The following is a 55,561-nucleotide window of genomic DNA, read 5'->3' on the forward strand; positions in this document are numbered from 1 at the left end:
CGCGGCCTATATCATAATCCAAACGCATCGGTAAAACGACCGACGCGATAGTGACCTGTTGCTAAAACGGGAGTTCATTCCGAATATAGGACGTTGTCTGCAATCTGCTGATCTTTGACCTGCCGAAGACGTCGCTGCCCTATCGCGCGCTCTATCAGCTGCCGCTTTGCCTCGCGCAGTTGATGATGATCCGCGTCATCTACCATTCCGGCATGCCGCGCGTGGTGGACAAACTGTTGATGGCGCTGGCAGTTTTGAGCTGCATTCATTATTTCGCCCGCGTCTTTCTCGTCGGCTGGCCCGGCACCGACACGCGGACGCAGGAACAGTCGGACAGTTTGCATGTGATCGTGTCGTTGTCAGTGGGTGTTTTCGTGCAGGTGGCGCGGGGTCTGCTGCTGCTCCTGAGCACGGTTTCACACATGGTGGGCGAGGCGAGCGAGCAGTCCGAAGTTGATCCGCTGTCAGAGATTTATAACCGGCGCGGCTTTGATCGCCATGTCTCGCGCGTTCTGGCGCGCAAGGGCGAGCGCATTCGTTATTCGGTGATCATGAGCGATCTGGATTTCTTCAAGCGCGTCAATGACACCTATGGTCATGACGGCGGTGACCGTGTGATTGCGGCCTTTGGCAAGCTTCTGAAAAACCATCTGCCCAAGACGGCGGTCGCGGCACGCATGGGCGGCGAGGAGTTTGTCGTCTTCATCCCCGATGCGGAACTGGCGTCGGCACAGGCGCTGGCGCAAAATCTGCGCGAAACGCTGAGTGGTCTGCGCTTTGAGGGCAAGGCGGAGGACTGGGGACCGACTGCCAGTTTCGGCGTGGCGGAACAGATCGAGCAGGAGAGCCTCTACGAGACCATGCGCCGGGCTGACGGCGCGCTCTATCAGGCGAAGAAAGTCGGACGCAACCGCGTCCATACAGCATAAGAATCCGCAACTGGGCTGATAAAGATCAGCTCCGTTGAACAGGGCGGCTGCCCATATCCTCGTAGAAGCGCAGCAGATAGCCATCGGGATCGGCCACGACGAATTGTCGGTTCCCGGCCTCCATATAGCCGTTACGATACCACTTTTCTTCGAGAGGCAGGAAAAGCGGAATATTGGCAGACTTCAGGGAAGCAATGATAGGGTCGATTGCCGAGACGCGGATCTGGATATTCAGCCCGCGTCCGAACGGATATTCAGTTGGCAGATACTGCCCACCGAATGTACGTCCCTGATTGATCTGATCAATCATCAGCTCCGCACCGTCCCGCTCGAGATAGGCAAAACCTTCCTCAGACCTCTGATAGCGGCAGATAAAGCCCAGTATGTCGCAGTAGAACCTCAAGCTGGCTTGCCAATCGGTGACCGCAAATTCCGGGACAAGTGCGTTCGACATATCGGTCGCAGCCTTTGCTCAGGCTTGTTTCTCGCGTTCCACCGCGCGCCAGCCGATGTCTGTGCGATAGAAACCTTCCGGCCAGTCGATCTTCCTGATGGCATCATAGGCTTTCGCCTGCGCTTCGGCGACAGTTTTGCCCACGGCAGTCACATTCAGCACGCGACCGCCATTGGCGACCAGCTGCCCGTCTTTCTCTGCCGTGCCCGCATGGAAAACCTTGACGCCGTCGATGCCTTCGAGCGCGTCGAGACCGCGAATGACGCTGCCCTTCTTCACATTGGTCGGATAGCCTTCCGCAGCCATAACGATGGTCAGCGCCGGATCATCTTTCCAGTCCAGCGAAACCTGATCCAGCTCGCCGTCGACGGCGGCATTGATCAGCGCCAGCAGGTCACTGTTGAGGCGCATCATCAGCACCTGGCATTCTGGGTCACCGAAACGGGTGTTGTATTCGATCAGTTTCGGGCCGTCCTTGCCGATCATCAGGCCGAGGAACAAAATGCCGGAGAAGGGCGCGCCGATTTCCGCCATGCCGCGCATGGTCGGTTCGATCAGTTCGCGCATGGTGCGTTCTACGATTTCGGGCGTCATCACCGGGGCCGGGGCATAGGCGCCCATGCCGCCCGTATTGGGGCCGGTGTCGCCATCGCCGACGCGCTTGTGATCCTGCGCCGAGCCAAGCTGCACGGCGGTCTTGCCGTCGCAGATGCAGAAGAAGCTTGCTTCTTCGCCGTCCAGAAATTCTTCCACCACCACTTCGGCACCGGCAGAGCCGAATGCGCCTTCGAAGCAGGCATCGACGGCATCCAGCGCTTCATCGAGCGTCATGGCGACAACCACGCCCTTGCCTGCCGCAAGGCCATCAGCCTTGACCACGATGGGCGCGCCCTGCTGGCGGATATAGGCCTTGGCCTTTGGCGCATTGTTGAAGCGGCCATAGGCCCCGGTCGGAATATCGAAGCGGGCGCAGAGATCCTTGGTGAAACCTTTGGAACCTTCCAGCTGGGCTGCGGCCTTGGAAGGGCCGAAGACGCGAATGTTCTCGGCGCGCAGATCGTCGGCAAGGCCCGCGACCAGTGGCGCTTCCGGTCCGACGATGACCAGATCGATGGCTTTATCCTTGGCGAAGGCAATCACGGCCTTGTGGTCGCTGACGTCGATTTCGACCAGTTCGGCGGCTTCCGCGATGCCCGGATTGCCCGGCGCGCAATAGAGTTTTGTCAGTGACGGAGAAGCGGACAGTTTCCAGGCCAGAGCATGTTCACGACCGCCAGAACCGATTAAAAGAACTCTCATTGCTTGCTCCGTCTTCGTCGGGGTTATAGTGATGGCTGCATATATCAAGGATTTCGCCATGTCACAGCCCGAACTACACGGATCGATTCAGTCACGCAATGCGCAAGGGCGTGTAAAGGACGCTCCGTCGGGTCATTGGGTCTATAAGTTGTTGCCGCAGGGATTGTGGCCCTATGCGCAGCTTGCGCGTTGGGATCGTCCGATTGGCTGGCAGCTTCTGTTGTGGCCGTGCTGGTGGTCGGCGGCACTGGTGGCGGGCGCCGGCGCACATCCGGGCGACGGTGCGTGGTCGGTTGTGCCGTCGATCTGGCACCTGTTCCTGTTTCTGGTCGGCGCTATCGCCATGCGCGGTGCGGGCTGCACCTATAATGACCTTGTCGATCAGGACATTGACGATCAGGTGGATCGCACCCGGTCGCGTCCGCTGCCTGCCGGGCAGGTGACCCGCGGTCAGGCCAAGGCTTTTCTCGTCCTGCAAGCGCTGGTCGGGCTGATGGTGGTGCTGCAATTCAACTGGTTTTCGATTGCGCTTGGCATTTTCTCGCTGCTGATCGTCGCGGCCTATCCATTTATGAAGCGCATTACCGACTGGCCACAATTCGTGCTGGGTCTCGCCTTTTCATGGGGCGCGCTGATGGGCTGGGCGGCGGTGGAAGGATCGCTTTCCTTGCCGCCGGTGCTGCTCTATATCGGCGCGATCCTGTGGACCATCGGCTACGACACGATCTACGCGCATCAGGACAAGGAAGACGATGCGCTGGTTGGTGTGCGCTCCACGGCGCGCCTGTTCGGCAAACACACCAAGACTGCGCTGATGATCCTCTATGGCGGCGCCATCGGCTTCTTTGCTGCCGCCTTTGCCGTGGCGCAGGTGCCGATGCCCGCGCTGGCCGGATTGCTGGCCGCTGGCGTGCATCTCTATCGCCAGATCATCGTGCTCGATATCGACAATCCCGACCAGTGCCTTAAACTGTTCAAGTCGAACAATATTGTCGGCTGGCTGATCTTCCTCGGCCTCGTCTTCGGCAGCCTCTGGGTGGCGATCAAGCCGATTGTGTAATTGAGGGGCAGGCGTAAACGCGTGACCCTCATCCTGAGCTTGTCGAAGGGCCAATCCTTCGAGGCTTCGCTGCGCTCCGCACCTCAGGATGAGGGCGGAGGCGCGTACCGGCTTTCTTTCCCCTTACGGGTAAAGCCGGTCCTTGTTCCAGTCGCCTTCCGGCTCGGGCCGGGTGAACAAGACGCGGTCGTGCAGACGGAACGCGCGGTCGTGCCAGAATTCGATCGAGACCGGACGAATGCGGAAGCCTGACCAGTAGGGCGGGCGCGGAATATCGCCGATGGCATATTTCGCCGTATATTCTGCGACGGATTTTTCCAGCGCAAAGCGGCTTTCCAATGGGCGCGACTGTTTCGAGGCCCATGCGCCGATGCGGCTGCCGCGCGGGCGCGACGCGTAATAGGCGTCGGCTTCGGCGTCGCTCACCTTTTCGACCGGGCCGCGCACGCGCACCTGACGGCGCAGCGTCTTCCAGTGGAAGCACATGGCAGCCTTTTCAGCCGACAGGATTTCCTGCCCCTTCTTGCTTTCATAATTGGTGTAGAAGACAAAACCCTGCTCGTCGAAATCCTTCAGCAGCGCCATGCGCACATTGGGCAGCCCGTCGGGATCGACGGTCGCAAGCGCCACGGCATTGGCATCGTTCGGTTCGGTCTTGCCTGCATCGGCCAGCCACTCCGCAAAGAGCTTGAACGGCTGGGAGGACAGGGTGAAGTCGTCGCTTGAGCTGGTCATTTCCACTATTCTCGAATGATTGTGGTGATAGGCATGGCCGGAAAGGGAATCCCGACCTTAAAGCTGGCGCGAGCTTCCTCCATAAAACGCATCTTGTCCACCTCCAGACAGGCTGGATGCCAGGATGATTACTTATGCCGCACCGTCAAAATGACGGGATATTTTTCTGCCAGTCAGTCCGGAAAACCCACAGAGTTGCTGTTGTGCATTGGTATGGATTTGTTTACCTTGCCGCCTCATCGCTTGTTAACCCACTGCCGCCATAATCGCTGCATCCATAGCGTGTAAAATTGAGGAAGTAGCGTTTGGCCGCTGGAACTGCCTGCCATCAGAAACATATTGGCTTTGCCGTTGATTATGCTGCGGCCTTGCGCAATGTCGTGCTCGGCATGACCATGTTTTCTCTCGCCGGTTGTGCGATGGGCGGCGTCAGCATCGACAAGGCCGTGCCTGATTCGACGACCATTACCGGTTCGGTCAAGCAGCCGACCGAGACGGATTCCGGCAAGCTCTCCGATCAGTCTGCGGTCCAGAACGTGGTTTCGGCGCTGAATTTCACGCAATGGGGCAAGAAGCCGGTTCCATGGGCCAATCCGAATACCGGTAGCCAGGGCACGATCACGACGATTGCCGAAAGCAACAAGAACGACCAGCTCTGCCGCGAATTCGAAACCTCGCGTGAGGCTTTCGACGGTGTTTCCATCTATCGCGGCGAAACCTGCATGCAGCGCGGCGGCCAATGGACAGTCACCGCCTTTGCACCGATCTGACAATAAGCGCAGCCTAAAGTCTGTACAGACTGGAACTTTTCTTCCCTCATGCGCATATTAGGCTCAATGAGTCTTACCACTGACTTCACAGTCATTTTCCTGAATGAGGAACTATATGCGCGATCCCTATAGCGTGTTGGGCGTCGCCAAAACGGCGAAGCCCGAAGAAATAAAATCGGCCTTTCGCAAGCTGGCCAAAAAGCACCATCCGGATCAGAACCAGGATGATCCGAAGGCGCAGGAGCGTTTTGCGGAAATTAATCAGGCCTATGAAATCGTTGGCGACAAGGACAAACGTGGCCAGTTCGACCGCGGCGAAATCGACGCGGAAGGCAAACCCTTGTTTCAGGGTTTCCAGGGTGGTGGCGGTTTCGGCGGCGCGCATGGCGACCCGTTTGCCGGTTTCCGCCAGGGTGGCGGCAACAGCCATTTCGAATTCCGTTCCGGTCCCGGCGGCCATCAGGGCGCAGGCTTTGGCGGCGCGGAAGATATTCTGAACGATCTGTTCGGCGGCGGTTTTGGCGGCGGGCGGCAGCGCGGTCGTGCCGGTGGCAACGCCAAGGGGGAAGACCTGGCGGCCTCTATCGACGTGACCCTGTCGCAGGCGGCAGGCGCGGAGAAGGTCGAGGCGATTTTCCCGAACGGCAAGCATCTCAATATCAAGCTGCCGAAATATGTCGAGGATGGCCAGACCATCCGCCTGAAAGGGCAGGGCGAACCGCTGATGGGCGGAACGCCCGGCGATGCGCTGGTGACGATCCGCTTCAAGCCACATCCGCGTTTCCGCCTTGAAGGGCGCGATGTGCATGTGGACCTGCCGGTCAATCTCAGCGATGCGGCACTGGGCGGCAAGGAAGAGGTCGAGACGCTCGACGGGCGTATTGCAGTGAAGATTCCAGCCTGGTCGAGTTCGGATCGGGTGTTGCGCCTGAAGGAAAAGGGCCTGCCGCTGAAAGCTGGCGGGCGCGGCGACCTTTATGTGCATATCCGCATCATGCTGCCGGATGGCGGCGACGCGGAGCTGGAAGAGTTCCTGAAGAAACGCCGGGAAGGCTGATTCACGCCTTCCCGTTCCGGGAAGCTGCGGGAACGAATAGAGCTGAACAACCAGGGTTGATGCGATTCTGATCGATTGAATTGCTTTTAAAGCGATCAGAACTGTTTTTCTGTGGTCATGCGAGCCAAAATATGGGCCGGGTGTTGTAGCTTTGCGGCAGTAAGGTGACAATGCCCGGCTTTTTCGCTGCAATTGCTTGAAGGTGATGCAAGCCTGTGCGATAGGGCAACAAGTTTATTATTTTTCAATGAGGACCCTTAATGACCGCACAGTCAGGTTTGTTGCAGGGCAAGCGTGGATTGATTCTGGGCGTGGCCAACAACCGCTCCATCGCCTGGGGCATTGCCAAGGCCGCCCGCGATGCCGGCGCAGAACTCGCATTCACCTATCAGGGCGATGCATTGAAGAAGCGCGTCGAGCCGCTGGCTGAAGAGCTTGGCGCTTTCGTTGCCGGTCATTGCGACGTGGCGGATGCCGCAAGCATCGACGCTGTTTTTGATGCGCTTGAGAAGAAGTGGGGCAAGATCGACTTTCTGGTGCACGCCATCGGTTTCTCCGACAAGGACGAACTGACCGGCCGTTATCTGGATACGTCGGAAGCCAATTTCACCAACACGATGCTGATTTCGGTTTATTCGCTGACGGCGGTTGCCCGCCGCGCGGAAAAGCTGATGGCCGATGGCGGCTCGATCCTGACGCTGACCTATTACGGCGCGGAAAAGGTCATGCCGAATTACAACGTCATGGGCGTTGCCAAGGCTGCACTCGAAGCAAGTGTGAAGTATCTCGCCGTCGATCTCGGCCCGCAGAACATTCGCGTCAACGCGATTTCGGCTGGCCCGATCAAGACGCTGGCCGCATCCGGCATTGGCGACTTCCGCTATATCCTCAAGTGGAACGAATATAACGCGCCGCTGCGCCGTACCGTGACAATTGAAGAAGTGGGCGATGTCGGCCTTTACTTCCTCTCCGACCTGTCGCGTTCGGTCACTGGTGAAGTGCACCATGCCGATAGCGGTTACCACGTCATCGGCATGAAAGCCGTCGACGCGCCGGACATTTCAGTCGTCAAGGACTGATACGACCCTTCTGAAATCCCGAAAAGTTGACACGCTTTTCGGGATTTTTCTTTGTCTTTCCCGTACCGGGAAAGTTATCCCTATTTTAGAGAAGAACAGTCGGCACGGTTTCGACAATCGTTTTCGACTGGCAACGCTTTAGAGGTAAGGCTTTGGCCCGGGAGATCATCTACTTTTCGCGTCACGGCGAAACGGACTGGAACGTTTCGCAGCGCATTCAGGGGCAGCTCGATATCGACATCAATGCCCATGGACGCACGCAGGCAGACCGCAACGGCGATATGCTGAAAGCGCTCATCGGCGACGGTGCAGGCTTCGATTTCGTGGCAAGTCCGCTGCGCCGCACGCGCGAGACGATGGAACGTATCCGGTTGCGCATGGGGCTTGATCCATATGATTTCCGCACCGATCCGCAGTTGATGGAAGTGAATTTCGGCGACTGGCAGGGCTTCATGATGGAAGACATTGCCAAGGACCGGAACGATCTCATCGAAGCGCGCGCCCATGACAAATGGAATTTCGTCCCGCCGGGCACCACTGCCGAAAGCTATATGGGCCTGTCGCAGCGCATTGGTCGCTGGGTAGAAGCCGTGGAATGGCCGACTGTTTGCGTGACTCATGGCGGCTGCATTCGCACGTTATTTTATCTCTACGGCAATATGGACGGCCATGAAGCGGCCAATCTCTCCATCCCGCAGGACAAGATTCTGAAGTTCGAAAACGGCAAGCTCGAATGGGTGTGACAAGCCGCTGATGGCGGCTATGATCGGCAGTAGAATTGCGCTCATTTAGCGAAGGGGTCGCATTATGCCGTTTAAGCATTTTGCCGTCATTGCGGATATTCATGGCAACAGCGATGCGCTGGCGGCGGTGCTTGCAGATATCGACGCGCAGAGCATCGAAACCATCATCAATCTCGGCGACCATCTGAGCGGACCGCTCGCCGCACGCGAAACAGCCGACATGCTGATCGCTCGCGACATGATTTCCATTCGCGGCAACCATGATCGCTGGCTGGTCGAACAGTCCATTGACGAGATGGGACGTTCGGACCGCGCGGCGCGGGAGCAGATCAACGAAACGCATCTCGAATGGCTGCGCGCCTTGCCCGCAACGCGAACTCTGGCCGATGGTCGCATTTTCGCCTGCCACGCCACGCCGACGAGCGACACGCGCTACTGGATCGAGACGGTGACTGAAAACGGCGATGTCGTTTTGCAATCACGGGCGGCGATTGAAGCGGAAGCCGAGGATATTTCCGCGTCGCTGCTGCTGTGCGGGCACACGCATATGCCGCGCATTTTGCGCCTGAGCGATGGCAGCCTGCTGGTCAATCCCGGCAGTGTCGGTTGCCCCGGTTATGACGATGATCAGCCGCGCCCGCATGCCGTGCAAACCGGCAATCCCAATGCGTCCTATGCCGTGATAGAGGAAGGCTCGTCCGGCTGGCTCGTGACGATACGTAGCATCCCTTACGACATGTCGCGCATGTTGGCGCTTGCCGAGGAGGCGGGACGTCTGGATTGGGCGCGCGTGGTGCGCAGCGGCTGGTTCCACCCATGAAAAGAGCGGCTTTTCAGCCGCTCGTCAAACCTGCCAATTGCCGATAGCCAACGCTTACGGCGCTTCCTGAATGTCGGTGATGAAACGGGTATTGTCCACCATATCGTAAATGATGAGGACCTTCATGCCCTTGTTTATGGCGCTGTAATCGAACTCGCCGGGCAACTTGTAGGTCTTGCCATCATCGAGCGAAAGCGTTTCGCTGTCCTTGTTGATGGACGTGATCTTGCCTTCGGCATCGTCCGCCATTGCGACTGTTGAAAACAGCGAGGCGAGAATGAGGATCAATCCGACCAGATACTGCATGGTTTTCCGCTCCTTTTGCCCGCTTTGTCGCCCATTTGCATTGCCGTGCCCCTGTGAAGGCATCGCCTGAGCGAATCGACACGACGTCGTCATTTGTTCATTAGCGGCTTGCGCTTTGTTGCCCTCAATGTAGCGTACCGAATGTGTCAAAAAAAATACCGGATCGGGATGAACCGAAGGAAATTTCGGGTCGATGGTGGCCATGATTTGACCGATCCCGAAAAGCTCAATAAAACGCCCGGTAAAGTAGCTGGTATCCTGCCCGTCAGGGTTTGCCTCCGGGGCATCCCAGGGTCATTTTAGTCAGGCGTCGCGCATGTCTCATAATAGTTTCGGTCATCTGTTTCGCGTAACCACCTGGGGCGAAAGCCACGGTCTGGCGCTGGGTTGCGTCGTGGATGGTTGCCCGCCCGGCATCACCTTTACCGAAGCCGAAATTCAGTCCTATCTCGACAAGCGCAAGCCGGGACAGTCCAAATATACCACCCAGCGCCGCGAGCCGGATCAGGTGCGCGTGCTGTCGGGTGTTCTTCTTGGCGAAGACGGCGTGACCATGACTTCCACCGGAACGCCGATTTCGATGATGATCGAAAACACGGATCAACGCTCCAAGGATTACGGTGAGATTGCGCGCCAGTATCGTCCGGGCCATGCCGATTACACCTATGACGTCAAATACGGCATTCGCGATTATCGTGGCGGCGGCCGTTCTTCGGCGCGCGAAACAGCGGCCCGCGTGGCGGCTGGCGCCATTGCGCGCAAGATCGTGCCGGGGCTCGAAGTCAAAGGCGCGCTGGTGGCCATGGGCATACATGGCATCGACCGTCGCCGCTGGAACTGGTCGGAAGTGGACAACAATCCATTCTTCTCGCCGGATGCAGGTTCGGTCGAACTGTTCGCGGATTATCTCGACGGCATTCGCAAGAGCGGATCGTCGGTTGGCGCGGTCATCGAGATCGTGGCCGAGGGCGTGCCCGCCGGTATCGGCGCGCCGATCTATGGCAAGCTCGATCAGGATATCGCCAGCCTGCTGATGTCGATCAACGCCGTGAAGGGCGTGGAAATCGGCAATGGTTTTGAAGCTGCCCGCCTGACCGGCGAGGAAAATGCCGATGAAATGCGGATGGGCAATGACGGCACGCCGCTGTTTCTGTCCAACCATGCCGGCGGCATTCTGGGCGGCATCGCCACCGGCGCGCCAGTGGTGGCGCGTTTTGCGGTCAAGCCGACTTCTTCCATTTTGACGCCACGCCGCTCCATCGACAAGGATGGCAAGGAAGTGGACGTGATGACCAAGGGACGCCACGATCCATGCGTGGGCATCCGCGCCGTGCCGATTGGCGAGGCCATGGTCGCTTGCGCCATTGCGGATCATTATTTGCGTCACCGCGGCCAAACTGGCCGCGTTTGAGAAAAATGGGGCCAAACTGGCCGCGTCTGAGAAAAATACGGCCAGACCGGACGGATTTAAAAAGGGTGTATGTCGATGAGCTATAATCAGAAGCAGGTTGTGGATGCATTGCGCGCTTTCGAGCGCGGCGAGATTGTCGTCGTCATGGACGATGACGGCCGCGAAAACGAAGGCGATCTGATCGTTGCTGCCGTGCATTGCACGCCGGAAAAGATGGCCTTCATCGTGCGCCACACATCGGGCATCGTCTGCACGCCCATGCCGCGTGAGGAAGCCAAGCGCCTCAATCTCGCGCCGATGGTTGCCGAAAACGAATCCGCCCACACGACCGCTTTCACGGTCACAGTCGATTATCGCCATGGCACCACCACCGGCATTTCCGCTGAAGACCGTACGCTCACGGCGCGCAATCTGGCCAATCCGAATGCAGGCGCAGAGGATTTCGTGCGTCCCGGCCATATCTTCCCGCTCATCGCGCGCGAAGGCGGCGTGCTGATGCGTTCTGGCCATACCGAAGCCGCCGTCGATCTCTGCAAGCTCGCCAATCTGCCACCGATTGGCGTCATCTGCGAACTGGTCAATGATGACGGCTCGGTCATGCGCGGTCCTGATGTGACTGCCTTCGCCCAGAAGCACTCGTTGCACCGCGTGACGGTGGCCGATCTCATCGCCTATCGCCAGCGTAAGGAAACGCTGGTCAAGCGTGTCGGCGATGCGGCAATCAAGACCTGCGCAGGCAATGCCCATGCCTATACTTACGAACTGCCGTGGGAGCCGATGCAGCATGTGGCGGTGGTGTTTGGCGACATTCGTGACGGCGAGGAAGTGCCGGTGCGCCTGCATCGCGAAGACGTGCTGAACGATGTTTTCGGCAAGGGCGGCAGCAATCTCGATGCGATCATGGAGCGCATGGGCAAGGAAGGCCGCGGCGTTCTGGTTTATCTGCGCGAAGGCTCGGTCGGTGTTCGCGCCGATCACCACGATACGCGCGCGCGCGACAATTTGCAGGCCGAGCATGAAAGCCATGCGGAAGCCCGCGCCCGCGAAGAAGAATGGCGGCAGATCGGCCTTGGCGCACAGATCCTCAAGGATCTGGGCATCACCTCCATCGTGCTGCTGGCATCGCGCGAGCGTCACTATGTTGGTCTGGAAGGTTTCGGCATCGGTATTGCCCGGACTGAGATTATCTGAACCGGGAACAGCTGAAAAGGGCATGCGGGATATGCACAGGACCGTCATGGTCATGTGCTCCGCTGCTGTTATAATGCACGCATGACAACACGGCTTTACTGGCATCCGATCTATCTGGAACATCTGACACCATCCGGGCATCCCGAGCGCCCGGATCGTATTCGCGCGCTGATGAGCGAGCTGGAAGGGCCCGACTTTTACCGGCTTGACCGTGTCGAGGCGTCAAAGGCCAGCGAAGATGCGATCCTTCTCGCCCATCCCGAAGAACATCTCGATGCGGTGCGCACCAAAATACCGGAGCCGGTCGAAGATGAGGAAGCGCCGCAACCTGTCGTGAAACTCGACGGCGACACCTATGTCAGCCCGAAAAGCATGGAAGCAGCGCTCACCGCCATCGGCGCGACGATGGGAGCGGTGGACGATGTGTTTTCGGGCGCTGCCAGCAATGGTTTCGTCGCCGCGCGCCCGCCGGGCCATCATGCCGAACGTGAGCGCGCCATGGGCTTCTGCCTGTTCAATTCCATTGCCATTGCCGCGCGTCATGCCCAGCGCCATCACGGCGCAGAGCGTGTCGCCATCGTCGATTGGGATGTGCATCACGGCAACGGAACACAGGATATTTTTCAGGACGATCCAAGCGTTCTGTTTTGCTCCACGCATCAGTTTCCGCTCTATCCGGGCACGGGCGCGAAGGATGAAATCGGCGTTGGCAACATCGTCAACGCGCCGCTTTGGGCCAATAGCGGCAGCCGCGAATTTCGCGAAGCATTTAATAGTCGTGTATTGCCCGCTTTGGACAACTTCCGGCCAGATTTGATCCTTATTTCGGCTGGCTTCGATGCTCATTTTCGCGATCCGCTGGCCGAGATCGATCTCGACGAAGCGGACTTCGACTGGGCGACCGGCAAACTCATGGAACGGGCGGAACGCTATTGCGATCACCGGCTCGTGAGTGTGCTGGAGGGTGGATATGATCTAGAGGGCTTGTCGCAGTCCGCATCTACGCATATTACGCGGCTGTTGAAAGGATGAATCATGGTAATCGAACCGTCCAACGCCGATATTGCGGTTATGAGCTTCGAGGATGCGCTCAAGCAGCTTGAAAAGATCGTCGACGATCTGGAGCGGGGCGACGTGCCGCTGGAAGAATCCATTCGCATCTATGAGCGCGGCGAAGCGCTGAAAAAGCATTGCGACACGCTGCTGAAATCGGCTGAAGACAAGGTCGAGAAGATTCGCATCGGTCGCGACGGCCAGCCCGTCGGCACCGAGCCGCTCGACGCGGAATAGTTAAAACAGCGCCCTGAGTTGAGAAACATAGGGCGCAAGCACGCCGCTCAGCAAATAGGGGCCAAGGCCCCAGCACAGCGTCCATCCGGCAGCGCCAATCATATTTGCAGCCAGAAAATGCAGCGGGTTCATCTTCATGGAACCCGCAATAATGCCGTTGAGCTGGCGCAGCAGCACGACGAAACGCGCCGTTGCGACGACATAAAATCCCTTGCTGTCGAACATTTTTTCGAACTGGTTGAGCCTTTCCGGCGTCAGCTTCACCAGATGGCCATAGCGCAGGATCACCTTGCGTCCGCCGAAGCGCCCGATCAGATAGCCGGTACAATCGCCCAGCACCGCGCCGACAAATACCGCGAGCAGTACGGCTTCGATGTTCAATGTGCCATGCAGCGCCAGAAGCGAGCTTGCGATCAGCGCGCTCTCGCCGGGCAATGGCGCGCCGAACGACTCGAAATAGACGATGACAAAGAGCGCCAATGCGCCATAGGCCGTGATGTAGGGTTCGAGAAAACTCATAAGCTCAACAACATATGGATCGGATGGATGCGCTTTGATCTTTTATTCTAACGCGCATCTGATCCGAAAACCGTTTCACACTTTTCGGGATGCGCTCTAAAACAAAAATGGCTCCGGCGTAAACCGGAGCCGGCAATTTACTAAACAATATATATTAGCCGATGCTTCGTTTGCCCGTGATGGCGTGATAGGCCCAAAGCACGATGACTGCGCCGACAATGGCGATGATGAGGCTGATCGGATCGAACGCACCGGTGACGCCCCGTCCGAAAAGTGAAGATGAAAGCACGCCGCCGACGATTGCGCCGACAATGCCCAATGCGATGTCAAAGAAGACGCCCTGACCGCTTTTATTGACGATTTTGCTGCCGATAAAGCCAGCAATCAGGCCGAGAATGATCCAGCTTATTATAGACATCTTATATCTCCTGAAGCGCAGATAAACATTTGTTTCGCGCTCACGGAAAATTTTCATATTTAGTGCGTAGAGGCAAGTTAATATGCTTGTCAAAACGAGAAATCGTTTTAACTTTAACTTACCGCGTGCACGTCAGCTGCATGGGATAACAGGGAGTATTGCGCCATGGGTAGTTACGACGATAACTCAAACGGGTCGCCGATCCCCGGCGGCAGTCTTGCCAAGCCAATCATGATTGCACTTGGCGCGTTGCTGGTCGGCAAGATGCTCGGCGGCAGCAAGGAAGAACCCGCACCGACGCAGGCGCAGCCGGTGCCTGACCAGTCGCAGGCTGGCGGCGGCCTTGGAGGCGGTTTGGGTGGACTTCTCGGCGGACTGCTTGGCGGCGGTGCTGCTGGCAATGCTTCGCCTACTGCGGCCAATGAGGCTGGCGGCGGGTTGCTTGGCGGCATTCTCGGCGGTCTTGGCGGCCTGCTTGGTGGCGCCGCTGCTGGCAATGCTTCGGCTGCACCGTCCGCGCCAGGTCCGCTTAGCGGTGGCCTCGGCGGCCTTCTGGAACAGCTCAATCAGGCTGGTCTTGGTGAAAAGGTGGAATCCTGGGTCGGCCAGGGGCAGAACCATTCCATCGAGCCGGGCCAGCTTGGCGATGCCATCGGCCAGAAGACGCTCAGCGAAATCGCCCAGCATGCAGGCATCGACCAGCAGGAACTGCTGAACCAGCTTTCGCAAGTCTTGCCGGGTCTGGTGGACAAGCTGACCGCCAACGGTCAGGTGCCGGACACGAACGAGCTTTCCAAGCTGCTGCAGAAGCCTTAAAATAATTGCAGAAAACGCATTGGCGCTTGGTGGAAAAGCACTGAGCCAATGCCATATTGATGAATGCGGACCGCACCGGCCTGCCGGTGCGGTTTTGTTTTGTGCGATCCGGTAAGCTCGATAGGCTTCTGTGATTAGATAAGGAGTGTGTCTCATGAGCTTTTTCCCCTGTCCTGATCCGGTGCTTGGCGACAAGACGACAGTGGATGCGATTGAGACGCTGGTGATCCCGCGCACGAGCGATATTGGCGGTCTTGAAGTGCGCCGCTCGCTGCCGACTGTTCGCCGCAGACTGGTTGGGCCGTTCATTTTCTTCGACCGCATGGGTCCGGCAGTCTTGCGCGACGGCGATGCGCTGGATGTGCGCCCGCATCCGCATATCGGTCTTTCGACGGTGACCTATCTCTTCGACGGTCACATCCGTCACCGCGACAGCCTCGGCACAGAGATGGTGGTGCGGCCCGGCGATGTGAACCTCATGACGGCTGGGCGCGGCATCGTGCATTCGGAGCGTTCGCCGGAAGAGGAGCGCAACGGGCCGCTTTCGATTTCCGGTGTGCAGACCTGGCTGGCTCTGCCTGATGCGCTGGAAGAAATTGATCCGCATTTCTATCACACCAACGCGCCCGATCTGCCGTTGATGAGTGATCCCGAATTTGACGGACGCCTGATTATCGGGGCGATGCATGGGCTGAAGTCGCCTGTTATCCAGCATGCTGATACGCTCTATGCCGATATCCGTATCAAGCCGCATGGCCGTTTTCCCATTCCGCCGACAGCGGAAGAACGCGCGATCTATACGCTGAGCGGCAATGTCGGCGTTGGCGGCGAAGTGTTTCCGCCGGACAGACTTTTGGCCTTCCGTCCCGGTGACGATATTGTCGTGCAGGCGGGGCCTGAAGGCGCGCATATCATGCTTTTCGGCGGCGCGGCGCTCGGGTCGAAACGTTATATCTGGTGGAACTTCGTTTCGTCCTCAAAGGAACGCATCGAGCAGGCCAAGGAAGAATGGCGCACGGGTCGGTTCGATATTGTGCCGGGCGACGAACAGGATTTCATACCTTTGCCTGAATAAGGACATGCGTAGAGATCAATAGCGAAAACGCGACGCGCTTTCGCTTTGCACAATTTGGCTTCATATCGTGTTAGATTGGCGCAGTTCAGTCGGCTCTGCTTGATCTGGCCACGATGCTGCTATACCGACGACCAATCCAGATAATCCCAAAGACAGGTTGTTTCGATGTCCCGACCCACGACCCCATTGCTCGACAAGGTGCCGACCCCGGATCGCCTGCGCGCTTTGCCGGAGCAGGACCTGCCGCAACTGGCGGAAGAATTGCGCGCCGAGCTGATCGACGCCGTGTCCACCACGGGCGGGCATCTGGGCGCGGGGCTGGGCGTGGTCGAGCTGACGGTTGCGCTCCATCATGTCTTCGACACGCCGCATGACCGTATCATCTGGGATGTCGGCCATCAGGCCTATCCGCACAAGATCCTGACCGGTCGTCGCGACCGCATCCGCACGCTGCGGCAGGAAGGCGGCTTGTCCGGTTTCACCAAGCGTTCCGAGAGCGAATATGATCCGTTTGGCGCGGCGCATTCCTCGACGTCGATTTCCGCCGGCCTCGGCATGGCTGTTGCAAGCGATCTTTCCGGCGAAAAGCGCAATGTCATTGCCGTCATCGGCGATGGTTCCATGTCGGCTGGCATGGCCTATGAAGCGATGAACAATGCTGGTGCACTGGATGCGCGGCTGATCGTGATCCTCAACGATAACGATATGTCGATTGCGCCGCCAACCGGGGCGATGAGCGCCTATTTGGCGCGGCTCGTTTCGGGCCGCACCTATCGCAGCGTTCGTGAAGCTGCCAAGCAGGTGGCGCAGAAGCTGCCGAAATTCCTTCAGGACAAGGCGCGCAAGTCGGAAGAATATGCCCGCGCCTTCTTCACTGGCGGTACGCTGTTCGAAGAGCTGGGCTTCTATTATGTCGGGCCCATCGACGGGCATAATCTCGACCATCTTTTGCCCGTGCTGAAAAATGTGCGCGATACGCAAAAGGGCCCTGTGCTGATCCATGTGGTGACGCAGAAGGGCAAGGGTTATGCGCCTGCGGAAGCTGCCGCCGACAAATATCATGGCGTCAACAAGTTCGATGTCATCACCGGCAAGCAGGCGAAGCCGCCTGCCAATGCGCCGAGCTATACCAAGATTTTCGGTACCAGCCTGATCGAAGAAGCGCGTCACGACGACAAGATCGTGGCGATCACTGCCGCCATGCCGACCGGCACCGGGCTTGACCTCTTCGGCGAAGTGTTCCCGCAGCGCACTTTCGATGTGGGCATTGCCGAGCAGCACGCGGTTACCTTTGCCGCGGGTGTCGCCAGCGAGGGCTTCAAGCCGTTCTGCGCCATTTACTCGACCTTCCTGCAACGTGGTTACGATCAGGTCGTGCATGATGTGTCGATCCAGAACTTGCCGGTGCGTTTCCCCATCGACCGCGCCGGTCTGGTGGGTGCCGACGGCGCCACCCATGCAGGCTCCTTCGATACGGGTTTCCTTGCCGCGCTGCCGGGCTTTGTCGTCATGGCTGCTTCCGACGAGGCCGAACTGCGCCACATGGTCCGCACCGCCGCCGAATATGACGAAAGCCCGATTTCCTTCCGCTATCCGCGTGGCGATGGCGTTGGCGTAGATCTGCCGGAGCGCGGCTCGGTGCTGGAAATCGGCAAGGGCCGCATCGTTCGTGAAGGCACCAAGGTGGCGCTGCTGTCGTTTGGAACGCGCTTGGCTGAATGCCTTGCCGCTGCCGATGAGCTGGGTGCCGCCGGTCTTTCGACCACGGTTGCCGATGCGCGCTTTGCCAAGCCGCTCGATCACGATCTGATCCGCCGCCTTGCCCGTGAGCATGAAGTGCTGGTGACGGTCGAGGAGGGCGCGGTTGGCGGCTTTGCCTCGCATGTGCTGCAATTCCTCGCCACCGATGGTCTGCTGGATCGCGGCCTCAAGGTTCGTGCGCTGACGCTGCCCGACCTCTATCAGGATCACGGCAAGCCGGATGCGATGTATGCCAGCGCCGGTCTCGACCGCGCCGGTATTGTGCACACGGTCTTCTCCGCGCTCGGTCGGGAAGCCATTGCAACGCCGTTCCGTGCCTGATTTCAGGGCGTGATCTCATGAGCGTATCTGCCGATAGTCGTCCGCGTCTTGACCAGTTGCTGGTCGAACGTGGACTGTTTGCCACGCGCTCGCGCGCCCGCGATGCGATCCAGCGCGGCACGGTCAAGGTGGATGGCAAAGCCGTCACCAAGCCGGGTCAGACGGTGGCGCAGAATGCTGCAATTGCGGTGGACGATCCGGCCAGCGCCTATGTTTCGCGCGCGGCGCTGAAGCTGATTGCGGCGCTTGATCATTTCGACCTCGATGTGGAAGGGCACACGGCGCTTGATATCGGCGCATCCACCGGCGGCTTTACGCAGGTGTTGCTGGAACGCGGTGCAAGCCATGTCATCGCCATTGATGTCGGGCACGACCAGTTGCATGAGAGCCTGCGCGCCGACGCCCGCGTCACCAACAAGGAGGGCGTCAATGCCCGCGCGCTGGAGTTGGCACAGCTCGACGGGCGCGACATCGATTGCGTTGTTTCCGATGTCAGTTTCATCTCGCTAAAGCTCGCTTTGCCCCCGGCATTGGCCTTTGCGCAAAAAGATGCTATCTGCGCGCTTCTCGTGAAGCCGCAATTCGAGGCAGGACGTGAAGCCATCGGCAAGGGCGGCATTTTGCGTGACCCTGCGGATGGCGAACGCATAGCAGAAGAACTTAAACTCTGGCTTGAGACGCAGCCCGGCTGGCGCGCGCTCGGCCTTTGCCCGTCACCCATCGAAGGTGGTGATGGCAATCGTGAATATCTCTTGGCAGGAAAGAAAGACCGATGACGACGCAAGTTAATATCCGCTCGATTGGTGCGGGCGGCGATGGCGTCGCCAATCTTCCCGATGGTCAGATCTATGTGCCTTTCACGCTGCCGGGCGAAGTGGCCAATGTGGCGCGCGACAAGAACCGCGCGACGCTGATCGCATTGCTGGAAACCTCGCCGGAACGGCAGGATCCGGCCTGCGAACATTTCGAAGCCTGCGGCGGTTGTGCGCTGCAACACTGGCAGGATGAACCCTACCGTCTGTGGAAGCGCGAACTGGTTGTCTCGGCCCTGAAGGGCAGGGGCATTGATGTTGAGGTTGAACCGCTGGTGGCCTGCGCACCACATACGCGCCGCCGCGCCGTCTTCGCTGCGCGCAAGACCGAGAAGGGCGTACTGCTCGGCTTCAATCGCCATCTCAGCCACGAAATCATCGATATTGTCGAATGCCCGGTCACCGTGCCGGAAATCATCGCCCGCCTCGACGATCTTCGCGATGTGGGCGCATTGCTGGCGCCGGGTTCCAAGCCGTTCAAACTGGCGGCAACGCTGACGGAATCCGGCCTTGATCTCGCGGCAAGCGGTTGCGGCGTGCTGGACGACGATCAGCGCCGCGCCTTGACCGCGCTGGTCATCAAGAAGGGCTTTGCGCGTCTTTCGCATGAAGGCGAAATTATCGTCGAGCCGAAAAAGCCGCTGATCCATTTCGGCAAGGTTGCGGTTCCGGTGCCGCCCGGCTGCTTCCTGCAAGCAACCGCCGAAGCTGAAGAGGCGATGATGGCGCTGGTGCTGAACCATGTCGGCAAGGCAAAGCGCGTTGCTGATCTTTTCTGCGGCGTTGGCACCTTTGCGCTCCGAATGGCGGAGAAAAGTGCTGTCCATGCGGTCGAAAGCGATGCGGCTGCTCTGGCGGCGCTCGACCGTGGCGTGCGCCATGTGCAGGGCCTGAAGCCGGTGAGCGTCGAACGGCGCGACCTGTTCCGCCGCCCGCTGATGCCGAAGGAATTGCTGCCATACAACGCCGTTGTCTTCGATCCGCCGCGTGCAGGTGCCGAAGAACAGGCGCAGGAACTGGCGAAGTCCAAGGTTGAAAAGGTGGTTGCCGTATCGTGCAATCCGGTCACGCTTGCCCGCGATCTCGCCATTCTGGTGAAGGGCGGCTACCGCATCCAGCGCGTCACACCTATCGACCAGTTTTTGTGGTCTCCGCATGTGGAAGCGGTTGTGACGCTGGTGAAGAAATAGGTGGCAATCCTATCTGCTGGTATTTGACCAGTAACGGATTGACCGCCGATCGATTTCCTCAAGAATGTAATCAGTAGTTTTTAGGGGTTGCTTTATGCGACCTCTATTCTGCGGCTTTCAAAATACACCGTATTTGCATTAGTTCTACGGTCTTCCCGTGGAATGCGAATCTATGCGTATTCCTTTCCCACAAATTTTTGAGAACTGAATATTGCGATGATGAGCGTTTCCTTTTTTCTCTTCTTTGTTGGCCTGATTGCGACCTGGTTTCGAAGGCGGGCCATCGCGCTCGCATTCTGGGGCAGTGGTGTCGTCTGCATTTTGGCTTTGTTCAGCCTGCATGCCACGGATTCAATCAATATTGCATTGTGATACGGACAAACATGACCAGAAAATATTCGATCTGGCTCAATATTATTGGGCTGTCAGCCGTTTGTTTCACGCTCTTGTTCGCGTTTGCAGATCAGATCGTCCAAGGAAATATTCCATGCCCGCTTTGCATCTTGCAGCGCGCCGGTATCATCGCGGCCGGGTTCGGTCTCGTGCTGAATCTTAAGACTGGCATGCGCCCCAGCCATTATGGATTGATCGTTTTGGGTGCTGCAATCAGTGGATCTGTCGCAGCCCGGCATGTTCTCTTGCATATTGTTCCCGGAACGGGCGCTTATGGTAACGCCTTCCTCGATCTGCATTTTTACACTTGGGGCTTCATCATATCCGCGCTCATGATCACCGGCGCGGCGATCATGCTGCTGTTTGATCGTCAGTTCGGTGAGGTGCAGCCAGCTCTCACAATGAAAACTGCAGTCTATCTGCCAATCGCATTGTTCATGGTTCTAACGGTCGCGAATGGCGTTTCCACGTTGCTGCAATGTGGTGGCGGTATCTGCCCAGCCGATCCGACAGGGTATCTGCTACTATCGTGATGTTATCCGCACGAACAAAATGCCGGGCAGAGCGCCCGGCATTTTCATTTCTATCGGCAGGGTCAGCTGGCCAGTCCGTCGAAATTCGTCAGAATGACGCTCCAGCCCTTGATGTGGCCGTCGCGCGCTTCGGGGCTGCGGAATTTGACCTGTTTCAGTGTGATGTCGGTGGTGTTCGGATCCACTTCCTTCAGGTCGATCGTTACCACGCTGTCATCCAGTGAGTGGGGCGAATTCCACGTGAATGCCAGACGCGAATGCGGATCGATTTCCAAATAGGTGCCGGAATGCGGCACGTCGCGGTCGACCATATGCATCAAAATAGAAAAGCGGCCGCCTTTCACCGCATCCGTGCTGACATCGGACGGACCGGTGCTGTCGCTTGATGCGCGCATGAATTTCGCCAGCGTCAACGGCGAGAGCCATGCGTTGAAAACCTTCTCCCGTGGAGCGGCGATCCTGCGATTGACTGTCAGTTCAAGCTCACTCATTTTCCTGTTCCTTTGAAACGAGTACATCCTCCAGCGCCGTGAGGCGCAATTCCCAGACAGACTTCAGTTCCGCGAACCAGTTTTCCACTTCCCGTACCGGTTCCAGTTCGGCGGCAATGAAATGCTCGCGGCCCAAAGTCTTGCGGGTGACCAGCCCTGCCTCCTCCAGTACCTTGATGTGCTTGGAGACAGAGTTGAGCGACATGTCGAAATGAGCGGCGAGCGCGGTCACTCTTGAAGCGCCCTCCTGTACGAGGAGCGTCAAGATATGCCGTCGCGTAACGTCTCCGACGGCTTTGAGAATATGTGACAGAGCATCATCGTTCATTATTCACCCGTAAGGTTGAATATACGTCATTCAGGATAATAGTCAACCATATGGTTGAATATTCTTTCAATGTGCCATAGCGACAGGCCCGCCGCAAGGGTGGCGACGGAGAGACAGCGGCGCGTAAACAACAAAAAACCATCTGTACGGCGGTACAGATGGTTTCGTGCGTAACGGATAAGAAAGCCGCTCTTGCGAGAGCAGGGCTTACATCTTCTCGATGATTTCCGGATCACCTTCGCGCGGTTTGCCATTGGCGGCGAGGATGGCGGGCACAATGTCTTCCGCCTTGTCAATCACCAGCGGCTGCACCTGATGGGCGGTATGGAGAAAGCCTTCCGCGCGCATATGGTCGAGCAGCGACAGCATGGGCTGCCAGAATTTGTTGATATTGGCGAAGACCATCGGCTTGCGATGCTTGCCGAGCTGCGCCCAGGTCATCATCTCCACGATTTCCTCGACCGTGCCGATGCCGCCGGGCAGCGTGACGAACGCATCCGATTTCTGGAACATCAGGTGCTTGCGCTCGTGCATATCACCAACGACGACCAGCTCTGTCAGCTGTTCCGCCTTTTCGAGGCTCGCTTCCTTGTCGAGCAGGAAGGTCGGGATGATGCCGGTGACTTCGCCGCCAGCTTCCATCACACCCTGCGACACCGCACCCATGATGCCTCTTGTACCGCCGCCGTAAACAAGGCGCAGGCCATGCTCGGCGATGGAGCGGCCAAGGGCAAGGCCAGCTTCGCGATAGATGGGGTTCTGGCCCATGGAAGAGCCGCAATAAACGCAAATGGATCGAATCTCAGACATAGTGCTTTTTTGGGCTTTTGATGCGCGAGCGTCAAGTCGGGCGTCACGCCGCAGCGACGCAAAATCCGTTCATGTCCTGTACATTGACGGCGGCTATCCTACCTCCTGTATTTCAAATCAAATCGGAGTGAATTTGAAAATGTTTTCATCCATGAAATTGTCCGTCGCGCTTTTTGCGCTCTCCCTGACCGCCTCTGCGGCATCGGCTGCTGAAATCACCATCAAGCTGCCGGACGATACGGCTGTAACGACCAATTCCGTCCTTTATAAATGCGGTGAAAAGGATGTGTCCGTAACCTATTACAATGCCGGTGACATTTCGCTTGCCGAGCTTGAGCTGGACGATGAAACCGTCATCGCTTCCAACGTGCTTTCAGGCTCCGGCGCAAAATATGCGGGCGGCGTCTATGTGTGGTGGACAAAGGGTCAGGAGGCCAGTCTTTACAACCTCATGGACGATCCTGAACAGGAAAAGCCGACAAACTGTGCAGAACAATAAGCAAGCTAAGAAAAACCCTCGTAGCTTTCGCTAATTCAGTGCAGATTTGTTGTGGGGGGAAGCCAAAAGCTATAAACCCATTCTAATGAGCATTTCCAGCAAAAGTGCGAAGCGCTTTTGCGTTGGATAATGCGCAGAAAAAATAGATAGCGCGGTTTCAACGTCTTCGTTTTAACTGGAAACGCGCTAATCTCTGGCGTGGGTCTCGGAACGAAATGCAGAAGAATAGCTTTGGATTGCTCGGCGCTGGCCTGCTGGCCGTGATTGTCGGGCTTGGCCTTTACTGGAATGCAAAGAAGACAGAGCCGGAAGCACCAAAGGCTGGTGTTTCCGCGCCCGCTGCTTCCGGCGGCGAACAGCAGGCTGCACAGCCGCAAGCACCTCAGACAGAGGCACCAAAGCCCGCGCAATCTGCCGAGGCTGCGCCAAAGGCCGACAAGCCGATGGCCCCTGCCGATCAGGCCGCCGCTGAACCGGAACAACAGCACCAGACGCCGATCTTCGACGTCTTGCGCGTGGAGCCGGATGGTTCCGTGGTGATTGCCGGCAAGGCCATGCCGAATTCGGATGTGGAAGTCGTGGCTGGCTCAAGTGTCGTGGGTAAAGCCAAGGCAGGCCCCAATGGCGATTTCGTCGTGGTGCTGGACGAGCCGCTGAAGCCGGGCGATCATCAGCTCGTGCTGCGCGCCTCGGGACAGGACAAGGTTGCCACATCGGCCCAGACGGCCATTGTCTCCGTGCCGGATTCAAAGGGTGGACAGGTTCTGGCGCTGGTTGAAGAGCCGGGCGAAGCAAGCCGCCTGATCACCAGGCCGGAAACCGCACCGGCGCAGCCGACAGACGGTGCGACGGGTGCTGCAACAACGCCAGCCGAAGGTGGGGCCTCGCAGGCCAAGCCTGCTGAAGAACTTCCGATTGCCATCGAGGCAGTGGAAATCGAAGGCGACGCCATCTTCGTGGCAGGCAATGCCAAGGGCGGAAACCGCGTGATCGTCCATGCCAATGATATTCTGATCGGCTCCAGCGCCGTTACGCCGGAGGGCCGTTTCCTTGTGCAGAGCAAACAGCCGCTTGCCGTGGCCGATTACATCATTCGCGCCGATCTTCTCGATAATGCAAACCGTGTCATCGCCACGGCGCGCGTGCCGTTCCGTCGTGAGGCTGGCGCCAATATTTCGGCAGTCGCGCCCGCAAGCAGCGGTCCGGCCGAAGCAGGCGTCGCGGACAATGCCGCGCTGCAGAAGGTTGACGGTTCGGTGATTATTCGCCGCGGTGACAATCTGTGGACGATCTCCAAGCGCGCTTACGGCAAGGGCACGCGCTACACGACCATCTATCTTGCCAATCGTGAGCAGATCAAAAACCCCGATCTCATCTGGCCGGGGCAGGTGTTCCACATGCCGAAGGAGCCTTTGGGCGACGAGGAAGTGCAGCGCCAGACGCAGTAACCGCAGAACTGATCAGGTTTCGTTCTACCACTACAGTTGCATTCTTCGTGATGCCGGTCTGCAACGCGCAATTTCCTGTACTCCGGTGCTCGAAAATCACTCGTTTCGCCACGGTCTGACGAATTTGCAATTGTAGTTCTACTCAATAATCACGATAGCTTGTTTTTACTTTCGCGGCGTTTTTTGGAAAAACCGCCGCGAAATCTTGTGCTTTAAGGTATAATCGTATATCGTCGATATACGATGAAGATTTCCATGAATGATCAGGTCGCAGCCGATCTTGGCTCGATGGCGAAAGACGACGAGGATGCCGCGCGGATTTATGCTGCGCTGGGCCATCCCGTGCGTATCGCCATTTTACGACAGCTGATCCTTGAGGACGCCTGCTGCTGCAAAGACATTGTCGGCAGGCTCGATCTCGCCCAATCCACCGTTTCCCAGCATTTGAAGGTTCTCGTGACCGCAAGGCTGATCGACTATCGACCCGAACGCCAGTCTTCGCGCTACAGCGTCAACTGGCAGCAAATCAATGCCATTCGCACCCACCTTGCCGCATTTGCCGGTGGTTGTTGCACGTTATGATCTGACCCGAAAGAACGCCTGATGAGCTCCTCTAAAACGGTTTCTGCCGAATCCGGCGAAACATTCAAGACCCTGCGCAATCTCTGGCCCTATATGTGGCCCGAGGACAGGCCGGACCTGCGCATGCGCGTGGTTTGGGCAACGTTCTATCTGGTCATTTCGAAGATCGTTCTCATTCTCGTTCCCTATTTCTTCAAATGGGCGACGAACGCGCTGAACGGACAGTTGCATGCGCCGGGCTATGTGCCGCTGTTCCTGACCGGCGCGGTCATGCTCGTGGTGGCCTATAACGGATCGAGGATCGTGCAGGCCGGTCTCAACCAGCTGCGCGACGCCTTGTTCGCCAGTGTCGGCCAATATGCAGTGCGTCAGCTTGCCTATCGCACATTCGTGCACATGCACCAGCTTTCGCTGCGCTTCCATCTGGAGCGGCGCACGGGCGGTCTGTCGCGCGTGATCGAGCGCGGCACGAAGGGCATCGAAACTATCGTCCGCTTCACCATTCTCAACACGCTGCCGACCATTCTGGAATTTGCGATGACGGCGGTGATCTTCGCGGTCTCCTACGGCATTTCCTATCTGGTCGTCGTGGCGGCGACGGTGGTGTTCTATACCTGGTTCACCATCAAGGCGAGCGACTGGCGCATCAACATCCGTCGCGAGATGAATGATTCCGATACGGACGCCAACACTAAGGCCATCGACTCCCTGCTGAACTTCGAAACGGTGAAGTATTTCGGCAATGAGACGATGGAAGCCCAGCGCTTCGACGCCTCCATGGCGCGTTATGAAAAGGCTGCAACCCAGACCTGGACCTCGCTCGGTTGGTTGAACTTCGGTCAGGCCGTGATCTTCGGCGTGGGCATGGCGATTGTCATGGTCATGTCGGCGCTGGAAGTGCGCGCTGGAACGCAATCCATCGGCGACTTCGTCTTCATCAACGCGCTGCTGATGCAGCTTTCCATTCCACTCAACTTCATCGGCTTCATCTATCGCGAAATCCGTCAGGGCCTGACCGATATTGAACAGATGTTCGACCTGCTCGATGTGAAGCAGGAAGTGAGCGACAAGCCGGGCGCCAAGCCGGTGCAGGTCGACAAGGGCGCGATCCGCTTTGATGACGTGCACTTTGCCTATGATTCCAGCCGTCCGATCCTCAAGGGCATCAGCTTCGAGGTGCCAGCAGGCAAGACGGTGGCGATAGTCGGGCCTTCGGGCGCTGGCAAGTCCACGATCTCGCGGTTGCTGTTCCGCTTCTACGATATCCAGTCGGGCTCGGTGACCATCGACGGGCAGGACGTGCGTGACGTGACGCAGGAAAGCCTGCGCAAGGTCATCGGCATGGTGCCGCAGGATACGGTGCTGTTCAACGACACCATCGCCTATAATATTCGCTATGGCCGCACCGATGCGACCGAGAAAGAGGTGGAGAAGGCAGCCGATATGGCGCAGATCTCTCGTTTCATCCGGCATCTGCCGGACGGCTACAAGGCCATGGTCGGCGAGCGCGGTCTGAAGCTTTCAGGCGGTGAAAAGCAGCGCGTCGCGATCGCACGCACGATCCTGAAAGCGCCGCCGATTCTGATCCTTGACGAAGCGACCTCGGCGCTGGATACGGCGACTGAGCAGGAAATCCAGTCAGCGCTGGATATTGTCAGCCGTGGCCGCACGACACTGGTTATCGCGCACCGTCTTTCGACGGTCATCGGTGCGGATGAAATCATCGTGCTCAAGGACGGTTTGATTGCCGAGCGCGGCACTCACCGCCAGCTTCTGAAGCACAAGGGCCTTTATGCCTCGATGTGGGATCGTCAGCGTGAGGCCGACGAGGCCGAAGAACGCCTGCGTCAGGTTCGCGAGAGCGACGATATGGGCGTGGTTGTGCGCGGAACCCCTGCGGCGGAGTGATCACGCCACCTGACAGTCGTGCATAAATTGCGAAATGCATTTTGAGATTCCGGGAGTCATGCGCTACATACGGCTAAAGCGTTTTGCAGCCAAATGGGAACATTTGGCTGCGCACAAATGCGGCCCGAGCAACGATTTAGAGCGCCGGTCTGGTGAAGCCAGATCGGATGCGCTCTAAATACGAGGAACAAGCGATGAGCCTGACTGACACTATCCGCAACACTTTCGCGCCGATTCATCGGGAAGGCTATCCGTTCATAGCGGGCTTTTTCGTGGTTTCGCTGATCCTTGGCTGGTTGTGGAACCCGCTTTTCTGGATCGGCATGGTGCTCACGGTCTGGTGCATCTATTTCTACCGCGATCCCGAACGCGTGACGCCGATGGACGACGATCTCGTCATCAGCCCGGCGGACGGCAAGGTCTCTTTCGTCGGCCCGGCCATCCCGCCTGCAGAGCTTGATCTGGGCCTCGAGCCGCTGATGCGCGTTTCCGTGTTCATGAATGTCTTTTCCGTGCACATCAACCGCTCGCCGGTTCGCGGTCAGATCGTCAAGGTCGAGCATCGCCCGGGCAAGTTCCTCAATGCGGAACTGGACAAGGCCAGCACCGAAAATGAACGCAACAGCGTTCTGATCGAAAGCCCGCATGGCAAAGTCGGCGTGGTGCAGATCGCCGGTCTGGTGGCGCGCCGCATCGTGTGCTGGTCGAGCCAGAACGACGATTTGTCGGTTGGCGAGCGTTTCGGCCTTATTCGCTTCGGTTCGCGCGTCGATGTTTACCTGCCAGCCGATGCGACTGTGCGCGTTGCCGTGGGTCAGACGGCTGTTGCCGGTGAAACGGTGCTTGCCGATTACGGCAGCAACCGCAGCGAACCCGTTGTCCGGATTGCATAGAACATGGGAACACCCTTTCCGCCTTTTGAGCCCAATGGCCGCGTGGATTCATCCCGCGGCCCAAAGCTGTCGCAGATACCGCTGCGTATCGTTATTCCGAACCTCATCACGGTTCTGGCCATTTGTGCCGGTCTGACCGGCATTCGTCTTGCCTTTGAAAACCGCTTTGAGCTGGCCGTCGCCATGGTGCTGGTCGCGGCATTTCTCGATGGTATCGACGGTCGTGTTGCGCGCATGATGAAAGGCTCGTCGAAATTCGGCGAGCAGATGGATTCCCTCGCCGATATCGTCAATTTTGGCGTTGCGCCCGCGCTGGTGCTTTATGCATTCATGCTGGATCAGGCGCGTTCCTTCGGCTGGATTGCCGGTCTTCTCTATGCGATTGCCTGCTGCCTTCGTCTGGCGCGCTTCAATGTGATGCTGGAAGACCCGAACCGGCCCGCCTGGCAGAGCAACTATTTCATCGGCGTGCCCGCGCCCGCTGGCGCCATGCTGGTGCTGTTGCCGGTCTATCTCGGTTTTCTCGGCCTGACGCCCTCGCGCGGGCTGGCCTTTGGCGTTGCCATTTATACCGTGGCCATCGCGTTCCTGCTGGTCAGCCGTCTGCCGGTTTATAACGGCAAATCGGCGGGCAGCCTCGTGCGCCGCGATATCGTTATGCCGCTGATCCTCTGCGTGGTTGTTTATGTGGCGTTCCTGATGAGCTTCACATGGCAGACGCTGAGCCTGACGGCTCTGGTCTATCTGGCTTTCCTGCCGTTCAGCCTTGCCGCATGGAACCGTCGCGAGGCAGCGGATCGCGCTGCGGCGGCAGAACCGGCGACCGATAGCGAAGAAGAAAAGCCGTCACCGTCAGAAGACAAGTGACGGCAGTTTTTCCAGAATGAACTCAACGCGCTCCTCGACCGAAGTTTTCGGCAGGAGCGCGATTTCATATCCGAACCGGCGATAGATTGTCTCCATCGCTGTGAATGTTCGCACAGCCTCATCGAAGTCCTGTTTGCGTTCGGCATCCTGCCTGAAAATTTCCGGCCATGGCGGGGCGAGAAATACCGTTTTGTTATAACGAATCTGCTGCGCAGCCGCTTCCATATGTGAAGGCACCGGCAGGCTGCAGAGCGAAAGATAACCGATCACATCCGGCACACCGCGATCAAAGAAGACCGGCTCTGTTTGGTCTTGTGCCGAGCGATGTGACCGCATTTCCCACGACAACATCAGTTCGGCAAAGAGCGCGCGGTCGTCCCAGGGTAGGGCCGTGCCGCCTATGGCAACCTGATCCTGAATGATGGCGCGCCCGGCTTCCACGGTGCGCGCAAAACCTCGCTGTTCGAGCGCATTGATCAGCGTGCTCTTGCCCGATCCGGGACCGCCGCTGATGACAAGAAATCGTGCATGGGTGTCAGCCATTCTGTTCTCCAGACAATAAATTGCGTTGCGGCGTGCGAAAGGCGCATGCCGGTGACGATAGATTTCTTTGGAAGGGGAGAGGGAAAAAGCCCGCTAAAAAAGGCCGAAGACAAGGCGGCGAGGGGAGCTAATATCAGTAAAGTATCGCTGGCCCAGCAGATTAGCAAGGCCAGCTAAAAAGCATTACGACGGCATATGATAGTCGAGGAAGCGGTCCTGACGCACGTCAAACAGCTTGCCCGTGACGTCGAGCGCCGGATCGGCAAGCTTGACGATCTTTTCGGCCACATCCTGCGGTGTCGGCAGGGTGTCCGGGTCTTCGCCGGGCATCGCCTGTGCGCGCATGGCCGTGCGGGTTGCTCCGGGATTGACTGAGTTGACGTTCAGAGCCATCTGCTTGGTCTCTTCAGCCCAGCTGCGGGCCATGACCTCGACAGCTGCCTTGGAAGCCGCATAGGGCCCCCAGAAGGCGCGGCAGCTATGTGCAACGCCCGATGACAGCAGAATGGCGCGTCCGGCATCGGAAAGGCGCAGCAGCGGATCGGTGGAGCGGATGAGACGCCAGACGCTCGTCACGTTGACATTCATGACCTTTTCAAAGGTCTTTGCTTCCACATGACCGATTGGCGAGATGGTGCCCAGCACGCCCGCATTGGCGACCATGATATCAAGCTTGCCCCAGCGCTCGTGGATCGAGCCGCCAAGACGGTCGATGGCTTCCATATCGGTGATGTCGAGCGGCACCAAAGTCGCATTGCCGCCGAGCTTGCGAATATCGTCGTCCAGCTCTTCAAGCCCGCCGACGGTCCGCGCAACCGCGATCACATGCGCGCCGCGTTTCGCCAGTTCCAGTGAAAGAAAATACCCGATGCCGCGCGATGCGCCCGTTACCAAGGCCAGCCGGCCCGTAAGGTCGATTGTCATTCCGTCCCCAATGACTTTTTATGTGAAGGATTGGAGCGGCCCGCAGGCCGCCCAGTTCGCGAATGTGCGTTAGCCGTTGCTGGCGAGCAGCGACAGCGTGTGGATGTTGCTTTCGCCTTCCTGATCGAGAAGGCGGGTCGGGTAATCGCCCGTGAAGTAGTGATCGGTGAAGGCAGGCGCCTTCGGATCACGCGCCTTGCCGCCGACCGCCTTGTAGAGACCGTCGATAGACAGGAAGGCCAGCGAATCCGCACCGATGTAACGGCACATGGATTCCAGATCTTCATGCTGGTTGGCGAGAAGCTTGTCGGCGTGCGGCGTGTCGATGCCGTAGAAATCCGGATGATAGATCATCGGGCTTGCCACGCGCATATGCACTTCCTTCGCGCCGGCATCGCGCATCATCTGCACGATCTTGACCGAGGTGGTGCCGCGCACGATGGAATCATCCACCAGAACAACACGCTTGCCTTCGATCATCGCGCGATTGGCCGAATGCTTCAGCTTCACGCCCAAAGCGCGAATCTGCTGGGTCGGCTCAATGAAAGTGCGACCGACATAATGGTTGCGGATGATGCCATATTCGAACGGAATGCCGCTTGCCTGCGCAAAGCCGAGCGCCGCAGGCGTGCCGCCATCGGGCACCGGCACGATGACATCGGCTTCGACACCGGCCTCATCAGCCAGTTCGATACCCATATTCTTGCGCGCGACATAGACGCTGCGTCCGCCGACGACCGAATCCGGACGGGCGAAATAGACATATTCGAACAGGCACAGACGTTCCGGCTGCGGGTTTTCCGCCTTGATGCACTGGGTGGTGATCGAGCCGTCCTGCTGGATTTCGCAGACGATCACTTCGCCATTTTCAACGTCGCGAATGTATTTCGCGCCAATGATGTCGAGGGCGCAGGTTTCCGAACAGAAGATCGGCTTGCCATCCAGTTCGCCCATGACGAGCGGACGAATGCCGATGCTGTCGCGCGCGGCGATCAGCTTGGTGCGGGTCAGCGCCAGCATGGCGTAGCCGCCTTCAACCTGACGGATCGCATCCACGAAACGGTCGGAAGACGAGGCGAAACGCGAACGGGCGATCATATGCAAAACGACTTCCGTGTCGGAAGTCGCCTGAAAGATCGCGCCTGAAGCGATGAGCTGTTTGCGCAGCGAGATGCCGTTGGTGAAATTGCCGTTATGGGCAATCGCAATGCCGCCGACTTCCAGTTCTGCGAAAAGCGGCTGCACATTGCGCAGGATCGTTTCGCCGGTCGTGGAATAGCGCACATGGCCGATGGCGCGGTCGCCGGGCAGGCGGTTCAGCGTGGCGGCGTCGGTGAAATGGTCGCCAACGAGGCCCATATGGCGTTCAGAGTGGAAGCGGCGATTGTGATAGGACACAATACCGGCGGCTTCCTGTCCGCGATGCTGAAGGGCGTGCAGACCGAGCGCTGTCAGCGCCGCGGCGTCCTCATGACCCAAAATGCCGAATACACCACACTCTTCATGCAGGGTGTCGTCATCCAGCATAAAGGAAGTCTCATCATGCGATTGTTGGAACATTGTCCGCAAGGCCTTTCGATTGCGGGTTGTTAAAAACAACATTTACATGAAAGGACGCTGTTTTGAAAGCGATCCCTTGAACCCGCGTCAGTTAAGCTGATCATATAGGCCTTCATTGGGGCCAAAAACAGATGAAACCGGCACAAGCCGGTTTCAATTTTTCACATCAGATTCTGATTATTGCTGCGCTGGCGCGTCATCCGGAACAGGTGCTTCTTCCTGATCGCCGGTGGCCGGTGCGTTGCGCTGCGGCTTGAATTTTTCAACCATCGATTCAGGGTCGGCAGGCAGGAGATTGCGCAGCTGTTCGCCGAAGGAATCGAGCATCGGCTTCGATTTCGCATTGGTGATCCAGGCAGGCTGGTTATCCGGCACCGCCCAGTTGAAGAACAGCATGGCGACGACCATCAGCAGAACACCGCGTGCGGCGCCGAACAGGAAGCCCAGCGTGCGGTCGAGCGCGCCGATGCGGCTGTCGATGATGAAATCCGCGATCTTCATGGTGATCAGCGAAACGATGATCAGCACCACGAGGAAAACCGCAGCCATGGCGGCGATCATCGCAAGAGTTTCGTTGTTGATATAGGGCTTTATGTAGGGCAGCACCGGCTTATAGAATAGGAAAGCGGCAGCTGCTGCCGCAGCCCAGGATACGAGCGACAGTACTTCGCGGGAAAAACCGCGCACCATCGCCAGAACCGCTGATACCAGCGTTATCCCGAGTAGAATTCCATCAAGCATGGTTATGGGCATTCTGGCCTGTCCTTAGTTTTTCGCGCAAGCGTTCCGGTGCGCAGGGCAGTCAAAGACGCGGAAGCTTACCACTGGAAGGTTGACAGAACCTTCCAGCTTCACATTCCCGATTATTACTTCTTTCCGGCACCCGATGCTGCAATGCGTGCAACGAGGTCGGGCAGGGCGGCTGTTTCCATAAGACGGAAGCTGCGATCTTTCCAGAGTTCGCCGCTACCGCTTGGTACTTCCGCCTGCCGGAAGCCGAGTTTCTCCGCTTCCTTCAATCTCTGTACTGCATGCGTCACCGCACGAACAGCACCGGAAAGGCTGATTTCGCCGAAATAAACACAATCTGGCGGAAGGGCAATACCGGCCATCGAGGAAACGAGCGCCGAAGCAACGGCAATATCGGCAGCCGGTTCGCTGATCCGGTAGCCGCCCGCAACATTCAGATAGACGTCATGCTGCCCAAAACGCACCCCGCAATGCGATTCCAGCACGGCGAGGATCATGGCGAGACGCCCGCCATCCCAGCCCACGACAGCGCGGCGTGGCGTGCCGAGAGAGGAGGGGGCGACAAGGGCCTGAATTTCCACCAGAACCGGGCGCGTGCCTTCCATACCGGCGAAAACCGCAGCTCCCGGTGCTTTCTCGTTGCGTTCGCCAAGGAAAAGCTCGGACGGATTGGACACTTCGCGCAAGCCGCCATCGGACATTTCGAAAACGCCGATTTCGTCGGTGGGGCCGAAGCGGTTCTTCACTGTGCGCAAGATGCGGTAATGATGCCCGCCTTCGCCTTCGAAATAGAGAACGCCATCGACCATGTGCTCGACCACGCGCGGGCCGGCAATCTGGCCGTCCTTGGTGACGTGGCCGACCAGCACCACCGCAGCGCCTGTCTGCTTGGCGTAACGGATCATCGCTTGCGCCGAGGATCGCACCTGCGTAACCGTGCCGGGTGCTGAATCCGCCATATCGGTCCACAAGGTCTGGATCGAATCGATGATGACCAGATCGGGGCGTTTGCCATCGGAAATGGTGGCGATGATGTCTTCGACATTGGTTTCGGCAGCAAGTTCTACTGCGGATGTGGCGACGCCGAGACGCTGCGCGCGCAGGCGGATCTGTGCGACGGCTTCTTCGCCCGAAACATAGACGATGCGGTGGCCGCGATTGGCAAGGGCTGCTGCCGCCTGCGTCAGAAGTGTGGATTTGCCGATGCCGGGATCGCCGCCAATCAGCAGCGCCGAACCGCGCACGAAACCGCCGCCAGTCACCCGGTCGAGTTCGCTGATGCCGGAAATAATGCGCGGGGCATCTTCAATGTCACCGGAAAGCGAGGTCAGCGCCACGGCGCGACCCTTGCGCTTCGACAACATGGCGCCCGGACCGGAGCCGATGCCGCTATTGGTGCCTTCCTCGACGAGCGTGTTCCACTCGCCGCAGGAATCGCACTTGCCCGCCCAGCGCGTATGCACTGTGCCGCAATTCTGGCAGATGAACTGAATGCGCGCCTTGGCCATCAGAGACGCGCCCTTTTCGAAGAGATATTATTCATACTGTTCGGGAAGATAGGAACCCTCGGCCAGATCTGCAAATCGCGTGAATTCGGACTGGAAGGCGAGCTTGACCGTTCCGGTCGGTCCGTGACGCTGCTTGGCGATGATGACATCGGCAGTGCCGCGCACTTTTTCGAAATGCTGCTTCCATTCTTCGTATTTCGGGTCGAACTCGTCGCGCGGCTCAAGGTTCTTGACGTAATATTCCTCGCGGAACACGAACAGCACCACGTCGGCGTCCTGCTCGATCGAACCCGATTCACGAAGATCGGAGAGCTGCGGACGCTTGTCGTCTCGGCTTTCCACCTGACGCGAGAGCTGTGAAAGCGCGATGATCGGAACATTCAGTTCCTTGCCGAGCGCCTTCAGGCCGGTGGTGATTTCGGTGATTTCCTGCACGCGGTTCTGTGCCGAGGCCTTCGACGAGCCGGTCATCAGCTGTACGTAGTCGATCACCAGAACATCAAGGCCGCGCTGGCGCTTGAGACGACGGGCGCGGGCGGCCAGCTGCGCGATGGAAATACCACCGGTCTGGTCGATATAGAGCGGGATTTTCTGCATCACCTGCGAGCAGGCGACCAGCTTTTCGAAATCGGTCTCGGTGATATCACCACGACGGATTTTCGAGGACGACACTTCCGTCTGCTCGGAAATAATACGGGTGGCGAGCTGTTCTGCCGACATTTCGAGCGAGAAGAAGCCGACCACGCCGCCATTCTTGGCTTTCACCGTTCCATCGGCCTGCTGGTCCGGCTCATAGGAATTGGCGATGTTGAAGGCGATATTGGTGGCGAGCGAGGTTTTACCCATGCCCGGACGTCCGGCGAGGATGATCAAGTCGGAAGGCTGCAAGCCGCCCATCTTGCCGTCCAGCGTATGAATGCCGGTCGACACGCCGGACAGGTGTCCATCGCGCATGAAAGCGGCATTGGCCATGTCCACGGCGGTGGTCACGGCGTCCTTGAACGGCAGGAAACCGCCATCATAACGGCCGGTTTCGGCCAGTTCGAACAGGCGGCGCTCGGCGTCCTCGATCTGCTCCTGCGGTGCGTTGTCGACCGCTGCGTCATAGGCGACATTGACCATGTCCTCGCCGATCCCGATCAGCGCGCGGCGGGTCGCCAGATCGTAGATCGCGCGGCCATAATCCGCAGCATTGATGACGGTCACGGCCTCGGTGGCCAGTCGCGTGACATATTGGAATATGGAAAGATCGCCCACCTTGCCGTCAGGCAGGAAGGTCTTCATCGTGACCGGATTGGCCATCTTGCCGACGCGGATGAGATCGGTGGTGATCTCGTAAATACGGCGATGCAGCGGCTCGAAGAAATGGGTCGGCTTCAGGAAGTCCGATATGCGGTAAAAGGCATCGTTGTTGATCAGGATTGCACCCAGCAATGCCTGTTCCGCTTCGATATTGTGTGGTGCTTCCCGATAGAGTGCGTCTTTCTGATCGCGCACATCCTCGAGTTTGCGTACCGCCGCTTCCGCCATGATTCTTGATCCTGTCCCTGATGCTGCCAGCTAACCGTCATGTGATGCCAAACGCAACGCGGCTTCGGATGATTCCTGCTGGAAGGGATAAGCTATACCATGATTCACACTGATTCACAGTTTGCGCCTGCGCATGGACGCTATGTTCTTGACGGGCGTTGCCGTGATGAACGGTGGATATTACTCTGTATCGGATCATCAAAATTCATCTACCCCGGATCATGTGTGATTCCGGCGGCGGGCTCCTCACGCAAGGTTCATTCATGCGGCATCGTCTGATCGCGGCCGGGCTTTCCTGCCTGGCCTATCTCGCTTCGTTTACGGCACCGGCTGCTGCGGCTGAACCGATCAAGGTCAAGGTCTTCATCGCAGCCATGTTCGAGATCGGGCAGAACAGCGGTGACCGCGCTGGCGAGTTTCAATGGTGGTATGAGCGCTATTGGAAAGACGCCAAGCCCATCGAAGTGAAAGGCACGCTGAAGCCGGTCTATTGTAATGATGACGGTGTCTGCGGCTCGGTGCTGGGCATGGGCAAGGTCAATTCATCCTCCAGCATGCAGGCGATTCTGCTCGATCCGGCCTTCGACTTCTCGAAGAGCTATTACATTCTGTCGGGTGTTGGCGGCACGCCGCCATCGCTCGGCACCATCGGCGATGTCAGTTGGGCGACATGGCTGGTCGATTACGATCTCGGCCATCGCTGGGCGCCGGAAGAAGGCAAACCCGGCGAACCGGTTTTCATGCCGCGCAAGGGCTATGAGGACTATCGCGTCTTCAAGCTCAACCCCGATCTGATCGCGGCTGCCGTGCGCCTTGGCTCGAAGGTGGAGCTGCGCGATTCGCAGGCAGCCCAGAACTACCGCATGCGGTATCCGGACAAGGCCGCGCAGGCCAAGCCGTCGCTGAAGACCGGCACGCATATGACTGGCGATACGTTCTTTCATGGCCCGGGCCTGTCGAAAGAAGCGCAATACATCGCGCATCTTTACGGTGCCGATGATTATCTCGTGACCGAAATGGAAGCGGCTGCGATCACGCTGGTCATCAAGCGTCAGTTCGGCACGGATCGTATTGCCAGCCTGCGCGGCGCGGTGAATTTCGATCAGGGCAACCCGAATGAAACCACCTTGCAGCACCTCGATCCGGCGCCGGGTCAGACGGCAGGCGGTTTCGCAGAGACGGTGCAGAGCATCTATCTGGTCGGTTCGCCGCTGGTCGATGATATCGTCGCCCATTGGGACAAGTGGGAGGCCGGAGTGGCGAAGGGCGAGTAACGTAAAAAGGGCTGCCGGAGACGGCAGCCCTTTTTGATAACGTGAACCGGCGCTTGCCGGATCAGGCATTCATGCTTTTCTTGACGGCGCGGGCCTCGCTATTGGCCCCCCTTGGTGCGCTGTCGAGCCGCTTCAGGCGCTTTTCTTCCGCTTCGATATAGTTGCGCGTCAGCGGAACCGATTCCTGCCGGTGCGCAATCTGGATGTGGAACACCATCATGTTCTGCCAGCGGAACGCGCTTTCCGATGCGGCAAGATAAAACTCCCACATGCGGCAGAAGCGTTCGTCATAAAGTGCCTTGGCCCGCTCACGATTGGCCATGAAGGCCTCACGCCAGGCTTTGAGCGTTTCCGCATAATGCAGCCGCAGGATTTCGATGTCGGTGACATAGAGTCCGGCCTTTTCGATATGCGGCAGTACTTCCGACAAAGCAGGGATATAACCGCCCGGGAAGATGTATTTGCGGATGAACGGATTGGTCGCGCCCGGCCCGTCGGCACGCCCGATGGCATGCAGCAGGAACACGCCGTCCGGCTTCATCAGTCGCGCCACATGCTGGAAATATTCCGCAAAATGGCCGACACCGACATGCTCGAACATACCGACTGAAACCAGCCGGTCGAACTTGTCATCGATGTTGCGATAGTCAGTCAGTTCGAACTTGGCGCGATCCGAAAGCCCTTCATCCGTGGCTCGCTGATTGGCAATGCCGTGCTGTTCTTCCGACAAGGTCACACCGGTCACATTGGCCTTGAGGTGGCGGGCGAGATAAAGGCCCATGCCGCCCCAGCCGCAGCCGATATCGAGCACCTTGTGGCCTTCCTTCACCAGCAATTTCGCTGCGATATGGCGCTTCTTGGCGAGTTGCGCTTCGGCAAGCGTTGCATTTGGTGTTTCGAAATAGGCGCAGGAATATTGCTTGTCCGGATCGAGAAACAGGTCGTAAAGCTCGCCGGACAGGTCGTAATGGCTTTTGATATTGTCAGACGAACGCGCAATCGTGTTCATCTGCTGGAAGCGGCGGAACAGAATGCGCAGCTTTGCCAACGCCTTCATCCACGGCTCTATCGCCACTGTCGGCCCGGTATTTTCGAACACGATCTGGAGCAGCGTGTAGATATCACCTTCCAGAAAGTCGATCTCGCCGTCCATGAAACATTCGGCGAGCTTCAGTTCGGGGTCGAGCGCTACGGCGCGCTCGGCGTGCTTTGTCTTGAAGTGTATATGAACCGGCACACCGGTCTTGTCGCCATACTGCGAACGCGCACCACTAGAATCGGTGACCGTCAGATCGCCGGTTTTAATCATATGCGAAAGAACAGTACGCATCATTCCATACATCGGCCCCATCTCCTTTTATGGATGAGGCAGGCGTAGCATCCATGCGGTTGCATGGCAGGCGGCTTGTGTATCCTCTGTCAGAGCCACACTGTCATTAGATTTTCAGGCAGTGATCCATCAGGTCTACCGGCCTTGGGAACGCTGTCTTAAGCAACGCGGACGTTTCCGTCTGCACCCTCTCCAATACATTACCAAGGAGAAGAATAGGCAGTTTTCCCGTTCTGGAAAGAGAAAATGCCCGGCGGAGGCCGCCGGGCATGATCATTTAAAGTTTACCACCATTGGAACGCCTGCTGACAAAGCTGGCATTCCGGAGATAATAGGTGGCTAATTAAGCCTGGTCTTCAGCTTCTTCGTCTTCGTCGAAGATTTCTTCGGCAAGCGGAGCTTCTTCGATGCCGTAGATGGCTTCGATCGAGGTGAGGTCTTCACCCTTTGCCTGACGTTCAGCTTCTTCGTTCGAACGAGCGATGTTGACGGTCACTTCAACCTGAACTTCCGGATGCAGCGAAATCGAAACTTCGTGCAGGCCGATCGTCTTGATCGGATGGTTCAGTTCAACCTGGTTGCGGTGCAGGGTGAAGCCGTTTGCCGTGATAATGTCGGCGATGTCGCGGGTCGAAACCGAACCGTAGAGCTGGCCGGTTTCACCAGCCGAACGCACAACGATGAAGCTCTGGCCGCTGAGCTTTTCAGCAACGGCGCTTGCTTCGTTCTTGCGTTCCAGGTTCTGGGCTTCGAGCTGAGCGCGCTGGCCTTCGAACTTCTTCTTGTTGGCTTCGTTGGCACGAAGAGCCTTGCCCTGCGGGAGCAGGAAGTTACGGGCATAGCCGTCCTTGACCTTGACGGTTTCGCCCATCTGGCCGAGGCGGCCAATGCGTTCCAGAAGAATGACTTCCATTGGAGTTTCCTTTCGAGTGTTTGATTCGGGTTACGGTTGTTTATCGGTGCTCTTGTCGCTGCCCGGAATTTTCGAGATCGGCGCGCCGCGCGACGTATCGAAAAGGCCGACCACCATGAAGACGAAGAGCAGGAATGCGAAGAGAATGATCGCAAGATAGGCAAACCACAGCGCCACCGGGCGCCATACCTTGCCGCGTGTGCGCATATGCATGATGGCGAGACCTGCCATCATGAAGCCTGCGCCGAGTGCGCCCACCACCACGGTCGCCACCAGACCGGCGCCGCCGGAGAAGAAGGCGACTGCAAGCGCGATTGCGAAAACGATCAGCGCCGGGCGCGGCATACGCAGCGTTGCGGGCCAATCGTCACGCGGACGGCGCAGACGGCCCGACATGGCGGTCAGGCGCAGCGCCAGATAGAGATTGCCGACCAGAATGGCGAGGCAGGTGGCAGGCTGGATCGCCGGAAGGGCGAACATCAGCAGCGCCGACATCGTGTTGCGCATTTCATCGCTGGCGGTGAATTGCGGGTCGGCTTCCGCAACGCGGTCGATAACCGCATTGGCCAGTTCCCGCGCCATATCCGGGCCGAAGCCGAGAATTGCGCCGATGACGACAAAGGAGACCGCAACCATCAAGGCGAGGCGGAATATAATATCCGACAGCGGATACCAGACCATCACGTCCTTCGGTCCGCCCAGTTCTTCGGCAGGTCGCGCAAGGCCGGACAGATAAGCGCCGATGGCCGCAGGGATATAGCTCGTCAGCGCCATCAGGAGGGCAGCCATCGGAACGGCAAAGACGCCGACGGCGATAGTTGCGACGGCTGCTGCAACGATACCGGCGGTGGAACCCCAGCCAAGTGCTGCAACGAAAATGGGAAGCGGTGTCAGGAAATACAGAACCATCGCCATGCCCGACTGGACAATGACGCCGGACGACATCAATGCCGAGGCAAGCCCCGCCAATATGCCGACACCAACTATGGTTCCGTTGAATTTCATCAGTCTCGCTGTCCTGCTCCGGCTATTCCGGTTTTGCAGTTAGAGACGGCACGAGGGCTGCGTCTCAACTTGGGTTTTTAATACACTCCGTCGCGCCCATCGCGATGGAGGAAAGGGTTCGGGAGGCAAACTCTGATGAGAATGCCTCCCGAAGAAGTCTTACTTCACAACGTAAGGCAGCAGGCCGAGGAAACGAGCGCGCTTGATCGCCTTGGCGAGTTCACGCTGCTTCTTCTGGCTGACAGCCGTAATACGGGAAGGAACGATCTTGCCGCGTTCGGAAATGTAACGCTGCAGAAGCTTGATGTCCTTGTAGTCGATCTTCGGTGCGTTTGCGCCGGAGAACGGGCACGTCTTGCGACGGCGATGGAAAGGACGGCGGGTCGGGATCTGATTGATATCAACCATGATTATGCTCCTTCACCAGCTTCGTTGTCGCGTGGGCGACGTGGGCCGCGATCACCGCGATCGCCACGATCACCGCGGTCGAAACCACCTTCACGGCGGCGCGGACGGTCATCACCATCACGCTCGCGACGGTCGTCACGGCGGGTCAGCATAGCCGACTGGCCTTCTTCGTGTTCTTCAACGCGAATGGTCATGAAGCGCAGGACGTCTTCATTGATACGCATCTGACGTTCCATTTCAGCAACGGCAGCAGCCGGAGCGTCGATGTTCAGAAGCGTATAATACGCCTTACGGTTCTTGTTGATACGGTAGGTGAGGGGACGCAGACCCCAAGCTTCAACCTTACCGACCTTGCCGCCATTAGCTTCGAGGACACCCTTGTACTGTTCGACGAGAGCGTCGACCTGCTGCTGGGAAATGTCCTGGCGGGCAAGAAGCACATGTTCATAAAGAGCCATTGGCTTTGCCTTTCTTCGTTATATCACGCCGACACCAGCGGCTAAGCCCCTGCGACTTCTCTTTTGCCGGAAAACCGGTGAAGAAAGGACGCGTACTTGAGACGGTCGAGAGCGGAGACACGGGAGGCAGAAGCGCTTATGACTTCCACGAACGCCTGTGACATTAATTTCACAAAACATCCGGCCCTCCGTTCAGCCCCCAGCTGGTGCCGAGCAATGAACGGGCGGCTATTACGTGTTTTTCCCCTTGTTTGCAAGCGCGATATCCCCGAAAAACCGACAAATGCTTGACTTTTCGCCCAAGGCTAAGGCACATCGCGCCAAATTGTGCATTAATTGCAGGGCATGTCGGCGAAAACGGATACCGGTTTCGACATTATCATATGCTTAAAACCAGAATGAGGCATCAATGGCGGTAGCATTTACCTTTCCCGGACAGGGCAGCCAGGCGGTAGGCATGGGCAAGGCCCTGGCCGAACAGTTCGCGGAAGCGCGCGCCGTCTTTGACGAAGTGGACGCAGCGCTCGGCGAAAAGCTGTCCGCCACCATGTTCGAAGGCCCGGAAGATGTTCTGACGCTCACCGCCAATGCGCAGCCCGCGCTGATGGCTGTGTCGATGGCCGTCCTGCGCGTCATGGAATCGCGTGGCTTCTCGCTGAAGGAAAAGGTTTCCTACGTGGCCGGTCACTCGCTGGGCGAATATTCGGCGCTTTGTGCTGCCGGCACGTTCTCGCTTGCCGACACGGCGCGCCTCCTGCGCATTCGCGGCAACGCGATGCAGAAGGCTGTTCCGGTTGGCGAAGGCGCGATGGCGGCCATCATCGGTCTGGAACATGGCGACGTGGAAGCGATCTGCGCGGAAGCCAAGGCTTCCGGTTCTGTTCAGATCGCCAATGACAATGGCGGCGGCCAGCTGGTGATTTCGGGTTCCAAGGCTGCGGTCGAGCTGGCGGCTTCGCTTGCGTCCGAGAAGGGCGCAAAGCGCGCCATCATGCTGCCGGTTTCCGCACCCTTCCATTCGACCCTGATGGCACCTGCCGCCGAAGCAATGCGCGAAGCGCTGGCCAGCGTCGAAAAGCACAATCCGGTTGTGCCGCTTATCGCCAATGTGCGTGCAGCGCCGGTGACGGACGCCAACGAAATTGCCGATCTGCTGGTCGAGCAGGTGACGGGTCAGGTGCGCTGGCGCGAGACCGTGGAATGGTTTGCCGCCAATGGCGTGACTTCGCTTTATGAAGTAGGTTCGGGCAAGGTTCTGACCGGTCTGGCGCGCCGCATCTCCAAGGATGTGTCCGGCGCTGCCGTTGGTTCGGCTGAAGAAATCGAAGCGGCAATAGCTGCACTCAACGCTTAAAAGGGATTTCGCATGTTTGATCTGACTGGCCGCAAGGCTCTCGTAACCGGTGCGACCGGCGGTCTGGGTGAAGCGATTGCTCGCGCGCTCCATGCACAGGGCGCCATTGTCGGCCTGCATGGCACGCGCGAAGAAAAGCTGAAGGAACTGGCTGCCGAACTCGGCGACCGTACTTTCATCTTCCCGGCCAATCTGTCGGACCGTGAAGCCGTCAAGGCGCTCGGCCAGAAGGCTGAAGAAGAGCTGGGCGGCGTCGATATTCTGGTCAACAATGCCGGTATCACCCGCGACGGTCTGTTCGTGCGCATGAGCGATGAAGACTGGGATGCCGTTCTCAACGTCAATCTCACCTCGGTCTTCAACCTGACGCGTGAGCTGACCCATCCGATGATGCGCCGCCGCAATGGCCGCATCATCAACATCACCTCCATCGTTGGCGTGACCGGAAACCCGGGTCAGGCGAATTATTGTGCATCGAAGGCAGGCCTTATCGGCTTCTCCAAGTCGCTGGCGCAGGAAATCGCAAGCCGCAATGTGACGGTGAACTGCATTGCGCCCGGCTTCATCGAATCGGCCATGACCGACAAGCTGAACGACAAGCAGAAAGAAGCGATCATGGCCAATATTCCCATGAAGCGCATGGGCGTGGGCGCGGATATCGCCGCTGCTGTGGTCTATCTGGCCAGCGATCAGGCTGGTTACGTGACGGGCCAGACGCTGCACATCAATGGCGGCATGGCCATGATCTGATCCCCTTCACCCCCCTGAATTATGGTATAAAATACCTTAATACTGGGGGCGTGACAGGAAAAGGCGCTTTGCCTCGCCCAAGAAGCATGGTAATGCGCCCATCGAGAGTTGCGGTGTTTCTAATGGAAATGCCGCGATCCTGTTCCGAAAGGAATATCCACAGGATGGCTGTCCGGGCGACATCGCTTGAAGCTGACAGGCATCTTATAACTTGATTACAATCCTGCATGCCGCTAACCAAGGCAGAGCAACAAACACACAGGTCGAGGTTCCGACATGAGCGATACCGCAGAGCGCGTCAAGAAAATCGTTGTTGAACATCTGGGCGTAGATGCCGACAAGGTCACGGAAGGCGCAAGCTTCATTGATGATCTCGGCGCAGACAGCCTCGACACCGTCGAGCTGGTCATGGCTTTCGAAGAAGAATTCGGCGTTGAAATTCCTGACGACGCTGCAGAAACGATCCTCACGGTCGGCGACGCCGTGAAGTTCATCGACAAGGCTTCTGCCTAATCAGAACAGAGTTGAGGGCTGGGCTCTTCGGATCCCGGCCCTGCCTGTATTCTGAGCTATAGTCTGACATTGCCGGATGCGGCGCCTTTGCAAAGAGGCCGCTCGCGTCCGGGAATGCCAGCAGCTACAACGTACAGAGCAGTCCTGTGGACATGTCTGCGCGGGCCGTTTTCGGCAATTAAGTGAATTTGCCGGGATGCCAAGTGTCGTCCAAGTTTCGACTGGCTCCTGCGGCAGACTCCGATTTAACGATTGGAGCATCATCCCTTATATCAGGCCCGGACATTGCATCTGCCGGTGAAAGCCTGCGGGTCGATGCTCGTGACATAACAGTTTTAAGGGGTGGATATGAGGCGTGTCGTCATCACCGGTCTCGGTCTGGTGTCACCGCTTGCAAGCGGTGTGGAAGAGTCCTGGAAGCGGCTTCTGGCTGGCGAAAGCGGGGCTCGCCGCATCACGGAATTCGAGGTTGACGATCTGGCTTGCCAGATTGCCTGCCGCATTCCGGTAGGCGACGGTACCAACGGCACGTTCAATGCCGACCTCCATATGGAGCCCAAGGAACAGCGCAAGGTCGATCCGTTCATCGTCTATGCCGTCGGCGCTGCCGATCAGGCGCTGGATGACGCGAACTGGCATCCCGAGAGCGATGAAGATCAGGTGCGCACCGGTGTTCTGATCGGTTCCGGCATTGGCGGCATCGAAGGCATCGTCGAAGCAGGCTACACGCTGCGCGACAAGGGCCCACGCCGTATTTCCCCGTTCTTCATTCCCGGACGTCTGATCAATCTGGCTTCCGGCCATGTATCGATCAAGCACAATCTGCGCGGCCCGAACCATTCGGTCGTCACCGCCTGCGCAACGGGCACGCACGCCATTGGCGATGCGGCACGTTTGATCGCTTTCGGCGATGCCGATGTGATGGTTGCCGGTGGCACGGAATCGCCGGTCAGCCGCATTTCGCTCGCGGGCTTTGCAGCCTGCAAGGCGCTTTCCACCAAGCGCAACGACGATCCGACCGCCGCGTCGCGTCCTTATGACGATGACCGCGATGGTTTCGTCATGGGCGAAGGTGCTGGCGTTGTGGTTCTGGAAGAGCTTGAACACGCGTTGGCGCGTGGCGCGAAGATCTATGCCGAAGTGATCGGTTACGGCCTGTCGGGCGATGCCTATCACATCACGGCTCCGACCGAGAGCGGCGAAGGCGCCGAGCGCTGCATGGTTGCAGCTCTCAAGCGCGCTGAAATCACGCCGGATCAGATCGATTACATCAACGCGCATGGCACATCGACCATGGCTGATACGATCGAGCTGGGCGCTGTCGAGCGCGTGGTCGGCGATGCGGTTTCGAAGATTTCCATGTCTTCGACCAAGTCGTCCATCGGCCATCTTCTGGGTGCTGCCGGTGCTGCCGAAGCGATTTTCTCGACGCTGGCCATTCGTGACAATGTTGCGCCTGCGACGCTCAATCTCGACAATCCGGCGGTTCAGACCAAGATCGATCTGGTGCCGCACAAGGCACACGAACGCAAAATCGACGTGGCTCTGTCGAACTCCTTCGGATTCGGCGGAACCAACGCTTCGCTGGTGCTGCGTCGCTATTCCTGACCAGCTTTTCCAGCCGGAAAGTCAAAATCTAATAGGATTAAATAAAAACGCGGGGATTTCTCCGCGTTTTTGCCAAAATATAACCGGATGCGATATTTAAAATCTGCAACAGCGGTTAGGGTAAGCCTGTCTCCGATGCTTCAAAGCTTCGAAGGCATGAATTGCGGAGAGCCGCTCGGGACAGATAGGTGACGCATCGTTGTGGCGCCGTCAGTCAAGGCTACAGGACCGAGGTGATGGAGTGAATTCAGAGGTAAAGCCCGGGGAGCAACCCGGAAACAACTCTGCCGAAGAGCAAGCGAAGGCTGCAAGGGCCGAAACGCCGTCGGAAGCGACTGCGGCGGCAAAGCCGTTTGTTCCCAAATCCGCGTCCGAAGCCCTGCGCCCCGAACCGGGCACACCGCCGCCGCGCAAGCGCTCGCGCCATGCGCGCAGCCAGATCGTCGTGTTCATGAATTTCATGCTGTCGCTGGTCGTGCTGGCATTGCTGGGTGCATCGGCGCTGTTCTATTTCGGCAAGATGCAGTTCGACGGTCCGGGACCGCTGACGGACGCCACGACTTTCCTGGTCAAGCGCGGCGCTGGCATTTCCGAAGTGACGAACAGCCTCGAAGCCCGCGACATCATCAGCGATGGACGTATTTTCCGGTTCGGCATCCGCGCCTATGGTCATGAGAACGACCTCAAAGCCGGTGAATACGCCATTCCGGCAGGCGCAACCATGCGCGACGTGATGAATATTCTCATCAGCGGCAAGTCGATCATGTATCCGCTGACGGTGCCGGAAGGGCTGACCGTCAAGCAGATTTTCGACCGTATTTCCGCCGACCCCATTCTGGTGGGCGATATGCCGAAGGATTTTCCGCCGGAAGGTTCGCTGTTCACCGACACGCTGCATTTCACGCGCGGCACCTCGCGCTCGGAAATCATCGACCGCATGGTCGCTTCGCAGAAGAAGCTGGTTGACGATATATGGGCGAAGCGCGGACCAGACCTGCCGGTCAAGGACCGCAATGAGTTCGTGACGCTGGCTTCCATTGTCGAGAAGGAAACGGGCATCGCATCGGAGCGTCCGCACGTTGCGTCGGTCTTCGTCAATCGTCTGAACAAGAACATGCGTCTGCAGTCGGACCCGACGATTATCTACGGCCTGTTCGGCGGCGCGGGCAAACCGTCCGACCGTCCGATCTTCAAGTCGGATATCGAAAAGCCAACGCCTTACAACACCTATGTCATCAATGGCTTGCCGCCGACGCCGATTGCCAATCCGGGCAAAGCGGCACTTGAGGCGGTCGCCAATCCGCTCGACACGGAAGACCTGTATTTCGTGGCGGATGGCACTGGCGGGCACGTCTTCTCGAAGACTTTGCAGGAACACAACGCCAATGTTCGCAAGTGGCGCAATGTGGAACAGCAGAACAGCACTGGTACTGGCGCAAGCGGCCAGAACACAGGCCAGAGCAACGGTCAGAGCGCGGGGCAGTAAAAAGCTGCTGAAACGTATCTGTGCGAATTTTTCAGAGCCGGTTGCTGAATAGCGCCGGCTCTGTATGTTTGATTGAGTACGGTGTTTTCGCGTGGTGAGGCGAGGCGCTTTGAGTGAGTTTCGATGCATGGGCAGGCCAGTCGCCCCTGTGCACAGTTGAGGGGTACGGACGCATGGCGCTCCAGAGCATGACCGGATTTGCGCGCTACGCCGCGCAGCACGACGGTGCCAATGGTGAGGCGCGCATCGTTTGGGAAGTGCGCTCGGTCAACGGCAAGGGGCTTGATCTGCGCCTGCGTCTGCCGCAAGGGCTGGAAGCCGCCGAGCACCCGGTGCGGTCCATGCTGGCGCGCCATTTCTCCCGCGGTAATTTTCAGGCGAGCCTGAGTGTCGAGCGTGCCGACGAGCAGGCCAGTTTCGTCATCAATCACGCCATGCTGGCCGAGGTGCTGAAACTTGGCGCCGAATTGCAGGAAAAGTACGGTCTGGCGCCTGCGAGTGTCGATGGTGTTCTGTCGCTGCGCGGGATGATCGATCAGGCACAGGTTGCGGAAGATGACGATGCGCGCACCGAACTGGAAGCGGCCATCGTGGCGGCCTTCGAAGGCGCGCTGAAAGCCATTGCCGAGGCGCGGGCGCAGGAAGGCAAGGCGCTTTTCACGATCCTGTCCGGCCATGTCGATACAATCGGCCGTCTGACAGACGCGGCGCGTCAGGACCCGTCGCGGAGCACGGACGCCATCAAGGCGCGGCTCGCTGCGCAGGTTGCGCTTCTGCTCGATGGCCCGCGCGATCTGGATGAGGCCCGGCTTTATCAGGAAGCGGCTTTCCTTGCGACCAAGGCGGATATTCAGGAAGAGCTGGACCGGCTCGACACCCATGTCGCCTCCGCACATAAATTGCTCGCCGACGGCGGGCCTGTCGGGCGCAAGCTCGATTTTCTTTCACAGGAATTTAATCGTGAAGCGAATACACTGTGTTCCAAGTCGAACGCGGCGTCGATCACGGCCATCGGGCTGGAACTGAAAGCGGTCGTTGATCAGTTTCGCGAACAAGTACAGAATCTGGAGTAACAGTACATGGCCATCTCTTCAGTTGAAAATGGCGTCGCGCGCAGAGGCTTGATGGTGGTGATCTCGTCGCCATCGGGCGCTGGAAAATCCACCATTGCCCGGCTGTTGCTGGAAGACAAGAAGATGGACCTTTCGCTGTCGATCAGCGTGACGACGCGCCAGCGCCGTCCAAGCGAGATCGAAGGGGTGCATTATCACTTCAAGACCATTCGCGAATTCGAACGCCTGCGCGACAATGACGAACTGATCGAATGGGCGGAAGTGCACGGCAATTTCTACGGCACTTTGCGCGAAACCGCCGAGATTGCGCTGGCTGATGGTCAGGATATGCTGTTCGACATCGACTGGCAGGGCGCTGACCAGTTGCAGGCCAAGATGCCCGCCGATGTGGTGTCGATCTTCATCCTGCCGCCGACGATGCGCGAATTGCAGCAGCGTCTCAATCGCCGTGCGGAAGACACGCCCGAAGTGATCGAGACGCGCTTACAGAACGCCCGTTTTGAAATCCAGAAATGGGTGAAATACGATTATATCGTTATCAATGAAGACCTCGACCGCTCCTTTGCGGCGATCAAGGCGATCATCGAGGCGGAACGCCTGCGTCGTGACCGCCGCCCCGGCCTGTTCGATTTCGTGACCGGCCTGCTCGAAGAAGAGCCGGGCATCTGAGCCAGAACATTAGCAATAAAACCGCCCTTGAGGCGGTTTTATTCTGTTCACTGTCACGATTAAGCGGCTGTCAGGCGAGACCGGCTATGGCGCCCAGACGGGCCTTGTGTTCGGGGCTGATCGTCAAGGCAGCTGCGGCGATATTCTGGCGCAGATGGGTTCTGCGCGATGTGCCGGGGATCAGCAGAATATTCGGGCTGCGTTGCAGCAGCCAGGCCAAAGCCACGCTTTGCGGGGTCTCGCCCATTTCGTCCGCGACCCGATTCAATTCGTCTGTCTGCAACGGGTTGAAGCCGCCCAGCGGGAAGAAGGGGACGTAAGGGATACCGTCCTCGGCCAGATGGTCGATCATGGCCTCATCGGTTCGGTTCACCAGATTATAGAGGTTCTGCACACAGACAATCGGGGCGATGTCGCGCGCTGTCTGGAGTTGCTTTGCGTCGATATTGCTGATGCCGATATGGCCGAGCAGTCCTTCATCCTGCATCTGCCGCATGGCCTGCATGGGCGCAGCAACATCATCGTCCGGACCACCCATCCGTAGATTGACGATGGCGATCTGGTCAATACCGAGGCGTTCGAGATTATCTTCGACGGACCGGCGCAGGAAATCCGCATCGCGTTGCAAGATCCAGCTGCCCTTGTCGTCGCGCCACGCACCAATCTTGGTCACCAGCGTCAGCTGGGCGGGGTAGGGGTAAAGCGCCTCGCGAATGAGCCGGTTGGTCACATAAGGACCGTAGAAGTCGCTGGTGTCGATGTGGTCGATGCCGAGCGTCAGCGCTTCGCGCAGCACGGCGAGGGCCTCTTCGGGATCGCGCGGTTCTCCAAACGCATGCGACCCGGCAAGCTGCATCGCGCCATAGCCCATCCTGTTGACGGAAATCGAGGTGCCGGGAAAGGTGAAGCGACCGGCTGCGGCTGCCGGGCTGCTTTGAATATTCGTTGCAGGGGCGGCGGAAGAATGATTGCTCATCTGAAATCTCCTTTTCCCGGACTATGACTGATCGCATATGCATTGATAACCGGGCTTGAAGCGGATAGCTTGTTCGCCATGGCGAACAATAGGCAGCTTCTTCCCCTTGATGACGTTTCGGTCTTTCTGGCGGTGGCCCGTTCTGGTGGCTTTCGCAATGCCGCGCGCTGGCTCGGCGTTTCGGCATCCATGGTCAGCGAGACGGTCTCGCGGCTGGAGGAGAGGCTAGGCGTACCGCTGTTGATCCGCACCACGCGCAGCGTTCATCTGACGGAGGCGGGCAGCGCCCTTGTGGAGCGGCTTGGCCCTGTGATGGCCGAAGCCCGCGCTGCGCTTGACGAAGCCGCCAGTTCGCAGAACGAGGTGCGGGGCAGGCTGAAGCTGAATGTGCCCGGCGCAGTCATGTATGACATTCTGCCACCGCTGATCGACGGCTTTCTTGCCAAACATCCCGACGTGCAGATCGAAGTGGTTGTGGATGATCGGCTCATTGATTTCAATGCCGTTGGCTGCGACGCTGGTATCCGTTATGGCGAGCATCTGGCGCAGGATATGATCGCAGTGCCCATCGGGCCTCGTCAGCAATGGGGTGCGCTGATGGCTGCACCAAGCTACATAGAGAAACGAGGGATGCCGCAGCATCCAGCCGACGTGCTGGAGCATGATTGTATCCGCATGCGTTTTATCAGCGGTGCACTGACCGATTGGGAATTCGAAAAAGGCGGCGAGATTATCACGGTCGACCCGCGGGGGAGACTGATCATCGGTACGACCGGCGTATGGGGCGCGTTCAATCTGGCGGTAGCGGGACATGGCCTGATCTACAGTTTCCGCAACTGGCTGGAACCGTATCAACAGCGTGGCGAACTGGTGCCGGTGCTGTCCGACTGGTGGCCAGCTTTTGACGGGCCGCATCTCTATTTTTCCAGCCGTGTCATGCCGAAGCCATTGCGCGCCTTCATCGATTATGTGCGGGCCTTGCCGGAAGACTAACCCCTTATCGCGCCCGCATTTCGCGGGGCGGGGTGCCGTAGGCGCGGCGATAATCGCGGCTGAACTGCGTCGGGCTTTCATAGCCGACCGCAAAAGCAACTGATGAAACCGGCACGGCGGTCTCGCTCAACTGGCGGCGCGCTTCCAGAAGCCGCAGCGCCTTTTGATATTGCAGCGGCGTGGTGGCCATGACGGATTTGAAATGTTCGTGGAAGCTGGAAGGGCTCATTCCGGCAATATCCGCCAGTTCTTCTGTGCGGATCGGGTCATTCCAGTGCTGCTTGATATGGGTGATCGCTTTTGCGATGCGGCTTGCCGGACTGCCCGGCTGGGCCAGCTGGCGCAACATCGCGCCATTACGGGTCAGAAGCACACGGAAATGCAGTTCCTTGCGGATCATCGGCTCCAGAACGCGTCGTTCGAGCGGCTTGTCGCGCAGATCGAGCAGCCGTGTCATGGCATCGGTCACGCCCGCATCGGCCCTGCCGGTGGCCACGGCTTCGCTTCGCGCCGCCGCAATCATACCCGGCTCAATCTCGCCCTGAAGCGCGCGCAAAATCTCCAGATCGATCCGGCAGGCAAGAGCCACATAGGGCCTATCGGCGCTGGCTTCGACAATTCGCGCGCCTGTGATCAATTCGTGCGAGACTATCGCCGTCATGCCCGCATCGAAACGAACGGCCCTTTCGCCATGCAGAATTTCTTTGGCCCCCTGGAGGACCAGGCAAATCATCGGCTGATACATATCGGGCCGGATCTCCGATACGGCCGGTGAACATACCACCGTAACACCTTTGATGCCGGTCGGCGCAGGATAAGGCCCCGCCGCAGTTTCCTGGGCGATTTCGATGCAGCGGGCTGCGAGATTTGAAGCATGTTCGGACATGGGAAAAGCATAGCAAGCCTTTATTTCCCGCGACACAGAAATCGGAGCCTTCGGAGGATTGGGCATGTTTCGCGGAGAATGAGGCAGGCCGAACGAACTGGAAAGCGCCAATATAGAAACCAGAGTTCGTTGAACAAAAGGAAACTGACATGACGATTGCACTCATCACGGGCGGTAGCCGAGGGCTTGGCCGCAACGCAGCACTTCATCTGGCCAAGCAGGGCGTTGGCATCGTTCTGACCTATCAGAGCAATGCGAAAGCAGCGGAAGAGACAGTTTCCGAAATTGCAGCCGAGGGCGGCACCGCCATTGCCTTGCCGCTCGACACGGCGAAGGTTGCAAGTTTTGCGGGTTTTGCCGAAAAGCTGCAGCAGGCGCTTCAGGACAAGTGGCAACGGACGCGCTTCGATTATCTGGTGAACAATGCCGGCTATGGTGTTCACAAGCCGTTTGCCGAAACCACGGAAGAAGATTTCGACGGTCTGGTCAATGTGCATCTGAAAGGCGTCTTCTTCCTGACGCAGACCCTGCTGCCGCTGATCGAGGATGGCGGCAAGATCCTCAACGTCTCGACCGGTCTCGCCCGCTTTGCGCTGCCGGGCTATTCGGCCTATGCGACCATGAAAGGCGGGATCGAGGTTCTGACGCGCTATCTGGCCCGCGAGCTTGGCCCGCGCGGCATTGCGGTGAACGCGATTGCGCCCGGCGCCATCGAAACGGATTTCGGCGGCGGCGTGGTGCGCGATATGCCGGAAGTCAACAAGATGATCGCGAGCACAACGGCCATGGGTCGCGTCGGACGCCCGGACGATATTGGCGGCGCCGTGGCCGTCATTTTGTCGGGCGGTACGGGCTGGATCACCGGCCAGCGCATCGAAGTGTCGGGTGGCCAGAATATCTGACGGCCTAGTTTAGCCTTATCGAAATGCGGCTGGTGTCATGCACCAGCCGCCTGAAGGCTTCCAGAAAAGGCTTGCCTCCGAGCGTGCGCAATTCGCTCAGCGCTTCCGTGTTTTTGAACACAAGCTCGCATTCGCCGGGCCAGCCCGGCCCCTGCCACTGCACGGCATCCCAGAAAGAATCGAGCGTATAGCCGAAGGATTGCGCATCCTGCGCCGGGACCACAGCAAGATAGCGTCGCCAGAGTTCATCTGGCTTTTTCACACCTGCACAGTCGATTTCGTAAACGGGCACCATTAACCGAGCAGGATCAAAAGCCCGTCCACAAGCCCCAGCAGAAGAATAAGCGCGCCCATCGCGATTGCCGTGATGATGAGCATGCGCTTCTGCCGGTTGCGCTTGTCGGGTTGCTTTCCTGTCCAGTCGTATGAAGATCCAGGCATAAGTGTCTCCAGGTCAGCCTATGTCTTCGATAAGCTTCCAACGATACTTATAAACGCCTTCGGTGCAGTTTATCAAATGCGTGGGGTTTCGCGACTAAACGGCGGTCTATCAGACCGCCGTACCACCGACGGTTACCTGATCCATACGCAGATGCGGCTGGCCAACGCCAACCGGAACCCACTGGCCGCCCTTGCCGCAATTGCCGCTGCCGGTATCGAGCTTCATGTCGTTGCCGATCATCGAAATGCGCTGCATGGCATCCGGGCCGTTGCCGATCAGCATGGCGCCCTTGATTGGCGCGGCGACCTTGCCGTCCTCGATCATATAAGCTTCCGTGCAACCGAACACGAACTTGCCGGAGGTGATGTCCACCTGTCCGCCGCCAAACGAAACGGCGTAGATGCCTTTCTTCATGGAGGCGATGATCTCTTCCGGCGTCTTGTCGCCCGAGAGCATATAGGTGTTGGTCATGCGCGGCATCGGCGCACGGGCATAGGATTCACGGCGTCCGTTGCCGGTTGCCTCCATGCCCATCAGGCGCGCATTCTGGCGGTCCTGCATGTAATTGACCAGCTTGCCGTCATCGATCAGCACCGTGCGGTTGGTCGGCGTGCCTTCATCGTCGATGGTCAGCGAGCCGCGACGCTCGGCAATCGTGCCGTCATCCACGACCGTCACACCCTTGGACGCCACTTGCTGGCCGAGCAGCCCGGCAAAGGCGGAGGTCTTCTTGCGGTTGAAATCGCCTTCGAGGCCATGGCCGACCGCTTCATGCAGCATGACGCCCGGCCAGCCATTGGCGAGAACAATGTCGAACGTGCCTGCCGGGGCAGGGATCGCTTCCAGATTGACCAGTGCCTGCCGCAGAGCTTCGTCGGCTGCGTGCTGCCAGCTTTCAACGGTGATGAATTCGCCAAAACCCTTGCGCCCGCCCAGCGTATGCGAGCCGGATTCCTGTCGGTCGCCGCTGCCTGCCACGACCGACACGGTGAGCCGCACCATGGGACGGATATCGCGCACGAAATGGCCGTCAGCGCGCAGGATTTCGACCTGCTGCCATGAACCGGCGAGCGAGACGGACACCTGACGGACCTTTGGGTCCTTGGCGCGCAAATAGCCGTCGATCTGCTGCAAAAGCTGCACTTTCGCATCGAAGGTTGGCGAGCCGATCGGGTTTTCGTCGGTATAGAGATGGCGATTGGTGCCAGCCGGTGCTGCGGCGTAGGAACCGCCATAGCCCTTGATGGTTGCAGAAACCGCATCGGAGGCGCGCTTCAGCGCGGCCATTGAAAGATCGCCCGCATGGGCGTAGCCGATGGCTTCTCCGGCAACCGAGCGCAGGCCGAAACCCTGATCCTGATTGAAGGAACCGGTCTTGAGGCGGCCATTGTCGAAAACGAGCGCTTCAGCTTCGCGATATTCGATGAAGAGTTCGCCGTCGTCGCTGCCCTTGAGGCTCGCGGCAACGAGGCGTTCGATATCGTCACGTCCGGTATCGAAACTGTCGATCAGGCTTTTCATAAAAACAAATCCCGCAGCATGTGTCTGCTGCAGGATGTAAGCCTTAAAGCGGTTGAGAACAACCACGCGATGAAGAACTGTTGAGATTCTGGTGATGGCGAGGCGAAAACCGTGGGCCGCGAGAACCGGCGCGGAGTGCACTTTAGGGTACATGAGCACCGGAAGCGCAGCGGGATGCGGTTTGCAGCCCGCCAGCGCCGGAATATCGATAGTTCTTAGGGGAGGGCGTCGAAGCCTTCACCAAATCCCTTCAAGTCGACGGGAATGCCGACGCCTTCTTCCGGCGTCTGGAAGACGATGAAGGTTGCGGCCTTGCCGGAACGCAGCGTCTTCAGAAGTTCGTCTTCGAGAATGACTTCCGCATAGCAGCCGTCTTCGAAGCAGCGCACGAAATAGGCGCGGCCGATATCCTTGCCGTCAACATTGAGTCCAAGACCGTTCGGCAGCAGAACGCCGAGCGGGGCCAGCACGCGAAGAATGCGCGCCTTGTTATCGGCGGTTTTCAGAACCACGACCGAAAGGCCGAGTTCCGGGCGCTTGGCGGCAACCACGTTCTGGATCAGCGCGCATTGCTCGGTCTTGGCGCCGGCAGGCGTATCGCAGAGCACAGCCCATGCGCCGTGCTGCGACTTCAGCTTGCCGCTTTGCTGCGGGTTGGTCGGGGCGGCCTGCGACTGCGCAGCCGGAGCCTGATCCGGTGTCTGCAACGGCGCGGGCGTGTCCTGCGCGGCAGACGGCAAGGTCGCGGCGGCAAGCGACAGGCTGACACCAGTGGCAAGGGCCATCAGGCGCTGAAGAATCGGGCGGTTGGCAAGCATGCGGACAGTCATGAAATCTCCAGATCGAATCAGTGGGACGTTAACGCGCAGCATCAGCCATGAAAAGCAATCAGAGACGTGATTATCAGTCATCGTCAATTAAAGCTGTCATCGCAACGGTGATATCGCCTGTTGGATCGATTGTCACGTAGCACGTGCGGCAAAACCTCTTTTCAAATCATGGCTTCATTATGGGATTTGTAGGTTTTTCCCAAGTTTTTGCCGGTTTACGGATGCACTTACATAAGGTTAGGAATCCGCGCGGAATTGGGAGTGGTTCTGTCTGCGGGCAAAAGCTGCGCGCAAAAATGCCGCACAGGAACATATTCGCCTTCCTTGCGGTGTGCGTTAAGGTGTGATTTGAACGCCGACGGGGGATGCGGCCGTCATTTGCGTCCGGCGTCCAAGCCTGAAAGGGCGAAAAGGGAGAGAGTTCTGGTGGATAAGATTGTTGCCACAACGAAGGGCGCCGTCGTTGGTGCTCTTGCAGTGCTGTGGATGACCGGTGCCGCTTTGGCGGATCAGCCGCGTCCATGGGAATGGAGATTTCAGGACGCTG

Annotated in this window: 61 protein-coding genes (1 of these 61 cut by a window edge); 35 read left to right on the forward strand and 26 right to left on the reverse strand. The window is 58.4% G+C overall.

Features of this window, described 5'->3' with window-relative positions; genetic code table 11:
• The first annotated feature begins 182 nt into the window (after positions 1-182).
• Complete coding sequence (locus FHW03_RS21900) at positions 183-929, forward strand: GGDEF domain-containing protein (RefSeq protein ID WP_377515440.1); 747 nt, start codon at positions 183-185, stop codon at positions 927-929.
• Between the two features lie 25 nt (positions 930-954).
• Here the strand turns inward: FHW03_RS21900 and FHW03_RS21905 are convergent, their stop codons facing one another.
• The gene (locus tag FHW03_RS21905) at positions 955-1,383 is read right to left on the reverse strand and encodes a VOC family protein (protein ID WP_182522578.1); all 429 of its coding nucleotides are present in this window, start codon (positions 1,381-1,383) and stop codon (positions 955-957) included.
• A gap of 18 nt (positions 1,384-1,401) precedes the next feature.
• Positions 1,402-2,682, reverse strand: coding sequence for a phosphoribosylamine--glycine ligase (gene purD, locus FHW03_RS21910; protein WP_182522579.1), 1,281 nt, complete (start codon positions 2,680-2,682; stop codon positions 1,402-1,404).
• A gap of 58 nt (positions 2,683-2,740) precedes the next feature.
• Between purD and ubiA the strand changes: the two genes are divergently transcribed.
• Positions 2,741-3,742 (forward strand): 4-hydroxybenzoate octaprenyltransferase, encoded by a 1,002-nt coding sequence (gene ubiA, locus FHW03_RS21915; RefSeq protein WP_182522649.1) that lies wholly within the window; start codon positions 2,741-2,743, stop codon positions 3,740-3,742.
• 123 nt (positions 3,743-3,865) lie between these two features.
• On the opposite strand, the gene pdxH is transcribed toward ubiA, so the two are convergent.
• On the reverse strand, positions 3,866-4,477 hold the full coding sequence (gene pdxH, locus FHW03_RS21920) for a pyridoxamine 5'-phosphate oxidase (protein ID WP_182522580.1): 612 nt from the start codon (positions 4,475-4,477) through the stop codon (positions 3,866-3,868).
• Positions 4,478-4,815: 338 nt separating this feature from the next.
• Here pdxH and FHW03_RS21925 point away from each other — a divergent pair, with 338 nt between their 5' ends.
• The 5 genes from FHW03_RS21925 (at position 4,816) to FHW03_RS21945 (ending at position 8,946) form a co-directional block, all read left to right on the forward strand.
• Positions 4,816-5,247, forward strand: coding sequence for an RT0821/Lpp0805 family surface protein (locus tag FHW03_RS21925; protein ID WP_377515478.1), 432 nt, complete (start codon positions 4,816-4,818; stop codon positions 5,245-5,247).
• A gap of 115 nt (positions 5,248-5,362) precedes the next feature.
• Positions 5,363-6,304, forward strand: coding sequence for a DnaJ C-terminal domain-containing protein (locus FHW03_RS21930; RefSeq protein ID WP_182522581.1), 942 nt, complete (start codon positions 5,363-5,365; stop codon positions 6,302-6,304).
• A 260-nt stretch (positions 6,305-6,564) separates the two neighbouring features.
• The gene (gene fabI / locus FHW03_RS21935) at positions 6,565-7,383 is read left to right on the forward strand and encodes an enoyl-ACP reductase FabI (protein WP_109368447.1); all 819 of its coding nucleotides are present in this window, start codon (positions 6,565-6,567) and stop codon (positions 7,381-7,383) included.
• A 152-nt stretch (positions 7,384-7,535) separates the two neighbouring features.
• A complete protein-coding gene (locus FHW03_RS21940; protein ID WP_182522582.1) occupies positions 7,536-8,126 on the forward strand; it encodes a histidine phosphatase family protein in 591 nt (196 codons plus the stop codon).
• Positions 8,127-8,190: 64 nt separating this feature from the next.
• Positions 8,191-8,946, forward strand: coding sequence for a metallophosphoesterase family protein (locus tag FHW03_RS21945; protein ID WP_182522583.1), 756 nt, complete (start codon positions 8,191-8,193; stop codon positions 8,944-8,946).
• Positions 8,947-9,000: 54 nt separating this feature from the next.
• Here the strand turns inward: FHW03_RS21945 and FHW03_RS21950 are convergent, their stop codons facing one another.
• Positions 9,001-9,252, reverse strand: coding sequence for a DUF1344 domain-containing protein (locus FHW03_RS21950; RefSeq protein WP_078338126.1), 252 nt, complete (start codon positions 9,250-9,252; stop codon positions 9,001-9,003).
• 316 nt (positions 9,253-9,568) lie between these two features.
• On the opposite strand from FHW03_RS21950, the gene aroC reads away from it, so the two are divergent.
• The 4 genes from aroC (at position 9,569) to FHW03_RS21970 (ending at position 13,144) form a co-directional block, all read left to right on the forward strand.
• Positions 9,569-10,663: a chorismate synthase gene (aroC, locus tag FHW03_RS21955; RefSeq protein WP_113534698.1), complete on the forward strand. Its 1,095-nt coding sequence runs from the start codon at positions 9,569-9,571 to the stop codon at positions 10,661-10,663.
• Positions 10,664-10,738: 75 nt separating this feature from the next.
• Positions 10,739-11,854 (forward strand): 3,4-dihydroxy-2-butanone-4-phosphate synthase, encoded by a 1,116-nt coding sequence (ribB, locus tag FHW03_RS21960; RefSeq protein ID WP_182522584.1) that lies wholly within the window; start codon positions 10,739-10,741, stop codon positions 11,852-11,854.
• A gap of 81 nt (positions 11,855-11,935) precedes the next feature.
• Entirely contained in the window at positions 11,936-12,886 is a 951-nt protein-coding gene (locus tag FHW03_RS21965) for a histone deacetylase family protein (RefSeq protein ID WP_182522585.1), read from the forward strand.
• Between the two features lie 3 nt (positions 12,887-12,889).
• A complete protein-coding gene (locus FHW03_RS21970) occupies positions 12,890-13,144 on the forward strand; it encodes an exodeoxyribonuclease VII small subunit (protein ID WP_182522586.1) in 255 nt (84 codons plus the stop codon).
• Here FHW03_RS21970 and FHW03_RS21975 read toward each other — a convergent pair whose 3' ends face one another.
• Positions 13,145-13,663, reverse strand: a complete 519-nt coding sequence (locus FHW03_RS21975) for a DedA family protein (protein WP_182522587.1) — start codon at positions 13,661-13,663, stop codon at positions 13,145-13,147. It lies immediately after the preceding gene.
• Positions 13,664-13,817: 154 nt separating this feature from the next.
• Complete coding sequence (locus tag FHW03_RS21980) at positions 13,818-14,081, reverse strand: GlsB/YeaQ/YmgE family stress response membrane protein (protein WP_078338128.1); 264 nt, start codon at positions 14,079-14,081, stop codon at positions 13,818-13,820.
• A gap of 165 nt (positions 14,082-14,246) precedes the next feature.
• Between FHW03_RS21980 and FHW03_RS21985 the strand changes: the two genes are divergently transcribed.
• The 7 genes from FHW03_RS21985 to FHW03_RS22010 all read left to right on the forward strand — a co-directional run bounded on the left by FHW03_RS21985 (position 14,247) and on the right by FHW03_RS22010 (position 20,982).
• Complete coding sequence (locus FHW03_RS21985) at positions 14,247-14,897, forward strand: YidB family protein (protein WP_182522588.1); 651 nt, start codon at positions 14,247-14,249, stop codon at positions 14,895-14,897.
• 154 nt (positions 14,898-15,051) lie between these two features.
• Complete coding sequence (locus tag FHW03_RS21990; RefSeq protein ID WP_182522589.1) at positions 15,052-15,972, forward strand: pirin family protein; 921 nt, start codon at positions 15,052-15,054, stop codon at positions 15,970-15,972.
• Positions 15,973-16,137: 165 nt separating this feature from the next.
• Entirely contained in the window at positions 16,138-18,054 is a 1,917-nt protein-coding gene (dxs, locus tag FHW03_RS21995) for a 1-deoxy-D-xylulose-5-phosphate synthase (RefSeq protein WP_182522590.1), read from the forward strand.
• A gap of 17 nt (positions 18,055-18,071) precedes the next feature.
• The gene (locus tag FHW03_RS22000) at positions 18,072-18,830 is read left to right on the forward strand and encodes a TlyA family RNA methyltransferase (protein ID WP_182522591.1); all 759 of its coding nucleotides are present in this window, start codon (positions 18,072-18,074) and stop codon (positions 18,828-18,830) included.
• Positions 18,827-20,056, forward strand: coding sequence for a class I SAM-dependent RNA methyltransferase (locus tag FHW03_RS22005; RefSeq protein ID WP_182522592.1), 1,230 nt, complete (start codon positions 18,827-18,829; stop codon positions 20,054-20,056). Before FHW03_RS22000 ends, FHW03_RS22005 begins: the two co-directional genes overlap by 4 nt.
• A gap of 219 nt (positions 20,057-20,275) precedes the next feature.
• The gene (locus tag FHW03_RS26135) at positions 20,276-20,428 is read left to right on the forward strand and encodes a DUF5993 family protein (protein ID WP_377515480.1); all 153 of its coding nucleotides are present in this window, start codon (positions 20,276-20,278) and stop codon (positions 20,426-20,428) included.
• Positions 20,429-20,439: 11 nt separating this feature from the next.
• Entirely contained in the window at positions 20,440-20,982 is a 543-nt protein-coding gene (locus FHW03_RS22010; protein WP_182522593.1) for a disulfide bond formation protein B, read from the forward strand.
• A 62-nt stretch (positions 20,983-21,044) separates the two neighbouring features.
• On the opposite strand, the gene FHW03_RS22015 is transcribed toward FHW03_RS22010, so the two are convergent.
• The 3 genes from FHW03_RS22015 to FHW03_RS22025 form a co-directional block, all read right to left on the reverse strand.
• Positions 21,045-21,473 carry an SRPBCC domain-containing protein gene (locus FHW03_RS22015; protein ID WP_182522594.1) on the reverse strand — a complete coding sequence of 143 codons (429 nt, stop codon included), beginning with the start codon at positions 21,471-21,473 and terminating at the stop codon, positions 21,045-21,047.
• On the reverse strand, positions 21,466-21,801 hold the full coding sequence (locus tag FHW03_RS22020; protein WP_138786594.1) for a helix-turn-helix transcriptional regulator: 336 nt from the start codon (positions 21,799-21,801) through the stop codon (positions 21,466-21,468). The genes FHW03_RS22015 and FHW03_RS22020 overlap by 8 nt, the downstream gene beginning before the upstream one ends.
• Before the next feature lie 207 nt (positions 21,802-22,008).
• The gene (locus tag FHW03_RS22025) at positions 22,009-22,611 is read right to left on the reverse strand and encodes a TIGR00730 family Rossman fold protein (RefSeq protein ID WP_182522595.1); all 603 of its coding nucleotides are present in this window, start codon (positions 22,609-22,611) and stop codon (positions 22,009-22,011) included.
• Between the two features lie 151 nt (positions 22,612-22,762).
• Between FHW03_RS22025 and FHW03_RS22030 the strand changes: the two genes are divergently transcribed.
• The 6 genes from FHW03_RS22030 (at position 22,763) to pssA (ending at position 28,808) form a co-directional block, all read left to right on the forward strand.
• Positions 22,763-23,110 carry an MliC family protein gene (locus FHW03_RS22030; protein ID WP_377515449.1) on the forward strand — a complete coding sequence of 116 codons (348 nt, stop codon included), beginning with the start codon at positions 22,763-22,765 and terminating at the stop codon, positions 23,108-23,110.
• A 215-nt stretch (positions 23,111-23,325) separates the two neighbouring features.
• Entirely contained in the window at positions 23,326-24,558 is a 1,233-nt protein-coding gene (locus tag FHW03_RS22035) for an Ig-like domain-containing protein (RefSeq protein WP_182522597.1), read from the forward strand.
• A 255-nt stretch (positions 24,559-24,813) separates the two neighbouring features.
• Positions 24,814-25,140, forward strand: a complete 327-nt coding sequence (locus FHW03_RS22040) for a metalloregulator ArsR/SmtB family transcription factor (protein ID WP_280991677.1) — start codon at positions 24,814-24,816, stop codon at positions 25,138-25,140.
• A 21-nt stretch (positions 25,141-25,161) separates the two neighbouring features.
• Positions 25,162-27,048 carry an ABC transporter ATP-binding protein/permease gene (locus FHW03_RS22045; RefSeq protein ID WP_182522599.1) on the forward strand — a complete coding sequence of 629 codons (1,887 nt, stop codon included), beginning with the start codon at positions 25,162-25,164 and terminating at the stop codon, positions 27,046-27,048.
• Positions 27,049-27,215: 167 nt separating this feature from the next.
• Positions 27,216-27,941, forward strand: coding sequence for a phosphatidylserine decarboxylase (locus tag FHW03_RS22050; protein ID WP_182522600.1), 726 nt, complete (start codon positions 27,216-27,218; stop codon positions 27,939-27,941).
• Between the two features lie 3 nt (positions 27,942-27,944).
• A complete protein-coding gene (gene pssA, locus FHW03_RS22055) occupies positions 27,945-28,808 on the forward strand; it encodes a CDP-diacylglycerol--serine O-phosphatidyltransferase (protein WP_182522601.1) in 864 nt (287 codons plus the stop codon).
• Here the strand turns inward: pssA and FHW03_RS22060 are convergent.
• From FHW03_RS22060 to FHW03_RS22085, 6 genes are all read right to left on the reverse strand, one after another.
• The gene (locus tag FHW03_RS22060; protein WP_182522602.1) at positions 28,794-29,351 is read right to left on the reverse strand and encodes an AAA family ATPase; all 558 of its coding nucleotides are present in this window, start codon (positions 29,349-29,351) and stop codon (positions 28,794-28,796) included. The two genes, pssA and FHW03_RS22060, sit on opposite strands and share 15 nt — an antisense overlap.
• Positions 29,352-29,534: 183 nt before the next feature.
• The gene (locus FHW03_RS22065) at positions 29,535-30,275 is read right to left on the reverse strand and encodes an SDR family NAD(P)-dependent oxidoreductase (RefSeq protein ID WP_182522603.1); all 741 of its coding nucleotides are present in this window, start codon (positions 30,273-30,275) and stop codon (positions 29,535-29,537) included.
• A 69-nt stretch (positions 30,276-30,344) separates the two neighbouring features.
• Positions 30,345-31,835 carry an amidophosphoribosyltransferase gene (purF, locus tag FHW03_RS22070; RefSeq protein WP_182522604.1) on the reverse strand — a complete coding sequence of 497 codons (1,491 nt, stop codon included), beginning with the start codon at positions 31,833-31,835 and terminating at the stop codon, positions 30,345-30,347.
• 177 nt (positions 31,836-32,012) lie between these two features.
• Entirely contained in the window at positions 32,013-32,588 is a 576-nt protein-coding gene (locus FHW03_RS22075) for a CvpA family protein (protein WP_182522605.1), read from the reverse strand.
• Positions 32,589-32,701: 113 nt separating this feature from the next.
• The gene (gene radA / locus FHW03_RS22080) at positions 32,702-34,093 is read right to left on the reverse strand and encodes a DNA repair protein RadA (protein ID WP_109368472.1); all 1,392 of its coding nucleotides are present in this window, start codon (positions 34,091-34,093) and stop codon (positions 32,702-32,704) included.
• A gap of 27 nt (positions 34,094-34,120) precedes the next feature.
• A complete protein-coding gene (locus FHW03_RS22085) occupies positions 34,121-35,623 on the reverse strand; it encodes a replicative DNA helicase (protein ID WP_182522606.1) in 1,503 nt (500 codons plus the stop codon).
• A gap of 263 nt (positions 35,624-35,886) precedes the next feature.
• On the opposite strand from FHW03_RS22085, the gene FHW03_RS22090 reads away from it, so the two are divergent.
• On the forward strand, positions 35,887-36,897 hold the full coding sequence (locus FHW03_RS22090) for a purine nucleoside permease (protein ID WP_182522607.1): 1,011 nt from the start codon (positions 35,887-35,889) through the stop codon (positions 36,895-36,897).
• 61 nt (positions 36,898-36,958) lie between these two features.
• On the opposite strand, the gene FHW03_RS22095 is transcribed toward FHW03_RS22090, so the two are convergent.
• The 5 genes from FHW03_RS22095 to rpsF form a co-directional block, all read right to left on the reverse strand.
• Positions 36,959-38,239: a cyclopropane-fatty-acyl-phospholipid synthase family protein gene (locus FHW03_RS22095; RefSeq protein WP_182522608.1), complete on the reverse strand. Its 1,281-nt coding sequence runs from the start codon at positions 38,237-38,239 to the stop codon at positions 36,959-36,961.
• Positions 38,240-38,570: 331 nt separating this feature from the next.
• Positions 38,571-39,140: a 50S ribosomal protein L9 gene (gene rplI / locus FHW03_RS22100; RefSeq protein WP_182522609.1), complete on the reverse strand. Its 570-nt coding sequence runs from the start codon at positions 39,138-39,140 to the stop codon at positions 38,571-38,573.
• A 30-nt stretch (positions 39,141-39,170) separates the two neighbouring features.
• Entirely contained in the window at positions 39,171-40,145 is a 975-nt protein-coding gene (locus FHW03_RS22105; protein WP_182522610.1) for a DUF2232 domain-containing protein, read from the reverse strand.
• Positions 40,146-40,304: 159 nt separating this feature from the next.
• Positions 40,305-40,553 (reverse strand): 30S ribosomal protein S18, encoded by a 249-nt coding sequence (gene rpsR, locus FHW03_RS22110; protein WP_006466219.1) that lies wholly within the window; start codon positions 40,551-40,553, stop codon positions 40,305-40,307.
• A 2-nt stretch (positions 40,554-40,555) separates the two neighbouring features.
• Positions 40,556-41,011 (reverse strand): 30S ribosomal protein S6, encoded by a 456-nt coding sequence (gene rpsF / locus FHW03_RS22115; RefSeq protein ID WP_121537353.1) that lies wholly within the window; start codon positions 41,009-41,011, stop codon positions 40,556-40,558.
• A 409-nt stretch (positions 41,012-41,420) separates the two neighbouring features.
• Between rpsF and fabD the strand changes: the two genes are divergently transcribed.
• From fabD to gmk, 7 genes are all read left to right on the forward strand, one after another.
• Positions 41,421-42,365: an ACP S-malonyltransferase gene (gene fabD / locus FHW03_RS22120; RefSeq protein WP_182522611.1), complete on the forward strand. Its 945-nt coding sequence runs from the start codon at positions 41,421-41,423 to the stop codon at positions 42,363-42,365.
• A 12-nt stretch (positions 42,366-42,377) separates the two neighbouring features.
• Positions 42,378-43,115: a 3-oxoacyl-[acyl-carrier-protein] reductase gene (fabG, locus tag FHW03_RS22125; protein WP_078338058.1), complete on the forward strand. Its 738-nt coding sequence runs from the start codon at positions 42,378-42,380 to the stop codon at positions 43,113-43,115.
• 276 nt (positions 43,116-43,391) lie between these two features.
• A complete protein-coding gene (locus FHW03_RS22130; protein WP_002963616.1) occupies positions 43,392-43,628 on the forward strand; it encodes an acyl carrier protein in 237 nt (78 codons plus the stop codon).
• A gap of 348 nt (positions 43,629-43,976) precedes the next feature.
• Complete coding sequence (gene fabF, locus FHW03_RS22135; protein WP_182522612.1) at positions 43,977-45,236, forward strand: beta-ketoacyl-ACP synthase II; 1,260 nt, start codon at positions 43,977-43,979, stop codon at positions 45,234-45,236.
• Between the two features lie 379 nt (positions 45,237-45,615).
• Positions 45,616-46,722 (forward strand): endolytic transglycosylase MltG, encoded by a 1,107-nt coding sequence (mltG, locus tag FHW03_RS22140; RefSeq protein WP_377515482.1) that lies wholly within the window; start codon positions 45,616-45,618, stop codon positions 46,720-46,722.
• 173 nt (positions 46,723-46,895) lie between these two features.
• Positions 46,896-47,795, forward strand: coding sequence for a YicC/YloC family endoribonuclease (locus FHW03_RS22145; protein WP_182522651.1), 900 nt, complete (start codon positions 46,896-46,898; stop codon positions 47,793-47,795).
• A gap of 6 nt (positions 47,796-47,801) precedes the next feature.
• Entirely contained in the window at positions 47,802-48,464 is a 663-nt protein-coding gene (gene gmk / locus FHW03_RS22150; protein WP_182522614.1) for a guanylate kinase, read from the forward strand.
• A gap of 70 nt (positions 48,465-48,534) precedes the next feature.
• Here the strand turns inward: gmk and FHW03_RS22155 are convergent, their stop codons facing one another.
• The gene (locus FHW03_RS22155) at positions 48,535-49,440 is read right to left on the reverse strand and encodes an oxidoreductase (protein ID WP_182522615.1); all 906 of its coding nucleotides are present in this window, start codon (positions 49,438-49,440) and stop codon (positions 48,535-48,537) included.
• Between the two features lie 78 nt (positions 49,441-49,518).
• Here FHW03_RS22155 and FHW03_RS22160 point away from each other — a divergent pair, with 78 nt between their 5' ends.
• A complete protein-coding gene (locus tag FHW03_RS22160) occupies positions 49,519-50,433 on the forward strand; it encodes a LysR family transcriptional regulator (protein ID WP_182522616.1) in 915 nt (304 codons plus the stop codon).
• Positions 50,434-50,437: 4 nt separating this feature from the next.
• Here the strand turns inward: FHW03_RS22160 and FHW03_RS22165 are convergent, their stop codons facing one another.
• A complete protein-coding gene (locus FHW03_RS22165; protein ID WP_182522617.1) occupies positions 50,438-51,319 on the reverse strand; it encodes an AraC family transcriptional regulator in 882 nt (293 codons plus the stop codon).
• 149 nt (positions 51,320-51,468) lie between these two features.
• Between FHW03_RS22165 and FHW03_RS22170 the strand changes: the two genes are divergently transcribed.
• The gene (locus FHW03_RS22170) at positions 51,469-52,221 is read left to right on the forward strand and encodes an SDR family oxidoreductase (RefSeq protein WP_182522618.1); all 753 of its coding nucleotides are present in this window, start codon (positions 51,469-51,471) and stop codon (positions 52,219-52,221) included.
• A 4-nt stretch (positions 52,222-52,225) separates the two neighbouring features.
• On the opposite strand, the gene FHW03_RS22175 is transcribed toward FHW03_RS22170, so the two are convergent.
• The 4 genes from FHW03_RS22175 to FHW03_RS22190 form a co-directional block, all read right to left on the reverse strand.
• Entirely contained in the window at positions 52,226-52,483 is a 258-nt protein-coding gene (locus tag FHW03_RS22175; RefSeq protein ID WP_377515459.1) for a hypothetical protein, read from the reverse strand.
• Positions 52,484-52,515: 32 nt separating this feature from the next.
• On the reverse strand, positions 52,516-52,662 hold the full coding sequence (locus tag FHW03_RS22180; RefSeq protein ID WP_182522620.1) for a hypothetical protein: 147 nt from the start codon (positions 52,660-52,662) through the stop codon (positions 52,516-52,518).
• 109 nt (positions 52,663-52,771) lie between these two features.
• A complete protein-coding gene (gene tldD, locus FHW03_RS22185) occupies positions 52,772-54,184 on the reverse strand; it encodes a metalloprotease TldD (RefSeq protein ID WP_182522621.1) in 1,413 nt (470 codons plus the stop codon).
• A gap of 215 nt (positions 54,185-54,399) precedes the next feature.
• Positions 54,400-55,014: an invasion associated locus B family protein gene (locus FHW03_RS22190; protein ID WP_182522622.1), complete on the reverse strand. Its 615-nt coding sequence runs from the start codon at positions 55,012-55,014 to the stop codon at positions 54,400-54,402.
• 486 nt (positions 55,015-55,500) lie between these two features.
• On the opposite strand from FHW03_RS22190, the gene coxB reads away from it, so the two are divergent.
• Positions 55,501-55,561, forward strand: partial view of a cytochrome c oxidase subunit II gene (gene coxB / locus FHW03_RS22195; protein WP_171058813.1) — the 5' portion only. Its footprint extends 764 nt past the window's final position; 61 of the gene's 825 nt are visible here — the first part of the coding sequence; its start codon is at positions 55,501-55,503; its stop codon lies off the right edge, out of view.

The sequence above is a fragment of the Ochrobactrum sp. RH2CCR150 genome (assembly GCA_014138095.1).
Lineage (GTDB): Bacteria > Pseudomonadota > Alphaproteobacteria > Rhizobiales > Rhizobiaceae > Brucella > Brucella gambitense.

Coding starts and splice junctions, on each gene's coding strand:
- FHW03_RS21900 (WP_377515440.1), top strand. CDS start 183: ATGATGATCCGCGTCATCTACCATTCCGGCATGCCGCGCGTGGTGGAC.
- FHW03_RS21905 (WP_182522578.1), bottom strand. CDS start 1,383: ATGTCGAACGCACTTGTCCCGGAATTTGCGGTCACCGATTGGCAAGCC.
- purD (WP_182522579.1), bottom strand. CDS start 2,682: ATGAGAGTTCTTTTAATCGGTTCTGGCGGTCGTGAACATGCTCTGGCC.
- ubiA (WP_182522649.1), top strand. CDS start 2,741: ATGTCACAGCCCGAACTACACGGATCGATTCAGTCACGCAATGCGCAA.
- pdxH (WP_182522580.1), bottom strand. CDS start 4,477: ATGACCAGCTCAAGCGACGACTTCACCCTGTCCTCCCAGCCGTTCAAG.
- FHW03_RS21930 (WP_182522581.1), top strand. CDS start 5,363: ATGCGCGATCCCTATAGCGTGTTGGGCGTCGCCAAAACGGCGAAGCCC.
- fabI (WP_109368447.1), top strand. CDS start 6,565: ATGACCGCACAGTCAGGTTTGTTGCAGGGCAAGCGTGGATTGATTCTG.
- FHW03_RS21945 (WP_182522583.1), top strand. CDS start 8,191: ATGCCGTTTAAGCATTTTGCCGTCATTGCGGATATTCATGGCAACAGC.
- FHW03_RS21950 (WP_078338126.1), bottom strand. CDS start 9,252: ATGCAGTATCTGGTCGGATTGATCCTCATTCTCGCCTCGCTGTTTTCA.
- aroC (WP_113534698.1), top strand. CDS start 9,569: ATGTCTCATAATAGTTTCGGTCATCTGTTTCGCGTAACCACCTGGGGC.
- ribB (WP_182522584.1), top strand. CDS start 10,739: ATGAGCTATAATCAGAAGCAGGTTGTGGATGCATTGCGCGCTTTCGAG.
- FHW03_RS21965 (WP_182522585.1), top strand. CDS start 11,936: ATGACAACACGGCTTTACTGGCATCCGATCTATCTGGAACATCTGACA.
- FHW03_RS21970 (WP_182522586.1), top strand. CDS start 12,890: ATGGTAATCGAACCGTCCAACGCCGATATTGCGGTTATGAGCTTCGAG.
- FHW03_RS21975 (WP_182522587.1), bottom strand. CDS start 13,663: ATGAGTTTTCTCGAACCCTACATCACGGCCTATGGCGCATTGGCGCTC.
- FHW03_RS21980 (WP_078338128.1), bottom strand. CDS start 14,081: ATGTCTATAATAAGCTGGATCATTCTCGGCCTGATTGCTGGCTTTATC.
- FHW03_RS21985 (WP_182522588.1), top strand. CDS start 14,247: ATGGGTAGTTACGACGATAACTCAAACGGGTCGCCGATCCCCGGCGGC.
- FHW03_RS21990 (WP_182522589.1), top strand. CDS start 15,052: ATGAGCTTTTTCCCCTGTCCTGATCCGGTGCTTGGCGACAAGACGACA.
- dxs (WP_182522590.1), top strand. CDS start 16,138: ATGTCCCGACCCACGACCCCATTGCTCGACAAGGTGCCGACCCCGGAT.
- FHW03_RS22000 (WP_182522591.1), top strand. CDS start 18,072: ATGAGCGTATCTGCCGATAGTCGTCCGCGTCTTGACCAGTTGCTGGTC.
- FHW03_RS22005 (WP_182522592.1), top strand. CDS start 18,827: ATGACGACGCAAGTTAATATCCGCTCGATTGGTGCGGGCGGCGATGGC.
- FHW03_RS26135 (WP_377515480.1), top strand. CDS start 20,276: ATGAGCGTTTCCTTTTTTCTCTTCTTTGTTGGCCTGATTGCGACCTGG.
- FHW03_RS22010 (WP_182522593.1), top strand. CDS start 20,440: ATGACCAGAAAATATTCGATCTGGCTCAATATTATTGGGCTGTCAGCC.
- FHW03_RS22015 (WP_182522594.1), bottom strand. CDS start 21,473: ATGAGTGAGCTTGAACTGACAGTCAATCGCAGGATCGCCGCTCCACGG.
- FHW03_RS22020 (WP_138786594.1), bottom strand. CDS start 21,801: ATGAACGATGATGCTCTGTCACATATTCTCAAAGCCGTCGGAGACGTT.
- FHW03_RS22025 (WP_182522595.1), bottom strand. CDS start 22,611: ATGTCTGAGATTCGATCCATTTGCGTTTATTGCGGCTCTTCCATGGGC.
- FHW03_RS22030 (WP_377515449.1), top strand. CDS start 22,763: ATGAAATTGTCCGTCGCGCTTTTTGCGCTCTCCCTGACCGCCTCTGCG.
- FHW03_RS22035 (WP_182522597.1), top strand. CDS start 23,326: ATGCAGAAGAATAGCTTTGGATTGCTCGGCGCTGGCCTGCTGGCCGTG.
- FHW03_RS22040 (WP_280991677.1), top strand. CDS start 24,814: ATGAATGATCAGGTCGCAGCCGATCTTGGCTCGATGGCGAAAGACGAC.
- FHW03_RS22045 (WP_182522599.1), top strand. CDS start 25,162: ATGAGCTCCTCTAAAACGGTTTCTGCCGAATCCGGCGAAACATTCAAG.
- FHW03_RS22050 (WP_182522600.1), top strand. CDS start 27,216: ATGCGCTCTAAATACGAGGAACAAGCGATGAGCCTGACTGACACTATC.
- pssA (WP_182522601.1), top strand. CDS start 27,945: ATGGGAACACCCTTTCCGCCTTTTGAGCCCAATGGCCGCGTGGATTCA.
- FHW03_RS22060 (WP_182522602.1), bottom strand. CDS start 29,351: ATGGCTGACACCCATGCACGATTTCTTGTCATCAGCGGCGGTCCCGGA.
- FHW03_RS22065 (WP_182522603.1), bottom strand. CDS start 30,275: ATGACAATCGACCTTACGGGCCGGCTGGCCTTGGTAACGGGCGCATCG.
- purF (WP_182522604.1), bottom strand. CDS start 31,835: ATGTTCCAACAATCGCATGATGAGACTTCCTTTATGCTGGATGACGAC.
- FHW03_RS22075 (WP_182522605.1), bottom strand. CDS start 32,588: ATGCCCATAACCATGCTTGATGGAATTCTACTCGGGATAACGCTGGTA.
- radA (WP_109368472.1), bottom strand. CDS start 34,093: ATGGCCAAGGCGCGCATTCAGTTCATCTGCCAGAATTGCGGCACAGTG.
- FHW03_RS22085 (WP_182522606.1), bottom strand. CDS start 35,623: ATGGCGGAAGCGGCGGTACGCAAACTCGAGGATGTGCGCGATCAGAAA.
- FHW03_RS22090 (WP_182522607.1), top strand. CDS start 35,887: ATGCGGCATCGTCTGATCGCGGCCGGGCTTTCCTGCCTGGCCTATCTC.
- FHW03_RS22095 (WP_182522608.1), bottom strand. CDS start 38,239: ATGTATGGAATGATGCGTACTGTTCTTTCGCATATGATTAAAACCGGC.
- rplI (WP_182522609.1), bottom strand. CDS start 39,140: ATGGAAGTCATTCTTCTGGAACGCATTGGCCGCCTCGGCCAGATGGGC.
- FHW03_RS22105 (WP_182522610.1), bottom strand. CDS start 40,145: ATGAAATTCAACGGAACCATAGTTGGTGTCGGCATATTGGCGGGGCTT.
- rpsR (WP_006466219.1), bottom strand. CDS start 40,553: ATGGTTGATATCAATCAGATCCCGACCCGCCGTCCTTTCCATCGCCGT.
- rpsF (WP_121537353.1), bottom strand. CDS start 41,011: ATGGCTCTTTATGAACATGTGCTTCTTGCCCGCCAGGACATTTCCCAG.
- fabD (WP_182522611.1), top strand. CDS start 41,421: ATGGCGGTAGCATTTACCTTTCCCGGACAGGGCAGCCAGGCGGTAGGC.
- fabG (WP_078338058.1), top strand. CDS start 42,378: ATGTTTGATCTGACTGGCCGCAAGGCTCTCGTAACCGGTGCGACCGGC.
- FHW03_RS22130 (WP_002963616.1), top strand. CDS start 43,392: ATGAGCGATACCGCAGAGCGCGTCAAGAAAATCGTTGTTGAACATCTG.
- fabF (WP_182522612.1), top strand. CDS start 43,977: ATGAGGCGTGTCGTCATCACCGGTCTCGGTCTGGTGTCACCGCTTGCA.
- FHW03_RS22145 (WP_182522651.1), top strand. CDS start 46,896: ATGGCGCTCCAGAGCATGACCGGATTTGCGCGCTACGCCGCGCAGCAC.
- gmk (WP_182522614.1), top strand. CDS start 47,802: ATGGCCATCTCTTCAGTTGAAAATGGCGTCGCGCGCAGAGGCTTGATG.
- FHW03_RS22155 (WP_182522615.1), bottom strand. CDS start 49,440: ATGAGCAATCATTCTTCCGCCGCCCCTGCAACGAATATTCAAAGCAGC.
- FHW03_RS22160 (WP_182522616.1), top strand. CDS start 49,519: ATGGCGAACAATAGGCAGCTTCTTCCCCTTGATGACGTTTCGGTCTTT.
- FHW03_RS22165 (WP_182522617.1), bottom strand. CDS start 51,319: ATGTCCGAACATGCTTCAAATCTCGCAGCCCGCTGCATCGAAATCGCC.
- FHW03_RS22170 (WP_182522618.1), top strand. CDS start 51,469: ATGACGATTGCACTCATCACGGGCGGTAGCCGAGGGCTTGGCCGCAAC.
- FHW03_RS22180 (WP_182522620.1), bottom strand. CDS start 52,662: ATGCCTGGATCTTCATACGACTGGACAGGAAAGCAACCCGACAAGCGC.
- tldD (WP_182522621.1), bottom strand. CDS start 54,184: ATGAAAAGCCTGATCGACAGTTTCGATACCGGACGTGACGATATCGAA.
- FHW03_RS22190 (WP_182522622.1), bottom strand. CDS start 55,014: ATGACTGTCCGCATGCTTGCCAACCGCCCGATTCTTCAGCGCCTGATG.